Here is a 56076-nt window from a genome sequence, read left to right as displayed (position 1 = left end):
TTGGAGCGGGAAACGAGGCTCGAACTCGCGACCCCAACCTTGGCAAGGTTGTGCTCTACCACTGAGCTATTCCCGCAATACTGTGGCGCAGCCCTGTGAACATCGGCTGCCATACGCCCGGCATGATTATTGCCACCCGACGTATTGTCTGTCTGGAGCGGGAAACGAGGCTCGAACTCGCGACCCCAACCTTGGCAAGGTTGTGCTCTACCACTGAGCTATTCCCGCAATACTGTGGCGCAGCCCTGTGAACATCAGCTGCCATACGCCCGGCATGATTATTGCCACCCGACGCATTGTCTGTCTGGAGCGGGAAACGAGGCTCGAACTCGCGACCCCAACCTTGGCAAGGTTGTGCTCTACCACTGAGCTATTCCCGCTTTTCGCAACGAAATTTATCACCGTTACGGGGAGCGCATTATACGAGAAAACCAACGCTCCGCAAGACCTGAAGCCTTAAAAAAGTTATCCGTGTGATTCGACTGCCGTTAAAAACAGCAATTTGCCGATTTAACCGACAAAACGGCTGGCTTTTCTCACAGCTGGATAAAATGTTGTCGGTAATAGGCCAGTTCAGCGACCGACTCGCGAATGTCATCCAGCGCCTGGTGGGTATTTTTCTTTTTAAGGCCGGCCAGAATCTCGGGCTTCCAACGTCGGGCCAGTTCCTTAAGCGTACTGACATCCAGATAGCGGTAATGGAAAAAGGCTTCCAGCAGAGGCATGTAGCGGAACAAGAATCGGCGATCCTGTCCGATGCTGTTACCGCAGATCGGCGATTTACCGGCCGGTACCCAGAGTTCAAGGAATGCCAGCGTCTGAGCTACCGCATCATCTTCGGTCAGTGTGCTTTGGCGAACCCGTTCCACCAGTCCGCTGCCGGTATGGGTTCTGACATTCCATTCATCCATCAGACCCAGTTGCTGTTCAGATTGATGAATCGCCAACACCGGTCCTTCGGCCAGGATGTTGAGGTTGGCATCGGTCACCAGCGTGGCAATTTCTATAATACGATCCCTTTCAGGATCCAGCCCGGTCATTTCGAGATCGATCCAGATAAGATTATTTTCATTAACAGACATGTTTTTCTCACCGCGAGGGGTTTTAAGGCGTTTCTGGTAGAATACTGTGTATCATAGACGTTTTCATCGCCGTGGGCGATCCGCCGTCCCGATCCATCAGCATTAAGTGAGGCGTAGTGAGTAAAAACAAACTTTCCAAAGGGCAGCTTCGCCGCGTTCAGGCCAATCACCAACGCCGCCTGAGAATAAGCGACAGGGGTGTCGATTTGGATGACTCGCTGCTCGGACCGGCGCAACAAGGCATTGTCATTAGCCGATTCGGCAAGCATGCAGATATTGAAGCGCAAGATGGCAGCCTGCACCGCTGCAACCTACGCCGCACCCTGGGCTCGCTGGTCACCGGTGATCGGGTGGTCTGGCGCGACAGCCGGGATCCGTCGGTGGGCATCAGCGGCATCGTTGAAGCGGTGCATCCACGAGACTCCGTTCTGACGCGGCCCGATTTATATGACGGCGTCAAACCGATTGCCGCCAATATGGATCAAATTGTTATCGTCTCGGCAATCTTGCCGGAACTGTCGCTCAATATCATTGATCGCTACCTGGTGGCCTGCGAAAACGTCGAGGTCGAGCCGTTGATTGTCCTCAACAAGATCGACCTGCTGGATAGCGAGGCACGGGCCTGGGTAGATAAAATGATGGCGATCTACACCCGCATCGGTTATCGGGTAATCATGGTGTCAAGTCAGAGCCGAGAAGGGATGACTGAGCTCGAAGCGGCGCTAACCGATCGCATCAGCATCTTCGCCGGCCAGTCCGGCGTCGGCAAATCCAGTCTGCTTAACGCTCTGCTGCCGCCGGAACATGCCCAGATTCTGGTCAATAATGTGTCTGACAATTCAGGGCTCGGCCAGCACACCACCACTGCCGCCCGTATGTATCATTTCCAGCATGGCGGCCAGGTTATCGATTCGCCCGGAGTGCGTGAATTCGGGCTCTGGCATCTGGAGCCGGAACAAATAACTCAGGGTTTTGTCGAATTCAGGGACTATTTGGGCAGTTGTAAATTCCGTGACTGCACCCATGATACCGATCCCGGCTGCGCCATCCGCGAGGCGGTCGAGCAAGGTAAAATTGCCGGTGAGCGTTTTGAAAATTATCACCACATACTGGAAAGCATGTCCCAGGCTAAACCGAGAAAAACGTTTTCAGAATCCGGTAACTGACTTTATCAGCGTACGCCGCTACAATGCGGCCCTTTTCTAAACGCCGTATCACTATATCATTCTATGCAAGAGGTTTGCCGTGCTAGACAGGTTCAAGATTGCACTACAACATACCCTTCCCAAGCGCTGGCTGACTCAACTGGCGGGATGGGGGGCGGAGCGTCGGGGTGGCTGGCTGACCAAGCTGGTGATCGACGGGTTCGTCCGGTTTTATAAAGTGGACATGCAGGAGGCGCAGCGCCCGGAGCTGACGGCTTACCGCACTTTCAACGAGTTCTTTGTCCGGCCGTTGCGGGATGATGCCCGGCCGATAGATACCGACCCGCTGCGATTGGTCATGCCGGCTGATGGCGCAGTTTCCCAATCAGGGCCTATCGATGGTGACCAGGTGTTCCAGGCCAAGGGGCATCATTACAGCCTGGAAGCGCTGCTGGCCGGCAATGATCAGATGACCCAGATTTTCCGCGATGGCAGTTTCGTTACCACCTACCTGGCCCCGCGTGACTATCATCGAGTCCATATGCCCTGTAACGGCATTCTGCGCGAGATGATCTATGTGCCGGGCGACCTGTTCTCGGTCAATCCACTGACTGCCGCCTCGATCCCAAACCTGTTTGCCCGCAACGAGCGCGTAATTTGCCTGTTCGATACCGATTTCGGCCCCATGGCGCAGATCCTGGTGGGCGCCACCATCGTCGGCAGCATTGAGACCACCTGGGCCGGCACCGTTACCCCGCCGCGTGAAGGGGTCATTAAACGCTGGCGCTACCCGGCGGCTGATGACGATGGCGCTGTGGTGTTGCTCAAGGGCCAGGAGATGGGCCGTTTCAAGCTGGGATCAACCGTTGTTAACCTGTTCAGTAAAGATAACGTCATCCTTGGCGACCATCTGCACACGCGTTTCGTGACCCGCGTCGGTCAGTATATGGCCCAGGGCAGCGAGGCGGTGGATTACCCGCTTCCCGGCCAGTCTGCAGTTCAATAAGGGGTTTGTGAGGTGCGCCTGATCATTACCCTACTGCTGGGGTGCCTGCTGGCATCCCCGGCATTTGCGTCTGCTTTTCCTGATGAAGAACAGGTCAGAAAAAGCCTGCAGCAGGCACAAGACAACAAAACGATGGCCAATCAGGCTGAAATTGTTGATGCATTTCAGGCTACGCTCAATTTCATTGCCGAAGGCAAAGCTTCACTGCAGCTCAGCCGTGAGTATCAGGCGGCGATTGATGACTTTCCGCAGTTGACCAAGTCGTTGCGTGATGAGCGTGAAAAAGAAGATGCTCAGCCCGAAGACATAAACCCGAAGCTTCAGGCCGGTGAACTGGAACAGCAGATTCTGCAGGTCAGCGGCCGACTTAACGAGCTAACGGCGCAGTTGCAGCAGGAGCAGGATCAGGCGCGCAACATCAGTGACTCGCTTGGACATCTGCCGCAGCTGCAGGGCGAAGTGCGTAAAGCGCTGAACGACACCGAACTCCAGCAAAAAAGCCAGAATAACGCCAATACCCCCCTTGGGCAGGCGCAGAATATCATGCTGCAGGCCGAGCTGGCGGCGCGCCGCGCCAGGGTGGATGAACTCGACAAGCAGCAGTTGAGTGCTAATAACCGCCAGGAACTGTCGCGTTTACGGGCTGAATTGCTGAAAAAGCGCCGGGATCGCGTCGATCTCCAGCTACAGACGCTGCGCAACCGGCTCAACAGCCTGCGCCAGCAAGAGGCGGAACAGGCGCTTGAGCATACCGAAATGCTGGCTGAGCAAAGCGGAAATCTGCCCCAGTCCATCAGCAGCCAGCTGCGGGTTAATCGTGATCTGTCGGTAGAATTGAACAAGCAGGCCCAGCGGATGGATCTGATTGCGTCCCAGCAGCGCCAGGCCGCATCCCAGACCCTCCAGGTCAGACAGGCGCTCAGCACGCTGCGCGAACAGGCCCAGTGGCTGGGTGAATCTCCTGCCCTGGGTGAGTCCCTGCGCGCGCAGGTATCCAGTCTACCTGAGATGCCCAAACCCCAGCAGCTGGACAGCGATATGGCCCAGTTGCGCATTCAGCGTCTCCATTACGAAGATTTGCTCAATAAGCAGCCTCAATTAGCCCAGAGCCGGCAGGACGACGGCACGCCGCTGACTGAAGTGCAATCCCGACTGCTGGAAGCCCAGTTGCGCACCCAGCGTAATTTGCTGAATTCGTTATTGTCTTCCTGCGATACCCAGATACTGGAACTGACCAAGCTCAAGGTGGCCAACAGCCATCTTGAAGAAGCAATGAAAGAAATTAAGGACGCCGCCCACCGCTATCTGTTCTGGGTGGCGGATGTCAACCCGGTATCGCTCCACTACCCGCTGTATGTGGCGCAGGATCTGCGCCGGCTGGTGTCGCTGGACACGCTCAACCAGGTCGGCCGGGCGGTGGTGATGATGCTGACCAGCCAGGAAACCCTGATCCCGCTGTTTGCCGCCCTGGTGATGGTGGGCTTTAGCATCAGCTCCCGTCGCCACTACCATGACTTCCTTGAACGCTCCAGCGGCAAGGTGGGCAAGGTCAATCAGGACTACTTCTTCCTGACGCTGCGCACGGTCTTCTGGTCTGTCGTGGTGGCCCTGCCCCTGCCGGTGCTGTGGGCCGCCTTGGGCTTCGGCTTGCAGCACGCCTGGCCTTACCCAATGGCTGTCGCCATTGGCGATGGGTTGATAGCGACCGTGCCGGTGCTGTGGCTGTTTATGATCTGCGCCCATTTTGCCCATCCGCACGGCCTGTTCGTGGTGCATTTCGGCTGGCCGATGCGCCGAGTGAGCCGGGCGATGCGCTACTACACGCTATCGATATGGCTGCTGGTGCCGTTGATGATGGCACTGATTACCTTTGATAATCTTAACGACCGCGAATTTTCGGCCAGCCTCGGGCGATTGTGCTTTATCCTGCTGTGCATCGGCCTGAGCCTGGTGACCAACAGCCTTAAGCGCGCCAAATTGCCGCTTTACTTGGATAAACATGGCTCCAGCGACAATGTCCTGAACCGGACGTTGTGGAACATCATGGTCAGCGTGCCGATTGTCGCGGCACTGGCATCCTGCCTGGGTCATCTGGCGACAGCCAAGGCGCTGCTCGGGCGGCTGGAGAGTTCGGTGGCCATCTGGTTCCTGCTGTTGGTTATCTACCATATCATTCGTCGCTGGATGTTTATTCAGCGCCGGCGTATTGCCTATGATCGTGCCAAACAGCGCCGGGCCGAAATCCTGGCGCAGCGCGCCCGTAACGAAGAAGATCTTTCCCAGTCGCAACTGAATGATGCCGCCGCCGAAGTCGATGAAAAGGTAGTGGATCTGGATACCATCAGCGCCCAGTCGCTGCGGCTGGTTCGTTCGATCCTGACGATGATCGCGTTTGTGTCTGTGGTGCTGCTGTGGTCGGAGATCCATTCTGCTTTCGGCTTCCTGGAGAACATTCCGCTGTGGAATGTTACCGCGACGATAAAAGGCGTAGAGACCATTCAGTCGATCTCATTGGGATCGGTGCTTATCGCCATCCTGGTGATGATCATTACCACCCAGTTGGTCAGGAATCTACCGGCGCTGCTGGAGCTGGCGCTGCTGCAGCATCTCGATCTGACGCCCGGTACCGGTTATGCCATCACCACCGTCACCAAATATGTGCTGCTGCTGATAGGCGGGTTGATTGGCTTTTCCCTGATTGGTATCGAGTGGTCCAAATTGCAATGGCTGGTTGCCGCGCTGGGTGTCGGGCTCGGCTTCGGGCTGCAGGAGATCTTCGCCAACTTTATATCGGGTCTGATTATTTTGTTTGAAAAGCCGATCCGCATTGGCGATACCGTGACCATCAGGAATCTCACCGGTAATATCACCCGCATCAATACCCGGGCGACCACCATAACCGACTGGGATCGCAAAGAGATCATTGTGCCCAACAAGGCCTTCATTACTGAACAGTTTATCAACTGGTCGTTATCCGACTCCGTGACCAGGGTGGTATTGACGCTGCCGGCGCCGCCGGATGCCGACACAGAACACATCACGCATATCCTTATCACCGCGGCCAGACGTTGTTCGCTGGTGTTGGATAACCCGGCTCCGGAAGCCTATTTGGTCGATTTGCAGCAAGGAATACAGATTTTTGAGCTGCGGGTGCATGCCGCTGAGATGGGCCACCGGATGCCGCTGCGCCATCAGCTCAATTCACTGATCCTGGCCGGCTATCACGAGTCCGGACTGGAGATGCCGTTCCCGCCTTTCCAGATGAAGATGGACGGCGTCTCCAGAGCGATGAAGCCAGATGTCGGCTCGCTTTAGGCGACTGGCATTATGACCGGTCGACCGGGAAGGCGATGACTTCGCTCAGGCTATGGGCATTGAGCGCCAGCATTATCAGCCGGTCGACACCCAGTGCAACGCCTGCGCACTCGGGAATGCCATACTCCAGGGCGGCGAGCAGGTTCTCATCAATCGGCTTCGGGGGAAGATTCAGCAGTGTACGCTTACGATTATCCTGCACGAAGCGCTGGCGCTGTTCGGTGCTGTCGGTCAGTTCGCGAAAGCCATTGGCCAGCTCAATCCCTTTAAAATAGGCTTCGAAACGATCGGCTACCCGGTGATCTTCAGTGCTGATTTCTGCCAACGCTGCCTGGCTGGCCGGGAAGTGATAAACAAACGTCGGTTTCTCACGGCCGATGTTCGGCTCGACCCCCATAGCGAACAACAGCTGCAGCAGGGTATCACGATCATCATCCACCGATGCGGCCTCATCCAGGTTCAACTTGACTGCCGCGTCATAGAGCTGCGCTTTATCGGCCGAAAGCGGATCAAGGCCGATATGCCGCGTAAACACCTGCTGATAGGACAGGGTTTCGGCACTTTCGCACTCCAGGGTTTCTTGCAGCAGGTCATCAACTTCATTCATCAGCCGGTACATATCATAATGAGGCCGGTACCACTCGAGCATAGTGAACTCGGGATTATGATGACGTCCGGCTTCTTCGTTACGAAAACTGCGGCACAGCTGAAAAATGGGGCCGCTGCCGGCAGCCAGCAAACGCTTCATATGATATTCAGGACTGGTCATGAGATACAGCGGCATGCCAAGTGCGGCGCCGGGGCCAACAAAACGAGTCTCAAACGGAACCAGATGGATATCGGTTACCGTTGCCTGGCTCATCGCCGGGGTTTCGACTTCCAATAATCCACGATCTGAGAAAAAGCGCCTTATCTGCGCCATGATTGTCGCTCGTTTAAGTAAATTGGCGATAGGTGCGGCGGGTTGCCAGCTTGCCGTTTCGCTCATAACATTCTCTCCATGCAAACAGGGGATGAAGTCTACCCGCATCCGATGAAGGGCACAAATAAACCCCTAACTCTTTTTTAGCTATCAAGTCGGGCAGCATGTTCTAAAAGGCACTATCGCCGGGATAGCGCGGATCATATTTTTATCACGTTTTTATCAAGCTCAACGCGTTGATGGAACTACACTTACCTTACTGTCATGGCGAATAAGGATCCCTGATGCATTTCTGGAGAAATACGGCGCTGTTCATTTCGTCACTGCTATCGCTGTCCTGCAGCGTCAGTCCACCCAGCGGCGTCAAGCCGGTGGGTCACTTTGATGCCAACCGCTATTTGGGAACCTGGTACGAAATTGCCAGGCTGGATCACCGATTCGAGCGCGGGCTGGATCATGTTACCGCCCACTATAGTCTGCGCGACGATGGCGGACTTACTGTGGTCAATAAAGGGTTCTCGCCAGGGAAACAGCGCTGGCAACAAAGTGTGGGGAAAGCCTTTTTTACCGACTCTGCGCAGCAGGGTTCGTTAAAAGTCTCTTTCTTTGGCCCGTTCTATGGCGGATATCATGTCATTGAGCTGGACGACGACTATCGCTATGCCCTGGTATCCGGGCCTAATCGCGATTACCTGTGGCTATTGGCGCGGGATAAGATGATAGATGAACCGGTTAAACAGCGACTGGTGGCTAGTGCGCGCCAACAGGGCTTTCCGGTGGATGAACTGATTTGGGTTGACCAGCAGTAAACAAGTGCCCGGTGCGATGTCACGCTGGATACCGTACCGGGTATAGAGTCTGCCATGCTTCAGAATATACCTGCGCCTATCGGGCGCAAAGACGGGTTACTGCGCGGCACGCTGAATAGCTTCACCACCCGCTTCCACATCTTCGCCCGCACCACGCGTGGTATTACAGGCGGTCAAAGAAGAAAGCACCAGTACAGATAAGAGGGCAATAATACTTTTTTTCAACATGATATTATCCTTATAGTGAAAATAAAAAGTACAGCCCTATAAGCATAGTTGGAAAAATGAAATGCGTTGCCTGCTATGGAAATTTTAAGACTATTTTACCCACTCGCTCCGCGGGAAATTGCCCCGCCCAGGTGCTGTACATCCTGACCAAACCCGCGCGCTGTATTACAGCCGTTTAATGTCAATAGCGTAAATACGGCGACCAGCACTATTTTCACTGCCCTGGATAACATGCTGCCGGCTCCCCCATGCACAGGAATCATCAGGAAAACCCGCCGTCAGCGCCGGTTCTCCTGTTAAACAGCGTTATTTTACCCGTGATACGTATTCGCCTGAGCGGGTATCCACTTTGATGACTTCGCCAATCTGCACGAACAGCGGCACCTTCACGACTGCACCGGTCGTCAGGGTAGCAGGTTTGCCGCCGGTACCGGCGGTGTCGCCTTTAAGGCCTGGATCGGTGTCGGTGATTTCAAGCTCGACAAAGTTAGGCGGCGTAACGGCGATAGGCTGTCCATTCCACAGGGTCAGCACACATTCAGCCTGCTCAACCAGCCACTTGGCGTTATCGCCGACGGCCTTCACATCAGCTGCCAGTTGCTCAAAGGTTTCGTTATTCATGAAATGCCAGAACTCACCGTCGTTATAAAGGTAAGTCAGGTTCATATCCATGACATCGGCTGCTTCAACGGTGTCGCCGGACTTGAAGGTTTTCTCCAGCACTTTACCGGAAATCAGTTTACGGATACGTACGCGGCTGAAGGCCTGGCCTTTGCCCGGCTTTACGAATTCGTTTTCAATGACCGCACACGGCTCGCCGTCTTGCATGATTTTGAGACCGGAACGGAATTCATTGGTACTATAAGACGCCATGGTGGTCCTCTTAAATTAAACTTGGTAACGAAGCCAAAAAATGGCAGATATTGTAACCCGAAATAACCCCACTAGAGAAGATTGGTTGCATCAACTTGCCGATGTCATTACCGATCCGCTCGAATTATTGCAGCAACTGCGGCTCAGCCATTATCCAGACTTGCTGGAAGGTGCTGCGGCCCGGCGCCTTTTTCCACTGCGCGTGCCCAGAGCCTTCGTGGCGCGCATGACCAAAGGCGATCCTGCAGATCCCCTGCTGCGCCAGGTATTGACCCTGTCTGATGAATTCCTTGACCAGCCGGGTTTCTCCACCGATCCGCTGGAAGAACAACAAAGCGCGGTGCCGGGTTTGCTGCATAAATATGCCAATCGCGCCCTACTGCTGGTTAAAGGAGGCTGCGCCGTTAATTGCCGTTACTGCTTTCGCCGGCACTTTCCCTATCAGGATAATCAGGGCAGCAGAGCCAATCTGGCGGGTGCCATGGAGTATATCCGCTGCCACCCGGAACTGAACGAAATAATTTTTTCCGGCGGTGACCCGCTGATGGCCAAGGATACTGAGCTGGACACGATTATCAGCCAGCTCGAAGCGATCCCCCATCTAAAAACTTTGCGCATTCACAGCCGTTTACCGGTAGTGATCCCGGCCAGGATCACCGCCACCCTGTGCCAGAGGCTATCCGCATGCCGTCTCAAGGTGGTGCTGGTAACCCATATCAATCACTCCAATGAGATAGACGGCGCCCTCAGGGCCAGCATGGCGCAACTGCGCCATGCTGGCGTCACACTGCTTAACCAGAGCGTATTGCTGCGTGGGGTAAATGATGATGCCGCTACCCTGGCAAACCTGAGCGAAGCGTTGTTTGCTGCCGGCATCCTGCCTTACTACCTGCATGTGCTGGATAAGGTCAAGGGAGCTAGCCACTTTTTGGTGGACGATGAGCGGGCGCGAGCGATTATGCGGGAACTGCTGGGAAGAGTATCAGGCTATCTGGTGCCGAGACTTGCCAGGGAAATCGGCGGCGAAACCAGTAAAACTCCGCTTGATCTGGGGTTGCGCCAGCAATGATCAATGGCGGCATCGTCTGGGAAAGTAGCAGACGATACCGCTATGATTAGCTGCTATTGGCACTGATAAACCTGTCCCTGAATTTTGCTGTCCAGGGGCACAAAGCTTGAAAGGTAGGTATCACGAGTAGAGGTAGGACTTACGGCACCATAAATGGTGTTACCGCCCATGGCTGCCGCTTTGTTTCTCAAATCATTGGCCGCTCCGCGCATGGAAGAATCTTCTCCACCATTACCCGATAACCAGTTGCCCTGAACACCGGTAAGGGTGCCGAGCATACGGCATTCGCTGCCCGGCTGCGTATCGGTGAACTTGACGGCCTGGCCGGCTGCTGACAGGTTGGTGGTGCTGGAGCACCCCGCCAGGAAGAAAACACCGGCACAAAGACAACATAAAGAGTTAATCCGCATCTGGTTCCTCGTTTTTCTTGTTGTGTATCACCTAACAGTAACCGGGTTGCCGCTTTTTTGCCAATAAAACAAAAACCCCCGGCTTGCCGGGGGTTTTCTGTTTTGCTGCAGGATAGACGGGGGAATTACATCATTCCGCCCATACCACCCATGCCGCCCATCCCACCCATGCCACCGGCACCGCCTAAATCAGCCTTATCTTCTTTAGGCAGATCGGTGATCATACACTCGGTAGTGATCATCAGGCCGGCGATGGAAGCCGCGTACTGCAGCGCAGAACGGGTTACCTTGGTCGGATCCAGGATACCCATTTCAATCATGTTGCCGTACTGTTCAGTCGCCGCGTTATAGCCCATGTTGCCTTCGCTGGCTTTAACGTTGTTGGCAATAACAGAAGGCTCTTCACCGGCGTTGGCAACGATCTGGCGCAGCGGTGCTTCCATTGCGCGACGCGCAACTTTGATACCGACGTTCTGATCTTCGTTGTCGCCACGCAAATCAGCGATGCTGTTGGCTACGCGAACCAGCGCAACACCACCACCGGCGACCACACCTTCTTCAACCGCAGCGCGGGTAGCATGCAGGGCATCTTCCACGCGGGCTTTTTTCTCTTTCATTTCGACTTCAGTCGCCGCGCCAACCTTGATAACCGCTACGCCGCCAGCCAGTTTGGCTACACGTTCCTGCAGTTTTTCACGATCGTAATCAGAGGTCGCTTCATCACGCTGCTGGTTGATTTGAGCAACGCGGTTTTCGATAACGGCCCTGTCGCCGATACCATCGATGATGGTAGTAGTGTCTTTAGTGATAACCACACGCTTGGCCTGACCCATATCTTCCAGGGTGGCTTTTTCCAGCTCCAGGCCGATCTCTTCAGAGATAACGGTCCCGGCGGTCAGGATAGCGATATCCTGCAGCATGGCTTTACGACGATCACCAAAGCCAGGGGCTTTAACTGCGGCCACTTTAACAATGCCGCGCATGGTGTTGACCACCAGAGTCGCCAAGGCTTCGCCTTCAACGTCTTCAGCGATAATCAACAGCGGTTTGCCTGCTTTGGCAACGGCTTCCAGCACCGGCAGCATTTCACGGATGTTGGAGATTTTCTTGTCAGCCAGCAGAATGAACGGGCTTTCCAGTTCAACAGCACCGGTTTCCGGCTTGTTGATGAAATAAGGGGACAGGTAGCCGCGGTCGAACTGCATACCTTCTACCACGTCAAGTTCGTCCTGCAAACCAGAACCTTCTTCAACAGTGATAACGCCTTCTTTGGTCACTCTCGCCATGGCTTCGGCGATCAGTTTGCCGACGGTTTCATCAGAGTTGGCGGAGATGGTGCCGACCTGGGCAATAGCTTTGGAGTCAGAGCAAGGAACCGACAGTTTTTTCAGTTCTTCAACGGCGGCGATAACGGCTTTATCGATACCGCGTTTCAGATCCATCGGGTTCATGCCAGCGGCAACGGCTTTCAGACCTTCATTGACGATGGATTGAGCCAGAACCGTTGCAGTGGTAGTACCGTCGCCCGCAGCGTCATTGGCCTTGGAAGCGACTTCTTTAACCATCTGCGCGCCCATGTTCTCGAATTTGTCTTCGAGTTCAATTTCACGCGCAACAGACACGCCGTCTTTGGTGATGACCGGTGAACCAAAAGATTTGTCTAAAACGACATTACGGCCTTTAGGACCCAGGGTGACTTTGACTGCGTCTGCCAGGATGTTTACGCCGCGAAGCATTTTAATGCGAGCGTCATTACCGAATTTTACGTCTTTAGCTGCCATTATGAATTTCCCTTAAATTCGTTCAGTTCAGAAGATTACGCGCGGATTACGCCTCAACAATAGCCAGAATGTCGCTTTCGGACATGATCAGGACTTCTTCATTATCGATTTTTTCCACTTTCACGCCGTAACCGTCATTAAAGATAACGATATCGCCAATCTTCACATCCAGCGGCTTCACTTCGCCGTTTTCCAGGATGCGACCGTGGCCGACTGCCAACACTTCGCCACGGGTAGATTTACCCGCCGCAGAACCGGTCAGAACGATGCCGCCAGCCGATTTGGATTCAACTTCTTTACGCTTGACGATAACGCGATCATGTAATGGACGAATATTCATTGATAGCTCCCCTTAAGAAAGTCCGTATCAGTTTTTTGGGATGAATGCCGGGCATGCCTTCATGCCCTGCCTCGTGGTCTTAAAGATGGGGGCGTTCAATTACGCTTCAAGGGGGCAAAAAAAAAAAATTTATCTGACCGGATAAATAATCGCCAAAGAAATAAAATAACAGTTAAAATTCAAACGATTATGAAAATTCTTCAACGTTATTCTTTTACCAGGATCATTCATCGCCTCGTTTATCATCGATGCGATTATGAGGAACATCTTTACGCTGATATTCACCTTCGAAGGTATCGCCGTCGGCGCCGGGACCGGCACGGTGAGTGAAACGCAGGTAGGGCAGCAATTTCAGCGTCAGGGAATTCTGCACCGGAGGCAGCAGCAGCAGCAAGCCGAGGAAATCGGTAAAAAAGCCCGGCAGCAGCAGCAAGAACCCAGCCAGCAGTACCGATACGCTTTTGATCATCTCGGCCGCCGGACTTTCACCTTGGGCAATCTTTACCTGCATCTGCGTCAGGATACGCAGCCCCTGGGTACGCACCAGCGACACACCGACAAACGAGGTCAGCACCACCAGCAGCAGCGTCAGCAGCACTCCGATAACGTGGGCGACCTGAATAAACAGGGTTATCTCAATATAAGCAACGACAAAGATCAGTATTAACGGTATCCAACGCACCGAATTCTCCTATGGTTATGCATCTTTACTTCTACTTTACACCCCAAAGCGGGGGTAAGATGAAGGAAATAAGCGGTTCGGCAACAACACTTCACGACATGATTATCTGTTTAATGGTAGCTGATGGAACGAATTTCAACCCTTGGCGCGTTATCCGCCCGGATTCTGGCGCCTGACCGGATGCGCAAGGTAAACGGCAGGTTAAATAACCGTGATCGACTTAATAGCTTTGGCGACAAAACAGCATATAATTGCGAGTGACAGCCAAATGGTAGCGGATGTATCTGTAAAATAAACCTTTAAACCAGATGATCCTTTAACATCAGTGTAAAACATCGCCTATTAAGGAAGTGCCCCATGGCAAGCAACATCCGTATAGAAGAAGACCTGTTGGGGACGCGTGAAGTTCCTTCCGATGCCTATTATGGTATCCATACCTTACGCGCCATTGAAAACTTCTCTATCAGCAACACCAGAATCAGTGATATCCCGGATTTTGTCCGCGGCATGGTCATGGTTAAAAAGGCGGCGGCCCTGGCCAATAAAGAGCTTAAAACACTGCCGAGAAATATTGCTGACATCATCGTGAAAGCCTGCGATGAAGTGCTGGAAAAAGGCCGCTGTCTGGACCAGTTCCCGATTGATGTCTATCAGGGAGGTGCCGGCACCTCGGTGAATATGAATACCAATGAAGTCCTGGCCAATATCGGTCTGGAACTGATGGGGCATAGCAAAGGCGAATACCTGTTTCTCAACCCCAATGATCACCTGAACAAATGCCAGTCGACCAACGACGCCTATCCAACCGGTTTCCGCATTGCGGTATATCAGTCGATTCTGCGTCTTATCAGCGCTATTGATGCCCTGAGCGAAGGCTTTGAGACCAAAGCGAACGCGTTTTCCTCTATCCTGAAAATGGGACGCACCCAGTTGCAAGACGCGGTGCCGATGACACTGGGCCAGGAATTCCATGCGTTCACCGTGCTGCTGAGAGAAGAAAATAAAAATCTGCTGCGCACCGGCGAATTGCTGCTTGAGGTCAATCTTGGCGCTACCGCCATCGGCACCCGGCTTAATACGCCTGACGGCTATCAGGCACTGGCCGTTGAAAAACTGGCTCAGATTAGCGGACTGCCCTGCGTACCGGCAGAAGATCTGATTGAAGCCACCTCAGACTGCGGCGCTTATGTGATGGTACACAGCGCGCTTAAACGCCTGGCAGTCAAATTATCCAAAATCTGTAATGATCTGCGCTTGCTTTCTTCCGGCCCGCGCACCGGCCTGAACGAAATCAACCTGCCGCAACTACAGGCGGGTTCATCCATAATGCCGGCGAAAGTCAATCCGGTCATCCCGGAAGTGGTCAACCAGGTTTGCTTTAAAGTCATCGGTAATGACACCTGCATTACCATGGCGTCCGAGGCCGGTCAGCTCCAGCTTAACGTAATGGAACCGGTTATCGGCCAGGCGATGTTTGAGTCAATCCATATCCTGACCAACGCCTGCTATAACTTGCTGAATAAGTGTATCAGCGGCATCACCGCCAACAAGGAAGTCTGCGAAGCCTATGTGTTCAACTCCATCGGCATCGTCACCTACCTGAATCCATTTATCGGCCACCATAACGGTGATATCGTCGGCAAGATCTGTGCGGAAACAGGCAAGAGCGTGCGTGAAGTGGTCCTGGAGCGCGGGCTGTTGACCGAAGCTGAGCTGGACGATATTTTTTCGCTGGAAAACCTGATGCACCCGGCCTATAAAGCCGTACGTTACACTGATGATGTGCAGTAATTAATCCTTCACCACGGGTCTGCGGCATCGACGGCCTGCCGTGCCGCGCACTCGCATCCGCCTGCAGTCCTTCGGTGTTTAAACCATTGCCAGCTTATCCAATCAACCATGACTGGATAGCAGCGCCGCCGTTTTACTGTACCTCGGATGTTTATTGGCCTGCCCGCTCCCGGGCCTTATACTCACCAGACCAGGATGGAGCCGCTCCAGGTGTTACCGACTTTCGCAGGAATCACGTGTTGAAAAAAGTGCTTTGTTACCCCCCCACTCGCACCGCCAGCGAGCCCACCCGGCGATATCGGCTGCAGAGTCCATTGCAGCGATGGCTGCGCATGCTGTTGCTGGTGATTATTTCCGCCGGCATGCTGCCGCTGGCGGCGCAGTCTTCCCTATTCGGCCATCAGAATGCCTCTGGTTTCGTTCGCAGCGAACAGGCTTTCAGCTTTGATTTTCACCAGCAGGGCCCGGTGCTTAAGCTCATTTGGCAGATTCGTCCCGGTTATTACCTTTACCGCCAGCAAATAAAGCTGACGCCCTTAGCGGCCACCCTCGGCGAGATTGAACTGCCCGCCGGACAGCTTCATCGAGATGAATTTTTTGGCGAGACTCAGATTTATCGGCAGACATTACAGTTGGCCATACCGATCACTCAGGCAGGCGTGGATGCCCAGGTAAGCGTTACCTGGCAAGGTTGTGCCGAGGCCGGCTTTTGCTACCCCCCAGAAACCCGGCAGGTGCCGCTCAACGCGGTGGTCGCCAACGCCACCCGGCAAACTACCGCCGCCCCCACTGTCCAGCTAGCGCCGGTGAAGGATATTCAGCAGCCCTTTTCGCCGCTGTGGGCGCTGCTTATCGGTATCGGCATTGCCTTTACCCCCTGCGTGTTGCCGATGTATCCGCTTATTTCCGGTATTATTCTCGGTAATGGCGCCGGCAGGCTGAGTTCAGGCCGGATTTTCCTGCTGTCGATGGTCTACGTCCAGGGCATGGCGGTGACCTATACCTTACTGGGCATTGCCGTGGCGGCGGCCGGATTGCAACTGCAGGCCGCATTGCAGCAGCCTTTCATCCTGATTGGCTTGTCAGTGCTGTTTATGCTGCTGGCGGCAGCCATGTTCGGCGCCTATAGCCTCCAGTTACCCTCTTCGGTGCAGACGCGGCTGACGCTTTGGAGCAACCAGCTACAGCCTGGCGCGTTGGCCGGTGTTTTTGCTATGGGCGCCCTGGCCGGGCTTTTCTGCTCGCCCTGCACCACCGCCCCCCTTAGCGCTATTTTACTGTATATCGCCCAGAGCGGTAACTTGCTCACCGGTGGCCTGACGTTGTATCTGTATGCCCTCGGCATGGGCATCCCGCTGGTGGTGTTCGCCCTGTTCGGTCATCGGCTGTTGCCAAGATCCGGTCCCTGGATGCAGCGGGTCAAGGAAGGCTTTGGTTTTGTGATCCTGGCGTTGCCGGTATTTTTACTGGAGCGAGTATTGGGAGATGAATGGGGCTCCCGGCTGTGGAGTCTGCTGGCGGTGAGTTTCCTGGGATGGGCGCTGCTGGCTGGACGGGATGCCCGCTATCGCGGCAATCGGGTGGTGGCGATGGTGCTGCTGCTGATGATGATCGTGGCGGCGCGCCCGCTGCAGGACTGGGCCTTCGGCTCGAACGGGTCAACTGCTGGGGCCCCGGCGGCCCAGGGCCCGGTGTTTGCCCGAGTGGTTTCGGTGGCGGATATTAATCGAGCCTTGGCCGCATCTCCCGGCAAACCGGCGATGCTGGATCTGTATGCCGACTGGTGCGTGGCCTGCAAGGAATTCGAAAAATATACCTTTACCGACCCGGCGGTTAAGCAGGAACTGGCCGGTTTTACTCTGCTGCAGGCTGATGTAACAGCAGACCAGCCAGACCAGAAAGCCCTGCTGAACCAGTTAAAGGTGATGGGATTGCCAACCCTGCTGTTCTTTGACGACCAGGGCCATGAGATCCCAGGCTCCAGAGTGACCGGCTTTATGCAGGCACGGGATTTCCAAAGCCATTTGCACAATATCGCCGGTTAAACGACACTAGAGCTTAACGCGCTATCAATTAGGAGGCTTACGTGCAACGCGAAGATATACTGGATCATGCGTTGAACCTTTTAGAAATAAAAGGTTTTACCCTTGTGTCACTGGAGATGCTTGCAGAAGAACTGTCCCTGCCGATAGCGCAATTACAGGCGTTTTGGCCAGACCGCGAGGCCCTGCTCCACGATTGCCTGCGTTATCATGCCGATCAGGTGGATAACTGGCGCGGACTGTTGTTGAAAGATGAGAGCCTTGATACCCAGCAAAAACTCCTGGCGCGTTATCAGGTGCTGGATCATCAGGTTCGCCAGCAGCGCTACCCCGGCTGCTTGTTTGTCGCCGCCTGCAGCTTTTATCCTGACACCGGCCATCCGATCCATCAGTTGGCCGAGCAGCAAAAACAGGCCTCGCTCACCTATACCCGCGATCTGCTGACCGAGCTTGAGGCTGATGATCCCACCATGGTGGCCCAGCAGATGGAACTGGTGCTGGAAGGGTGTTTAAGCAAGCTTTTAGTCAAGCATCAGCTACAGGATGTCGCTGTAGCCCGCCGCCTGGCTGAAGATATTCTGCGTCTGGCGCTATGCCGTAAAAATGGGGCATTGAGTTAAATAACCGCCAATTTGCCTGAAAAGCCAGCAATCAGGCGAGGTTTATCATAAATCTCTGATAAATCCATTGACGAAAAGCGGCCAATACGGTTTAATGCGGCCCGTTGCCCGGATAGCTCAGTCGGTAGAGCAGGGGATTGAAAATCCCCGTGTCCTTGGTTCGATTCCGAGTCCGGGCACCACCATTCTTTTTTATGCTTTCTTATGAATCCCTATATATCTTCAATTCGATAGGTTAGCGTAAAAACCCTTTCCGATACGTTCTGATTTATCCCTAGGTATCCGGAAAATGTGGGGTCAAATTGCGGGTCATTCAGTTCGATGAATGGAGAGACCCTTACATGGCTCTGACTGACAGTAAAATCCGCGCTGCAAAAACCTTGGTAAAATCCTACAAAATCACCGATGCCCACGGTCTGTATCTACTGGTATCCACCAGCGGCTCGCGTCTGTGGTATTTCCCCTACAGCTTCGGCGGCAAAGAATCCCTCCTGGCTTTAGGCGCCTATCCGCAGGTGACGCTGGCGGATGCTCGCGAAAAGCGCGACGCCGCGCGCAAGCTGCTGGCATCGGGCAACTGCCCTTCCCTGTACCGTGAGTCCGAAAAAAACGCTGTAGACGAAACCCGCACCTTTAAACACATCGCAATCTCGTGGCACACCAGCAGCCTCAGGCTCTGGTCGGAAAGCCACGCGGATACAATCGTTACCTGCCTGAAACGCTACGCGTTCCCTGACCTTGGTGAAATGGACATCACAGAAATCGAAACACGGCATCTGGCGCAGCTCATCAAGGCCATCGACGATAAAGGCGTGCATGACGTTGCAGGGACTACAGCGCCATCAGTTGGTTTTTTTCTGGCGGGCCAGAGGCCCGCGGGGCGCTTACCCCGCCATGTTAAACCGCAGCTATGACTTACACGTTTTCTTCAAGAAAGGTGGTAACGGGAATGCCAAATCGCTTTGATAATGCTTTCATGTGGTCAAGCGTTAGGGAACGCTCACCTTTGAGTATCATACTAACCAATGAACCAGCGTCAATTTCGTCTTTAAAGCTGGTTTGATTTAAACCATATTGATCCATCAGTGTGCGCAGTACGGCCAGTTCTTTGGGTATCGCGGCAATACGGGCATTAAATTCGGCGTATTCCGGCGCGGTATTTTCATAATCCGCAATTTTTTTTGCGAGTAGGTCAATCAATGGATTTTCGTCATCCGTATCGATTAAGCGTTCTACCAGTTCGAGAGCCTGCTCGTAGTCATGCCGATTATCACTCCCCCCAAGTAAAGAGACGGCATTTACCAATGTCGCAGCCGCATTAAGTGCAGCCTGATAGTGAGTCGATGTGATCATTTTGGGTTTCTCCGATAATAATCAGTCAGCTTGTCGTACTCTTTATGGGTCACGATGTGCTTAATGAAAACATTCTTTGTTTCAAACTTGATATAAGCTATCAATCGTAGGTTATTGCCACCGATATCAATGACCCACCATTTTTGTCTGTACTTGAATCTGTCCAGACTTCCAAACTGTGCCTTGAGATGTTCGGGTGTAGTAAACCGTTCCGAGTGCAACACTCTATATGTCGCATCTAATGCCAAAGCGTCATTCGGATAGCGTCGTGCAGCTTCAGCGTTACGTTCCGGTGAATAGCGTTCATATCAAGCATCGTTGCCCCATTGGGATTTTAGTATGGGGTGTCAACTACCCTGTCAGAAAGCGCAGACAACTTAATCGGTTTCTAAGCCGGGTACGCGCCCGGGAATTATTTATTCACTAGGCGGCTTATAATTAATTATGCCTTGTCCACGAAGGTCCCATTGGTAACTGTGGAATCGCACCGTGATTAGTCCCGCGTTGCCCGATGTGAGAAGGCTGCATGGGAACGTGAGGCATAGGAACATTAACAGGACCGTGATCTATCAGTCCAAATGCGACATTTGCACTCCAGCAATTCCGGCACCAACAAATGCACCGGATACTCCCCCCGTTTTTGCCCCGACTGCTGCCCCGACCGCCATTTCGCGTCCTATAGCAATAGCCAATTGCTTATTGTCAGGCTCTGGATTTGGACAATTCAACATTTAATTCCTTTTTTTGATTAACCGATAAGTTAAGTAAATAATTATTCCGACAAACATACTTACTAATGAGGAATAAGAAAAACTTAAGATTTCTTCTTCGGAAATATTACCAAATTCCACACCATTCCCCCATAACAAAAAACATGAATTTGTTAACCAGGGAAGAAATATTAATGTATAAAAAATATTATTATTGAAACCATGTTTTCTTATGTAAAAAAAACTAGCAATAAGCACATAAGTTAAAGGAGTATGTATGTTAAAAACCATTATTAATCTCATATTAATTTATAATGCTAGCAGTTAAGGATGAATTTTAACTATTTTTTTAATAGCTTTTTCACACCACATTTATTATATAAATTTCTTAAGAAATCAAGTTTAATTAGTCATGTCACATTGCCGTAGAGCATAGTGGTTCGGTAAACTGCCGGTAAAAACGAATCGCGCTGACCCTGTACCGGAACAGTGTCACCGGCAATTAAGTTGAGTTTATCGAAGTCGCCATCAAATACCGGTCAAGATATAAGTCACTTCGCCGCACCAAATCCGATCCGATTCCGTTACTGCGTAATGTCGATCGAGATGGTTTGGAACTTCAGTGTGCTCACCATCAGGGTAATCCTTCTGGCTCCGGCAGCACCACCGCTGGCGAAGGCTTGTTTGCTGCCATACCTTGGTATCCGAGCTTCTTTTGGTCACACCTTGATATAACGGCCAGGGAATGCGCCGGTTAGGCCATTTTCCAGGCTGTAAATCGTTTCACCCAGTAAAATGGCCCGAACAATCCGGGCGCCGATCTTCCGACCGACATAAGCGCTGATTTTATCCCTGTATTCCAATTCCTCCGCTCTAAGGGTATAGGGCGAGTTCGGCAGGATAAAAGTAAAGTCGGCATCCTTGCCAATCGCAATTCTGCCTTTTGTATGCAAAGCAAAGCGGTCGGCAGGGTTTATTGCGATGAGTCTGGAAAATTGTGTCAATGGCATACCCCGTTTTTGTACGCTTTCATCAAAAAAAATATCAACGTCATTTTGTAACCCCGCAATACCGCCCCAGGCGTCAAACGCATTGTTTTTGTTTTTCAGTGTTGCCGGACAAGGTGAATAATCGGTAGTAATAACGTTTATATTGCCGGCTAGCACATGCCGCCATAAACCATCCTGCGCCTTTTTGTCGCGAATAGGCGGTGAGCATTTTGCTAACGGACCAATCTCATCTAACTCATCCGTAACAAAATACAAATATGATTACAGGTTTCACAGGTAATGTTAAGCCCTTCCCCGCGCGCTTTTATCACTTCTTCTACGGCTTCAGGACTCGAAATATGGCAAAAATTAATTGGACAGCCGGTTATCTTCACAAACAAAACTGCACGTCGAATGGCTTCAACTTCTGCGAAAACCGGATGAGTGGCTTATAGAGGATTTTAAAGATACATAGCCTTTTTCATAAGCAATTTGCGCTAAACGTTCTGTAATTGCGGCGTTCTCAGCATGAATCATCAAAACCCTGCCTGTTTTGGCTATTTGTCGCATGCCTGCATAAAGGGGATAATCATCAACGTTCAGAAAATCACCTTTGATGGAAGAATCTCCGCAAGTTGCCATAAAGCATTTGTATCCGACAACCCCACAGTCGCTCTGCTCTTGGATTCCATTATTGTCTAATTATATGGAACTAAGCCACCATGAGATGCTGCATCAATGACTAATTTCCCTACTCCAGCAGCATATTTAATTTCCAACATGTTTTTATCGACTGTGGCAGGCAATTGATTCAATGGCATTGCTATGATAGTGGTGACACCTCCTTTAGCGCATGCCCTGGTTCCGGTAACATACCCTTCCCAGTCCTTGCGAATACCGCCCCCGGGTTCATTTATATGGACGTGCGCATCTACCATTCCAGGGCTTACCACCAGACCCGTTGCATCAATCACGTGTTCAGCCCCCCTTAATGCCGAGCCTATTGCGGCAATTTTGCCGTTTTTAATGGCGACGTCAGTAAGCACTTCACCCTGTTCTAAAATAACTAAGCCATTAGCAATGATCGCATCGTAATTACGAATTCCTGCCTGACGGGCGGGCAAGGCGGCGCGACTCTTCGCCTCACTGGCTGATACGGGAATGGGTGGCGATCCCCTATTGCCGCTATACCGGTAATGTCCTTTAAAAGGTTTCTTCTATTTTCAGAAAAAAAACGTCTTTTCCATTAATTCCTTCTTTCACCTCAGCGATCTTTCCCAAGTTCGATTTCATCATCTATTTCCTTATTCTCAATTGTCATAAAAAATCGTAGCGTTGATATTTAATAACTTGGTTTTTTTATTTAAAAGCAGTCGTTATGGTTTTTTTATATAAAAATTATCTGTTTTATCTGAAATTTATATAGTTATCTGAAAACATAGGAAAAATTACCAAGCTTTTTTTTTGGTTTAAATATAATCAACAATTTCAAAATAGCTTTCGGAGAATATAATTCCGAAAAGTGATCCCATAATTTTCATAACGGCCAGGATGCCCAGTTGATTTTGTTAACTATATTACACTAAGTCAGCATGGCGGCAGTTTCGGCATTATCCATAATATTATTACAGATACGCGGGCATTGTTTTTTTAAGTTATTCGACGCCGGAACATAAAACCGCCCATTGCCGAGATATACTCGTCATGAGTAAAAACAATTACCTTTTAAAACGTTTTGAAAAATAATGAAATTGGCATTATTTAAATTACATCTTATAAACATGTACCGCCACGCATTGGATCTGGACGGCCCCACAACTGTGGACATTTCCTGTGTTTACGTGAACTACGCCCAGGATCGTGGACATTCCAGCCATGCCCGGCGCACCATTGAAAAAGCCGGCATTGCCGGCTTGTAGTAATAAATAAATAGATAACCAAGATCGGGATGGTCAGAACTCTGGCCAGAGAATCTATCGTTGAAACCGCCACACTCAGTTAAGCCGAACTGAGCGAATACTGCCGTCGCAAAGAGCTTTATCCAGAACAAATAGCCCAGTAGGAACAGAATTCTCTCCAGACGCTACAAACCGATACCCGCTAGTCGCACAAATAGGCTCAGGGCTGAAACGGGAACTGGCCCGTAAGGAATTATGTCACGCCGGAACAGCGGCACCAGGGAGAAGATATAAACCTGCTGGCAAAACGAAAAGCGTTATATGAATCGACCAGAAAAACCCGACTGGAACGGTGGGCAATGTCATGCCGTCAATGGCAACGAGTCGAGGTAGTAATGTTGAATCCGGACAAGCCAGATACCGGGCTTAAATTCACAGCGTAAAAACGAATAAATGTGTCAACTTCGTTGACAGCTACCGGCTTCGTTAGGCTCGCACTGAGAAAGAGATCACGCAGGAAATTTTGGCGCAGGCGCTAGATCGTCCCCAGTAATTTATGGCCACAGTTGAAAACGGTGAACGTAGCTGGATGTCGTAGAATTCATTCATTTAACCCATTTACTGGGGCTGGCCCCCGCGAGTATCATTACCAAAGTTCCGGTTAAATTTAAACCCGTTAACGAAATTATTCATTTTCACCTCGGATGAATTAAATCACAATATTTTAATTTGAATATTTCATCAAATGTGATCTTTCTACAACCGCGCCGATCATCCCTTATTACATATAATCCTATTTATTATCAATAAATAATAACGCATCTTGATTATGATGGCCAGATTGCAGAGGCTATGGCCATGAGCCGTACGCTGAAACTTGGATTCAGAAGCCCGGACTCAAAGTGAGTAAATTGAGCCATAATATTTAATTATCTCAACTTCCGTGTGACAACATCTCGAAAATAGTACCAATTTTTTTAATTAAATACATAGATTAGATAACTGGTTGATATTAAACTGCTTTTACGTTGTGTTACCAATCACAAAACCGCAGCGGATTGCCATGGGGCTTTAGCCGGGGCTTTGCTCCATGCGATTAAGATTAAAACATTTATAAATACTACATTAATCGCGGATTTGATGCCGAGTCGAGGCACCATGAATTAAAGCAACCAGCCTCAGGGCTGGTTTTTTGCTTTCACGGTATTTGATTTTTTCGTCGCCCTATCCCGTTCTCTGGAAATTGGCACCTAAAGGTTACGTATTCAGCGCGGCGCAGGCATTGCCACAGCAAAATACCGCCCCCCTTTACGTCACAGTCCGCGGCCTGAAGAGACAGGTCTGAGTGCCAATATCGCAGCTACAGCGGGCAGCTAACGTCACCTTCTGGGCAGTTCAGCATGGTCTGAAGCTCCTTGGTTCTCTGCTCCGTTTTAGCTTGCCGGCAGATAGCCGTATTCATCGGACTTACCGTGCCGTCGCTGGATTTATAAGTTTGAAATTTACAGTCGGCATCGCGATAGCTGATCCATTTTTTTTGCGCGGACTGCAGTAGGTTTTTTTGCTCGCCTAAAGTCAGTTTCAGTGCTTTTTGATAAGCGTTATTCAGCTCCTTATCTGCTTTTTTATAGTCCGCCGAAGCACACTGGTTGATTTCAGATTGCGTTTGAGCATTACCGCAGTCTGCAGCCACTGCCTGGGCAAGTGGAAAAAGCATCAGTGATAAAGCCATCATTATTTTCATGTCATTGTCCTTATAAGCCACTTCTTGGCGGTTTATAATTATATGCGGTAATTTGATCATGCGTTTCAAATGACAATAGATTGGTCCCTGAGTGTATCGATTCCCTCGGCGGCGATCGCTGCGGCGACGGGGCCAAGCAGGACTAGATGCTTTGCCAGAGCGGTATATTGTGGCTAATGCTGGCCCATGTCACAGCCGATCCCGTTGCCCCAGCGATGAAAGACCTTGATGGTGCGGTGACTGCAAGCTGTTACCTTACCTTTACCTATCAACATGGGCGTTTATTTTCCGCCAGCCACCGCCTTATATCGGTCATCTGAATGCCATGGCGGCCATTATACGTGTCTGATAATGGCCATGCCAAACCGTCTGGTCTGGCAAATGCGAGTCGGTAGGCGGCTTGTCCGTCAGCGGGTGAAGTTTCCGCCAGCGCTTTAAGGCGTTCTTTAGCGATCACTTCCAGTGAAAAGCGTACACCATAATGCTGACTTAGCCGGTCGGTCAGTTGTTGATACGTCAGCGTATCTCCGGCAATAAATATCACCTGGTTTTCAATCAGCGGGTAATCAAAAAATATCTTTGCCGTCAGCAGCCCAATATCTTCCGGCGTGGTCAGGGTCAGCGCATAACTCGCCTCCCCCAACGCACGCACTTTATGCCCGGCTATATCGACCACCCCAAAACTGTCTTCGAACAGAAAGGAGGTAAACATGCCGGTAGAGACAATTACCCAGGATGTCTGTTGCTGGCTGCGTAACAGCTGCCGCACAGCCAGTTGTTCATCCCAGACTGGCTGGCCGCTGCCCATACCGATAACGTCATAATCGACGCCGAACTGCCAGGGGAAGAAGCGTTTCACGCCGGCCAGCAGCACAGCTTGAGAAATTTTCAGTTGGGTGCCGGCGCCGCCGACAAAACCACTGCAGTTCACGATGGCATCATAGGGAGCAAAAACAGCCGCCAGTTCTTCAGCGGTCTGCAGACTGAAATCTGCAGTGATTGTTTCGACTTGCCAGCATGCCAACTGTTGCAACCGCAGCGTTTGACCCGGGGATGGGTTGCTGTCTGCACTTGAGGGACGCAATAACACCGTGAGGGAGGTGGCCGGCTGCGTCTCTCGTTGCTTCAGGAATCCCTTGATCATCGCCATGCCAAGTTCACCGGCGCCAAGAATGAGAATTTTGCTAAATGTGTTCTGAACGTTATGGTGCATACTTTTCTCCTTTGATTGCCCCCTATCCTGCATGTAATGCCGCGGGGCGACAATAAGGTACAGAGTTGATACCGGGAGGCGTAATGAAATTGGGTGATAATCAAATCAAGGCATTTGCCGCTATCTGCGATGCGCTAAGTGACGAAAATGATTCCCTGAAGCGGGACATTCTTTCCCATGCCGGCAACCGCTGGTCATTGGGCGTAATTTACACCCTGGGAGTACAGGGAACGCTCAGGCATGCTGAGCTGATAAAAGCCTTACCCGGGGTTACTCAACGGATGCTGACCAGAACGCTGCGCCAGCTAGAACGCGATGGTCTGGTCAGTCGTCATGATCATCATCAGAAAACGCCCCATCCCCGAGTGGATTATCAATTGACCGAGCTGGGCAAGGAAATGCTGATTAATATGCTGCCGCTCTGGCAGTGGGTGATCAACAATGCGCCCTTATTCCAGCAATCCCGAAATGCCGGAACCGATAAAAGTGCGCTGTAATCAAGGCTGACGGCATTAAAGCCGTCTGAAGCAAAAACACCGCTGCCCTATGCCGATCGACTCCCGCCATGGCCATTGTTTGGGTCAATGGGTCCTGTGCTTAGGTCCCGGCATACCGCATACCCCTGCAAACGCCGATCCCGCTCGATGGTGAGCTTCTACCCGGCTTATAGGCGATCCAGCATAGGCCTGACGCACTACCGCATATGATATTGATAATCGTTATCAACAATGCTTATAATGAGGTCCCTACAAATTGTAAGAGCGTGTAAAATGGAACTTCCCCTGTATCAGCCTGTTTCCAAAAGAATCATTAGCCGTCAGGCCATTGCCTCTCTCATTTTACTGTTGCCTTGCTACTCCTATGCCGCAGAAATCCCAGCGTCCACCTTCCTGACAAAAACCGTCGGTCATGGTCTGTATGAATTGTCATTTGATGGTGATAAGCAGCGCCTTTTTGCTGCTTCTTCGCCGTCATTTGACCGCGAAAAGTCTCGCGGCGTGGTCTACCAACTTAACGCGGCGACCCTGAACACGGAAGCGGAAATCAAGATTAGCCGCCTGGCGTTTGCCACTGCGCTGGATGAAGAAAACCAGCGGCTTTATATCGGTAATACGTTGGATGGCTCGGTAACGGTCATCGATACTGAGACCGGCAAGGAGCTGTCGATAATTCAGCTCAGCGAGAGCAGGCAGGGAGACCGTTTCAAACCGACGCGTGAAATGGTGTTCGACCGGAAAAACCACAGGTTGTATGTCTCAAGCTCCGCCGAAAAAGGGGTTCTATGGGTCATAGATACCGCCGCTGGGGAAAAAATCAACACCGTTGAGGGGCTGGGAAATTCGGTCACCGGTATAGCATTAGACCTTACCCGTAATAGCATTTATCTGGTGAACGGCAGTGGGGAAATGATTACGCTTGATGCCCAAAATTATAAAATAAAAAAACGACTGACTGTCGAGCCGGATAAAAAACATTTTTTACTGAATATCAGTCTGGATGAAAAAAAAGGACGCGCATTTATTACCGATCCTGATGTCGCGGGCGTGCTGGTTGTTGATGTGACAAGCGGTAAAATAGTGCAACGAATTGATGTTATTAACTCGCTCGCCGTATTGTTTAACCCGCTGCGAAATGAAATCTATATCTCTCATCGTAATGCGAAGCGTATCAGTATCGTAGACAGCGAGACGTATCGGGTTAAGGCAGCGATAACCACTGCATTGTTGCCCAATAGCTTAGCTGTCTCTGCTGACGGTAATAGCTTATATACCAGCGTCAAACAGCCTAAAGAGGAAATGAGTACCCGGCAGGATGACATAATAAAAATAGATTTAACGGCTATTGGCAAAGAGGACAAATAATGAAAGGACTGATTTATCCTCTGGCGGGTGGAATGATATTATGCCTGAATCCGGTGATGGTCTATGCCGATGAACCAGGCAAGGCGGCCGAAGAAAAGTCAGAGGAAACCCTGGAAGTGATTGCCTCTCCCTTTCCGGCCGATGGCAGCACTGAATATACGGGTTCATATACTACCGGTTCGACGACCTCCTCCACCGGTCTGCCCCTCAGCATACGAGAAACTCCCCAGTCGGTTTCGGTAATGACCAGTCAACGGATTAAAGACGAAAATATGCGGTCTTTGGTTGATGTGATGGCCAGTACTCCCGGTATTTCAGCTTACAACTATGATGTGGAGCGCTATTCTTTCAGTTCCCGCGGCTTTAGTATTACCAATTATCAGTATGATGGCGTGCCAACCAGTTTTAATACCGGCTATGACGCGGGTGAGTCGGCAATAGACCCGATTATCTATGACCGGATTGACGTTGTCAGAGGGGCTACCGGGCTGTTAACAGGGGCAGGTAACCCTTCGGCTTCGATAAATCTGATTCGCAAACATGCCAATAGCCGCGAATTTATGGCCGATATTACCGCCAGTGCCGGCAGTTGGGATGCTTACAGGACCACTGCCGATTTATCTGCCCCGCTCAGCGACAGCGGGGATGTCCGTGGGCGGATCGTCACTGCCTGGGAAGATTCAAAATCCTTTCTAGACGGCTACGGAAAAAAGAAAAAGATCTTTTATGGCGTTATAGATGCTGATCTCACCGATGATACCTCATTGAGTCTGGGGGCTAACTATCAGGATAATGATCCTGAAGGCAGCAGCTGGGGAGGCTTCCCACTGTGGTATGCCGACGGCGGACGTACTGACTGGCGACGCTCGCTGAATATCGGCGCTGACTGGACATCGTGGGCCAGTACCACCCAGGGCGCCTTTGCCACCTTGAAGCACCACTTCAACAATGACTGGAACCTGCAGATTTCCGGCGCCCACTCCCGTCACGAAATTGATGCCAAATTGCTGTTTATGAGTGGCTGGCCTGATCGTGTTTCCGGCCAGGGAATGTCTGCATCGCCGTCATGGTATTTTGGCGACAGGAAGCAGAACAGTCTGGATGCAAAAGCTTCAGGGCCTTTTTCATTATTGGGTCGGGAACATGAAGCCGTGGTGGGGGCCAGCACCAAAAAACAGAAATCGGCCATTGATTACCGGGGTTCTGCCTCCACCATACCGGTAGGTAATTTTCTTAAATGGAACGGTGCTTATCCTGAGCCGGACTGGACAGATGCATCGCCCTCCTCTCGTCAGACCGAGCGGCAAGATGGAGTGTACAGCGCTGTGCGACTAAGCCTTGCGGAACCGCTTACGCTTATCATCGGAGGACGTTACAGCGAATGGAAGACGCGAGATATCAAATCAGATGGCGGGAGTGACAATATCAATAAAAGCGCATTCACCCCTTATACCGGGCTTTTATATGATTTTGCCGAAAACTATACCGCTTATATCAGCTACACCAGTATCTTCAATCCCCAAAGCAGCCAGGATAAAAACGGTGACTGGCTCGAGCCGCTGGATGGCCAAGCCTGGGAATCCGGTATCAAAGGAGAATTTTTTGGCGGCCGGTTGAATGCCAGCGCTGCCGTATACCAGATAGAACAGGATAACCTGGCCCAGATTGACACCAATCATCGGGTTCCCGGTACCACAAACCAGGCCTATTACGCCGCGCAGGGCACCCGGTCCCGTGGCTTCGAGTTGGAAACCTCAGGCCAAATTGCGCCCGGTTGGAATATTGCAGCCAGTTGGACCCACTGGACTGGCGAGGACAATCAGGGAAAACCGATCTCGACCAACCAGCCCAGGACACTGATAAAAGGATTCACCACCTGGCAATTACCCGGTAGATGGAACAGTCTGACGCTGGGAGGCGGCGTTAACTGGCAGAGTGAGGTTTACACCCTTGCGACCGGGCCAAACGGCAATGAACGGGTCAGCCAGGGCAGTTACGCCACCACTAACCTTATGGCGCGTTATCAATTCACCAAAAATCTTTCCGCCCAGTTGAATGTGAATAATCTGTTTGATTATAAATATTACAATCAGATCGGCTTTTACAGTCAGGGAGCCTGGGGGGCAGGAAGAAGCGTTGTCCTGACCGGACAGTACCTCTATTAAAAATTGAACGCGGGAGGATCCTGCCCGCCAATAGCGGGCGGGATCTTAGGTGACGTGCTGGCTGTTATGCCGTTGCGGGCGGCTCCCCGGCACTGGCGCCGCGACCGTTCGCCGGTTTTGGACCGACTGGCGCAGCGTATCCAGCAACAGCGGCAACACCGGATTATCATTATCATCACGCCATACCAACGACAGCTCGCTGTAGAGCCCCCCGTCCAGATCGATTTCACGAAACACCACGTTTTCAAAGCGGATGCGCGCCGCGCAGGCAGGGACCAGCGCCAAGCCGATACCGCCGTTCACCAGCGACAAGATGGTGACGGTAGACCCTAGCTGATAGCTATAGTCCGGATGGATGCCGCAGGCGCGGAACATTCCGGTTATCAACTCATGGAAAGGTTGCCAGGATGACAGTGCATAGGTAATAAACGGCTGCTTATCCAACGAGTCAGGGGTCAATCGTGCTGCGCCGGCCAACGGGTGGTGCCGGGGGATCGCCAATACAAACGGTTCCTTGACCAGGCTTTCGCAGCGATAGCCATGCTGGCTGTGGGTCGAGCGCACGATGCCGATGTCCACCTGACGAAGACGCACGCTCTCCAGCTGGCCATGAGTAGTCATTTCATGCAAATGGATATCAATTTGCGCATGATCTGCTTTCACCCGATTGATAACCTCAGGTAAAAACTCGTACACCGCACAGGAAACAAAGCTGATGGTGATGCTGCCGATATCGCCACTGGCGATTCGCCTGGCGGTCATGGCGGCATTCTGGGCACGTTCCAGCAGCTGGTTGGCCTCGATGAAAAACGCCCTGCCGGCCGGGGTCAAGCTTACCGAACGGGTAGTACGCTCGAGCAACTTCACCCCCAATTGGTGTTCCAGCATCTGCACCTGACGGCTCAGCGGCGGTTGCGTCATATTAAGCCGCTCGGCGGCACGCCGAAAGCTCAGCTCTGTCGCGACGGTGGTGAAACAGCGCAGTTGCCCGAGTTCAAACATTGATTCAATCCCCGTATTAATCGATGCCAGGTTTGAAATAGACAGTATTAGTCGACCGGCACAAGATAACAGCAACCGCCGGCGATGAACTGTGGGCCGGGCGGCATTTTTGCCGGCTGCGTGACAATCTATCGCCGGTATGTGTTTACCGTTAACCAATAAGGTCATTCCATGGCGCATGCATCAGCGGGAGCGACGTCCGTAGCGGCCGATCGTATCCGCCAAATTACCCTTTCCTCTATTAACGTACCGCTGCACATCCCGGTCAGCGATGCCAAAGTATTGACCGGCCGGCAAAAGGCCCTGAAAGACGTTGCCTTGTTATTCGCCGAAATTGAGACCGAGCAGGGGTTCAGCGGGCTCGGGTTCACCTATACGCTGCGCACCGGTGCGCCGGCGCAGTTTGCCCATGCCCGGGAAGTGGCGCCGTTGTTGATTGGCGAAGATCCCAATGACATTGCCCGGATTTGGAGCAAGCTGGTCTGGGCCGGGGCATCGGTCGGCCGCAGCGGCGTCGCCATTCAGGCCATCGCTGCCATGGACACCGCTCTTTGGGATTTAAAAGCCCGGCGCGCCGGATTACCCTTGGCCAAATTGTTGGGGGCTCATCGTAACGAAGTCCGCTGCTACAACACCTCGGGCGGCTATCTGCAGGCCTCAGCGGCGGAAATCGTCGATAAAGCCCATCAATCACTGGCACGCGGCATCGGCGGCATCAAAATGAAAGTCGGCCACCCGGACCGGCGGCTGGATTTGCAACGGGTCGCACAGATACGGCAGGCGCTGGGCGAACAGGTGCCGCTGATGGTGGATGCTAACCAGCAGTGGGATCGCACCACCGCATTGCGAATGGGCAAGGCTCTGGAACAATATGAATTGCAGTGGATAGAAGAACCCCTGGATGCCTACGATATCGAAGGGCATCGCGCCCTGTCGCAACAGCTGATTACTCCGATCGGCAGCGGCGAAATGCTCACCAGCGCCAATGAGGTGGCCGACTTTATCTCCACCGGTGCGGTCGATGTACTGATGCATGACGCTCCACGCATTGGTGGCATCACGCCATTCCTGAAAATCGCCGCCCTGGCGGAAAATCGCGGCCTGACCATGGCGCCGCACTTTGTGATGGAAATACATCTGCACCTGGCCGCCGCCTATGCCCATGAGACCTGGGTTGAACATTTCGAATGGCTGGAGCCAGTGTTTAATGAGCGGTTCGCTATCAGCAATGGCCATATGCAGGTACCCGATCGGCCGGGCCTCGGCTTTAGTCTGCATGAGCAAAGCCGCGCCTGGACTCAGGGAAAAGTGGTTATCAATAGCCACACTAGCTGATAGCCCTGGCGCGTTATTGTGCGGTTAGCGCGCCAGCCGTGGAACGGGTTCTCCCGTTTGCCATTTTCACCTCAACTCTTTCTCCAGTGACCACCCTACTCTATAAAAAATGAGGGAAAGCATAATGTCATCCGCCAATCACCCAGTGAAGCCAACAGCTAAGACTCATACCCGTTTTATCATACTGGGCTTTATTTTTATCGCCACGGTGTTTAATTATGTCGACCGCGCGACCTTGTCAGTAGCGGCACCGTTTATGAGCAAGGAGCTGGGATTCGATGCCAGCATGATGGGATGGGCTTTTTCGGCCTTTGGCTGGGCCTATGTCCTGATGCAATTGCCCGGCGGCTGGATCCTGGATAAACTCGGCGCTCGTCTGGTCTATGGCGTGGCCCTTATCGCCTGGTCGGCGATTACCGTCATGCAAGGCTATGTGTATCTCTTCGCTTCACCCTTCATCATCCTGTTTGTGCTGCGCTTTTTAATGGGCGCGGTTGAAGCGCCGGCTTTTCCCGCCAATAGTCGTCTCTCGGTGCAATGGTTCCCAAATAAAGAACGGGCGTTCGCTACGTCAATCTATGCCGCGGCGCAGTATATTTCGCTCGCGCTTTTTACCCCATTGATGACCTATATTTTGCAGGCGCTGAGCTGGCACTATATTTTTTATTATATTGGTGCCGCCGGTATCGCTATCGGTATTGCCTGGCTGTGGTATGTACGCGACCCACAGCAGCACCCTGGAGTAAATCAGGCGGAAATCGACTATATTCGCAGTGGCGGCGGCATTCCCGATCTGGCGGCGGCGCGCAAAGCATCATCTTTCAATATCAGGCACATCAAAGCCTTGGTATCCAACCGGATGATGGTAGGGGTATATATCGGCCAGTTCTGCCTGACCTCAATTACCTGGTTTTTCCTGACCTGGTTTCCGACCTATCTTTACCAGGCCCGCGGCATGACCATCCTTAAAGTCGGGCTGGTGGCGTCTATCCCGGCGATAGCGGGTTTTATCGGCGGTATCCTGGGCGGGCTGTTTTCCGATTACCTGCTCAGAAAAGGCTACAGTCTGACCTTTGCACGAAAAACACCGGTGATGGCCGGCATGATCCTTTCCAGCGTGATCATCTGTGCCAACTATGTCAGCTCGGATTTTATCGTCGTGCTGGTAATGAGCATTGCGTTTTTTGCCAAAGGGTTTGGTAATCTCGGTTGGTGCATTCTCAGCGACACTTCGCCCAAAGAAGTGCTGGGCATCGCTGGCGGCCTGTTTAATTTTTTTGGCAACATCGCCAGTATCGTCACGCCGCTATTGATAGGTTTTATCCTGACGCGCACCGGTTCATTTGATTACGCCATTTTATATGTGGGACTGATGGGCGTGATCGGCACCTTTGCCTATATCTTTATCGTTGGGCCGCTAAAGAGATTGGAAATCGATTAACAACATGTGATGGTAAAAGTAGTGATCTGAAAGGAAAACGCCCTGTCTAACGGGGCGTTTTACATCGCCGCCCCGCCAATACCGGCACAATGCACCCAGATTTGCGCCCATGATTCTCACCGTGGGCTCTCTTGCTCCCCAATGCGCAACCCCAATGCCATAAGGCATTTCTTCACCCTTCAGACGCTTCGCTATGACGAAAATACCGCCACTGCCCGCCCCATCACTGACCCAATGCACCAAACTTGCGCCCATAATCGGTGCAACCTGTTTACCCTATTTCCCTTATTCAGCATTTTTCAATGAGTTAGTTTTGGCATCACTTTTGCAATCTCAATTAATGGAACATAATCCCATTTTTTGAGACTTTGCTATGTCTATGCTGGACACCACCGCCCATATTCTAAAGTTGATGGTGACGCTTAAGGGCGGCATCCGCATCAGTGATGTCATCGCCCATCTTGGCATGCCGAAGAGTACTGCCTCACGCGTCATGAACCAGCTTGTATCCTACGGCTATATCGAAAAAGACGATGCCAAGGGAGTCTTCTTGCCTGGGCCGCTGATGGTAGCGGTATCCCAGTTGATAAATCGCCAGGCGCCGCTCAGTGACCTGGTCGATAACGCCCTGCGCTCACTGTGCGAGCAGACCGGTTACACCGGCTATATATCGATGCTCGACAGCCAGGAAATCCTGGTGCTGCGGGTTATTCACGGACGCCAGACGCTGCCGATAGTCACCTGGCCGGGCTCCCGCTCTCCGGCATGGGGCACCTCGACCGGCCGGGCGTTGCTGGCTCGTCTTTCCGACACCGAACTGCAGGCTTTTTTCCACAGCCCGACAGTGGCAGCTCAACTAAACGGTGGCAGCCATCAGATTGACAAACTGGTGGCTGCGGTTAATCGCACCAGAAAAGAGGGCTTTGCCAGCGCGATAAACGAGTCCGTTGCCGATACCGCCTCGGTCAGTTGCGCCATCGGCGATCCCACTACCCATGAAGCGGTGGCCTTTTGTCTGTCATTTCCCCAGACGCTGGCGCAGCCGCAAGAACTGCAACGGATTGCCGCCTTACTGAAAGAAACCGCCCTGCTTATTGCCGAGAAAACCGGTGACACCCTGGTCAGCCACCAACCTTAACGTTATCCCATTCCTGGAGAATCACCGTGAGTCAGAATGCGCATGCAGAATCATCCCATCACCAAGCAGCGGAACATCCCCGCACTTTCGCTCCAGTCACCTTACTGCTGCTGCTGGTGCTCAGCGTGTTTGGCGCGATCATCGGCGTTCAGCTGTTAACCACACTGGGCGTCACGCCTAACACCGCCATCATTGGTGCGATGGTGGCAATGGTGATTGCCCGGATCCCGCTGCAATGCTTTGCCCGTTTCCGTTCGATTCATATTCAGAACCTCGCGCAAAGCGCTACCTCAGCCGCCACCTTTGGCGCCGCCAACTCGCTGCTGTTGCCGATTGCGATTCCATGGCTGTTTGGCCGCCAGGATATGGTGATGCCGATGTTCGTCGGCGTCGCACTGGCCATGCTGCTGGACGGTTATTTGCTCTATCGTCTGTTCAACACCCGCATCTTTCCGGCAGAGGGTGCATGGCCTCCGGGCGTGGCGGCTGCCGAGTCGATCAAGGCCGGCGATCAGGGCGGTAAACACGCTGCATTGCTGAGCGTCGGCATTGCCATGGGCGCTATCGGCTCCTGGTTTAAATTCCCGATGGCGGCGCTGGGCACCGCTTTTATCGGCAATATCTGGGCACTGGGCATGCTGGGTGTCGGCTTCCTGCTGCGCGGTTATTCCATGCCGATGTTTGGTATTGATATCAATAAACTCTACATCCCGCACGGCATGATGGCCGGAGCCGGTGTAGTGGCGTTGTTTCAGATCGTCAAGCTGGTACGGCCGGGCAAAAGCCCTGCGCCTAGCCGCCGTGAATCGCCATCGGTATTACCGGAAACGCAGAACGCACAGATTGGCAAGACCTTGCGTTTCGGCGCGCTGGGTTTTGCAGCCATTTCAGTACTGATTGCCTTGACCAGCGGCCTGTATGCCCATCTGTCGTTGCCCTGGCTACTGGCGTTTATGCTTTACGCCGCCTTTGCCGCTTTCCTGCACCAGATGATCGTCGGCCTGGCCGCCATGCATTCCGGCTGGTTCCCGGCGTTCGCCGTGGCGCTGATTACCCTGCTGGTCGGCATTCTGATTGGCTTCCCGCCGGAAGCGCTGGCCATGCTGTGCGGCTTCTCGGCAGCCACCGGCCCGGCGTTTGCCGATATGGGCTATGACCTGAAGGCCGGCTGGATCCTGCGGGGTAAAGGCGAGTTTACCGCCTTCGAACTTGACGGACGCCGTCAGCAACTGCTGGCCGCCATGCTGGCGTTTGTGGTCGCCATCCCGGTGGTGCTGTTTATCTATAAAGGCTACTTCGCCCAGGGACTGATTCCGCCGGTGGCCAAAGTGTACGTGGCGGCGATCAATGCGGGCGTCTCAACCGAAATCGCCAAATCCCTGCTGATATGGGCCGTTCCGGGTGCGCTTATCCAATGGGTCGGCGGTCCGGGCCGTCAGATGGGGGTGTTGCTGGCGACCGGCTTATTAATCAACAACCCGATGGCCGGCTGGGCGGTGCTTATCGGTATCGCTATCCGTTCTATCTGGCTGCGCGTGGGCGGTGAACCGGCACGCAATAAGATGGAAGTACTGGCGGCCGGGATGATCGCCGGCGATGCCCTGTTCAGTTTCTTCAGCTCGGTGTTGCCGAGCGGCAAAAAATAATGCATTCAATTAAGGAATAATCATGAGCTTATATCAAACTTTGCAGGTATTCGAATTGCTGGACAGCGCCTGGGCCAGCGGAAAAAAAGTGCAGGAGCTGCTGGCCGGTTATGCCGACGTCGAGGTCACGGTGAAAGAGGTTCACGGCCTGAAGGGTAAAACCGATTTTATCAAAATCGTGGTTCCCGGCACCGAGGGGAAGCGGCTGGGCGGCAATGCGCCGACGCTGGGCATTGTCGGCCGCCTGGGCGGCATCGGCGCCCGGCCAGGTCGCATCGGTATGGTGTCCGATGCCGACGGGGCCGTTGCGGCAGTCGCCTCAGCGCTCAAGCTTGCCGAAATGCAGCGCCAGGGCGACAGCCTGCCGGGCGATGTAATTATCACCACCCATATCTGCCCGGATGCGCCCACCCGCCCTCATGAACCGGTAGACTTTATGGACTCGCCGGTCGAAACCGAAGATATGAACGAGCAGGAAGTCACTGATGAGATGGATGCGGTGCTGTCAATCGATACCACCAAAGGCAACCGTATCATCAACCATAAAGGCTTTGCGATTTCGCCGACGGTCAAGGAAGGCTATATCCTGCGGGTGTCGGAAGATCTGCTGCGGATAATGGAAATGACGACCGGTAAACTGCCGGTGACATTTCCCATCACAACCCAGGACATCACGCCGTACGGCAACGGCGTTTACCATCTGAACAGTATTTTGCAGCCCTCGATTGCTACCCGCGCCCCGGTAGTTGGCCTGGCCATCACCGCCGAAGGCATTGTTCCCGGCTGCGGCACCGGCGCCAGCCATGAAGTCGATATCGCGCTGGCGTGCAAATTTGCGGTGGAAGTGGCGAAAGAGTTCTCCAGAGGCACCTGCCAGTTTTTCAATGCAGATGAATATCAGCATTTACTGAAGCTTTATGGTTCGCTGGCGCAGCTGCAACAACGTCAGCCGGAGGCCTGAGATGATACGCCGAAAAATAGGCACCCTGACTATCGGTCAGGCGCCGCGCAGCGATATTACACCCATTCTTGAAAAGGCCTTGCCGGCTCATGTCACCTGCCTGCACGCCGGGATATTGGACGGTCTGGATGATGACGCCATCGCTGGCCGTTTTCCGGTCGAACCGGGCGCGGCGGTGCTGACCTCGCGCCTGCTGGACGGTCGGGCGGTGGTGATGGGTAAAACGGCGGTCGGCGCGGCGGTGCAGCTTAAAATCAGTGAACTGGCGGCCGCCGGCTGTGAAATGGTGGTGCTGCTTTGCACCGGTGAATTCCACGGTCTGCACGGTGACGGCGCCTGGTTGATTGAACCTGATCGCCTACTGCCGCCGACCCTGAACGCGCTGGTAGGCGATCGGCAGGCGGGTATTTTGGTACCGTTGGCGTCTCAGATAGCCAGCGAGCTAGAGAAGTGGCGCGGTGCGGCGCGCACGCCGGTGTTTGCCGTCGCCTCGCCCTATACCGCTTCAGAAGACGAACTGGCCGCCGCCGCCCGGCAGTTGGCCGACCAGGGGGCCGACATAATTCTCACCGACTGCATGGGCTATACCGCCTGGCATCAGGCCATCTGCGCCCGGCATGTCAGTCAGCCGGTGGTGCTGTCAAACCAGTTACTGGCGGATCTACTGCGCAATATATTGTAAGAGGTCAACACCATGAAAATGCTATTACTGAGCAACTCCTCCACCCCGGGCTTCAGCTACCTGCACCATGCGGTGCCGCTGCTGGCCAAACATGTTGCGGCGGGCCAGTCGGTGGTTTTCATTCCTTTTGCCGGCATCACCCAGGACTGGGATAGCTATACCGATAAGGTCGGCAAAGCGTTTAATGATCTTGAACTCGACATCGTCGGCATCCACACCCAGGCCGATCCGGCGGCAGCCATTGCCGCTGCCGATGTGATCATGGTCGGCGGCGGCAATACCTTTAATCTGTTGAAGGAATGCCGCACGCGCGGTTTGCTGAAACCGATAACCGAAGCGGTGAAAAAGGGTGCGCTGTATGTGGGCTGGAGCGCCGGTTCCAACCTTGCATGCCCGAGTATCCGCACCACCAACGATATGCCGATTACCGATCCCGGTGGCCTGGATGCGCTGAACCTGTTCCCGCTGCAGATTAATCCGCACTTTACCAATGCCCTGCCGACCGGCCATCAGGGCGAAACGCGTGAGCAACGGATCCGTGAACTGCTGGCGCTCTCCCCCGAGCTTGACGTTATTGGCCTGCCGGAAGGCAACTGGATAGCAGTGAGCGGCCAGCAAGCCTATGCGCACGGCCCACATCCGACGCTGCTGTTCAAAGCCGGACAGGAGGCGATCATATTGCCTGCCGGCCACCCATTACTCTGACAGGAGAACAGTATGTTAGGGATTATCCGAGTATTGACGCACGACGATCCGAACTTTGTCGGCGAACATGGCCGATTGATAGAACAGCAGTACGGTATTGCCTCGCTGAGCCGCTGCATTGCCGACCAGCCTACCGGGATATTTGATGCCGCCAGCGAAGCCCGCGCCGTGCCGAAGATTGTGGCTTTGGGCCGGCAGCTTGAGCAGGATGGATGTAAGGCGTTGTTCCTGAGCTGTGCCGCCGATCCCGGCCTGGCGGCGCTGCGCCAGGCAGTGTCCATTCCGGTCGTCAGCGCCGGCAGCGCCGCGGCCAGTATAGCGGCGTTGTTGCAGCGTCCGGTGGCGGTGATGGGGATTGGGGCAAATGCGCCGGCACCCTTCAGAAATCTATTGGGTGAAGACATCCTCTATGCACGACCGCAAGGTGTCACCAACACCACCGACCTGCTGACGCCCGAAGGGCGCGAAGCCTCGCTGGCCTGCGCCGACGGATTGTATCGGCAGGGTATTGAGGTGATTGCATTTTCATGTACCGGCTTCTCCACTATTGCCTTGGCCGGCGCCATCAATCGACAACTGGGTAAAATCGCTATCGATGCGGTCAGCGCGGCCGGCCTTTTTGCCAGCCAGCTTGCTCCGAACTGAGCCCGGCGGCGAGGTATATCTGTGAGCGAAGCCAAATATTAGCGGAGTCATCATTATTTCTCGGATGCCAGTAAGCGCTGACTGAAACCGGTGGAAGCGGCAGTGGGGGGGCAAAAATATCAAGCGTTTCAGTAAAGCGATGCAGCAGACGGCGCGGCAGCGTACAAAGCAGATCGGTATTCGCAACGATTGGCGGAGCCATCGCGTAACTTTGTGTCGACATTAGCACACTGCGGTGTAATCCCTTACCGGCAAGCGCGCGATCGACAAAGCCGGTAAAGGGATCGCCTTCGGAAGAGACCACCAAATGGGACGATGAGCAGAAGGAGGCCAAATCCAGCGATCCCCTCCCCCGTGGATGTCCTTTACGCTGGGCAGTGGCAAATTCATCCTCGAACAGTTTGCGGCCGATCCAGGAATCGTGGGCGCCGGAACTGACGCCGATATAAACATCGACGTCACCACTCTCCAACTGCGCCGCCAAACGGCTGTTGTCCGGCAAAGAAAAACGCAGGCGGACGCGGGGCGCCGCGTCCCTGATATGATTCAACAGATCGGAACCCAGCATCAGCGCCGGGTTTTCGTGCAGGGCGACCACGAAGGTCCGGTTGCTGCTCGCCGGCTCGAAATCTGCCGGCTCCAGAATCGAACTAATTCCTTTCAGCACCTGGTTGACCAAAGGTCGCAGCGATTCAGCCCGGGGGGATGGCAATACCCCACGTCCGTGCGGGGAAGGGATGAACAACCGCTCGCCTAAAATAGTGCGCAGGCGCGCCAGTCTGGCGGACATCGCCGGCTGACTGATGCCCAGCCGGCTGGCGGCGTGGGTGATGTTCTGCTCAATGAGTAAGGCATCAAGCGTCAGCAAAAGGTCTATATCGATGTCTGATAGGCGATTCATTTTGGCATCCGGTCTGAGGCGATAGTCAAATTCTGGGCCACCGCCGGCAAAAAAGGCTTACTTACCGGCACGGTTGGTATAGGTCACCGGCACCCAGTCATAGCTGCCATTCCCGGTATCAGCAACGTGCCCTATGCCCGGAAAGGGCAGATGCGGCGCAGCAATCAGGTCACCCTGTTTGGCGAACGCTGCAAATGATGCTTTTCTTACCCTGGCGGCGAGGTCCTGATTTTCATCATAGGCAATGGTCACATCAGGCTGAGGAAACTGTACGGCAGCGACGTGGATGATATCGCCGACAAAAGTTATTTTCTCGCCCTCGCTGGTTAACGTGTAAAAGGCAGAACCCGGCGTATGGCCGGGATGAACCGTGCCGGTAATGCCCGGAAGGACTTCAGCGCTGCCTGAAAATGTCTTAATCTTACCGGCATCAAGATAAGGTTTCAGGGTGCGTTGTGCAAAGTCGAAGTGACTTTTATCATATCCCGTTTTTTGCTGATTCTCGTTATGGAAAAAGAAATCCACATCCGGTTTGCCAATAAAGATGTTCGCATGGCTAAAGACCCGCTGGCCATCCTTTACCAGTCCGCCGGCGTGATCGGAATGGGCATGGGTCAGCAGCACATCGGTGATGTCCTTCGGCGTTATGCCTCGGGTGGCCAGACTCTCAATCAGACGTCCGCCGTTGCCAGGGCCAAACAGCTGTCCGGATCCGGTATCGACCAGTACCAGATGATGGGGTAATTCGATCAGGAAGGCATTAATCGACGCTTCCACCGGATTGCTCTGGTAATTGCTGGCGAGCAACTTATCAATGTTTTCCGGGGTGGAGCGTTGCAGCAACTGGTAGAGGTTTTGAGGAACGGTCCCGTCAGTAAACGAGGTGACACGTATGTTACCTACCTGAACACTATAGCCTCCCGCCTGCTGCTGCAGCACATGCTGCGGCCCTGGATTATTGGCGTAAACGGCAGGCGCCTGCATGAGGGCACCGGCCAGCAGAATTGATCCCACTACTTTTTTGGCATTTAACATGGTTGAGCTCCTTAACGAAAACCGTAGGTTAGTACCTCGACAGGTATAAATGAAGACTCACCATATCAATACCGCCCATCCATCGGATGGATAGGTCATTTACCCGACGCGGGCCGCGATTAATTGCCGGGTGTAGCTGAATTCAGGATGCATAAAAATGTCTTCGCAGCGTCCGCTCTCGACGATGTGCCCCCCTTGCAGCACCAGGATGCGGTGCGCCATCGCCCGTACCACCGACAAATCATGGCTGATAAACAGATAGCTGAGCTGATAATTTTTTTGCAATCGCCTCAACAATTCAATTAAACGTTTTTGCACCAGCCGGTCCAGCGCAGCGGTAGGTTCATCGAGAATCAGTAGCTCTGGCTGCAAAATCAGCACCCGCGCCAGGGCGATACGGGTACGCTGGCCACCCGAGAATTCATTAGGATAACGATTCATGACATCCTGCGGCAGCTCGACATCCGCCAGCGTTTTAGCAACCCGTTGGCGCAACTGCGCGCCTGTCAGCGTTTTATCGTAATGCCGCAATCCTTCGCTGACGATATCAAACACACTCATGCGGGGCGGCAGTGAGCTATAAGGGTCCTGAAATAACAACTGCACCTTACGCCGTGAATTACCCCACCCCTGCATCGGCAAGCGGTCGACTCGCTGAGCGTCAAAAATAATTTCGCCATCGCCCTTTTGCATACCTAAAATTGCTTTCGCCAGCGTCGTTTTTCCGGAGCCGGAGCCGCCCACCACCGCTAACGTTTCGCCCCTTTTCAGGCTCAGGTCGATATCGCACAATGCGGCAGGAGGGGGTGCTTCACGGTGCCACCAGCGGCGCGATTCCGGATAGGCGATAGTTAATCCTTTGATACGTAGCAGTTCTGGCGCGTCAGCCGCTACCGGCTCCGGCGCGCCGACAGGCTCGGCATCAACCAGTGAGCGGGTATAGGCTTTACTGGGGTGCTGCAAGAGGGCTGGCACCGCTCCCTGTTCGACCATTTTTCCCTGGTTCAGCACCGTTACCTGGTCAGCATAACGCCGTACTAAATTGAGATCGTGGGTGATAAATAACAGCCCCATGCCGAAACGCTGCTTGATATCCTGCAATAAATCCAGGATCTCAATGGCGACAGTGGCATCCAGTGCGGTAGTAGGTTCATCCGCAATTAGCAATGCCGGCCGATTGGCAATAGCCATGGCGATCATTACCCGCTGCCGCTGGCCGCCGGATAAAGCATGGGGGAAGGCATTGAAAAATCGCTCACCTGGCGCTAGCTTGACCTGTTGCAATAATTCCAGCGCCCGCTGCCGCAATTGTTTTTTTATCTGCGGCCGGTGTAGAGCTATCGCTTCCATTATTTGCCGGCCCACGGTATGTAAAGGATTAAGCGACAGCATGGGCTCTTGAAAAATAAAACCGACCTCGTTACCCCGCAACCGCATCAGCATCTTCTCATTCAGGGTCGTGAGATCGGTGCCATTAAGCGTGCGACCACCGCTTATCTGCAGGAAGCGCGGCAGCAGGCCCAGGATCGACAAAGCGGTTAATGACTTGCCCGATCCGGAAGCGCCTACCAGAGCATGGGTCTCGCCACGCGGCATCTGCAGATGGAGGTGGTCGACCAGATAGTGGTCGCCATGCCGGATGCTTAGCCCCGTCAGTCTGAGTAAATCAGCCATGTTTTCCCTCGATCCTCATCGGTTAGTGGGACGGTTCAAAACGAGGATCGAAGGCATCGCGCACCCCCTCACCAATAAAAACCATCAATGACAGCAGCAGCGTCAGCGAGGCAAAGGCGGTGATTGCCAACCACGGCGCCTGGGGGTTATTGCGGGCCTGGCTGACAAGTTCTCCCAGAGATGCGGCGCCCGGCGGTAAACCGAAGCCTAGAAAATCCAGCGATGTCAGCGTGGTGATAGCGCCAGTGAAGGTAAAAGGCAGATAGGTCAGGGTCGCTATCATCGCATTCGGCAAGATGTGCCTGAGCATAACCACCCGCTTGGGCAGCCCCATCAGAATGGCAGCGGTGATATAGTCCAGATTGCGCGTGCGTAAAAACTCAGCCCGCACCACGTCCACTAAGCCTATCCATGAGAACAGCAGCATGATTAACGTCAGCCAGCCAATGCTCGGCGTCACCACGCTTGATAGCAACATTAATAGAAACAGCACCGGCATGCCGGCCCAAATTTCAATCAGCCGTTGGCCGAAGAGATCGACGCGCCCGCCAAAGTATCCTTGAATGCCGCCAATAATTACCCCAATGAATAACCCACCGAAGCTGACTGCGAAGGCGAATAGCAAAGAGGTACGCATGCCATAGATAACCCGGGCTAGGACGTCACGTCCCTGATCATCGGTTCCCAGCCAGTGGCGCCATGACGGCAGCGCCGGCACGCTGGTTGGCGAGGCGATATCCAGCGTATCCCAGCGCCAGGGAATGGGCGATCGCCACCACGTCCCCTCAGCCAAAATCAATTGCGCCACAGCGGGATCGCTGTAATCGGTGGTAGTAGGCAAAAAACCGCCGAAGGTGGTTTCGGGATACTCTTTTAACAGGGGGAAGAAATACTGTCCCTGATAACGGATCAGCCAGGGTTTATCGGTCGCCAATACCCCCGCGCTTAAGCTCAACACCAATAGAATGACCCACAAAACCAACGCCACGACGACTTTTCTCTTCGCCAGAAAGACGGCCAGCCTGCGCTGCGCCAGCGGTGAAAAAATCCGGCTTTTCTGTTCCAGTGCTGAATCGGTCATTATGAGTGGCTCTCAAAAGTGATTCGCGGGTCTACCCACAGATAAACCAAATCACTAAGAATTTTCACCACCAGATGTATCAGGGTAAATAAAAAGAGTGTGCCGAAAATAACCGGATAATCACGCGTTAATAGGGATTCATAACCCAGCAGACCCAGACCATCAAGTGAAAACATATATTCAATAAGCAACGAGCTGGTCAGAAAAATACCGATAAGCGACCCCGGTAAGCCGGCGATAACTATCAGCATCGCGTTGCGAAATACATGGCCATAAAGCACTTGTCGCCAGTTTGCGCCTTTGGCGCGCGCCGTGAGTACATATTGCCGATGGATCTCATCCAGAAAACTGTTTTTGGTCAACAGGGTGAGCGTGGCAAAGCTGCCGATGGTATTTGCCAATACCGGTAAAGTGATATGGTGAAAATAATCTTTTATCTTCCCGAAGGTGGCAAGGGATTCATAATTGGCCGAGGTCAGCCCGCGCAGAGGGAACCAATGAAAATACTGGCCGCCGGCAAAGAACACTATCAGTAATGAGGCGAACAGAAAGCCTGGTACCGCGTAGCCTACGATAATAAGGCTCGACGTCCAGCTATCGAAGCGGGAACCATGCCGCATCGCTTTCGCAATGCCAAGAGGAATCGAAATCAGGTACATCAGCAGCATGGTCCATAACCCTAACGAAAGCGTGACCGGCAAACGGGCTACCAGCAACTGGCCTACGCTGGCGCCGCGAAAAAAACTGTCGCCAAAATTAAAGGTTGAATAATCCTTCACCATGATGATGAACCGTTGCCATAGCGGTTTATCAAAGCCGAATTGGTGATTGAGCTGAGTGATAAATTGCTCATCAAACAGGGCATTTTTCGGCCTAGCTCCCTGAACGATAACATCCGAGCTCCCCCCTAGCATGCTGCGCTCTTCTCCCAGCGCATTTATTTTATTCATCATCTGCTCAACCGGCCCCCCGGGAGCAGTTTGTACAATAATAAAATTAAGCAATAGGATGCCTAATAACGTCGGTATGATTAATGCTATTCGTTTGCCGAGATAAGCCAGCATGTCAAATCCTCATGATGCTTGTATTCACTGAGCATTCGGATCAATCCACCAGGCATCCATATCAATGCCATAACGCGGGGATTTACGGGGCATCTTCACCTGCTGCCAATACGCGAAATGAATACCGCTGGCATGATAAAGCGGCACGAGATAATGATTAAACCGCAGCACCCGATCCAACGCCCGCGCACTGGCCACCAGCAGATCCCGGCTGTCGGCACGGATCAGTATTTCTACCAGGCTGTCCACCGCCGGATTTCTGATACCCGGCGTATTATGACTATGCGGTACATCAGCGTATTCGCTTTTCCAGTAATAACGTTGCTCATTGCCGGGGCTGTTGGATTGGCCAAAGGTGTCGTAAATCGCGTCGTAATCATAGTGACGAAGCCGCACCTGATACTGCGCATTATCAATAAGCTTGATACCGGCATGGATGCCTATACGGGATAGATTTTTTAAATAGGGCAGCGCTGCCCGCTGCAATCGCCCGTCCGAAATCAGCAGTTCGAAATTCACCGGCCGCCCCGCTGGGGTGAACAGTTGGTTTTTGTGGAGGGTATAGCCCGCGGTCATCAGGATTTCCAACGCTTGCGCCAGCCGTTGCCGTCCGTCTGCCATGTTGTCTGAGGGCAGCGGGGTATGCATGATTGACGTGGGAATACTGTCCCCCAACGAAGCCAGAATTTCACGCTCTTTACCGCTAGGCAGCGCGCTGGCCGCCATTTCCGACTCGTCGAAAAAACTTGCCGTGCGCTGATAGCTGCCGTAGAAGAACAATCGATTAATGGTGTCGAAATCGAATGCCAGGTTTAGCGCTTCACGTAAGCGGCGATCCTGAAACAACGGCCGGCGCAGGTTCAAAACCCAGGCGGCGAGCGCAGCCGGATTCCCCCTGGCGAGGGTGATCTTACGGATGGCGCCGGACTGCATTGCCGGCCCCCGATAATCGTTTTCCCATCGAGCAGCTGAGCTTTCCAGCCGGTAATCTACCTGCCCGGCTAGAAAGGCCTCCAGCGCTACGCTGTCATCGCGGTAATAATCATAAATAATGCGTTGCGGATTAAAACGGCCGCGATTGACCGGCAGATCTCGAGCCCAGTAATCTTCATTTCTCTGATAAATCACCCGCGCGCCCGGATTGACGGCTATCAACCGGTATGGGCCCGAGCCGACCGGGATCTGCAGCGTCGGCTTGGTAAATTCACGACGTTGCCAGATATGCTGCGGCAAAATGGGAAACTGTCCGAGGATCAGCGGCAATTCCCGTGAGTTGTGCGGCGCAAAGTCAAAGCGGATAGTGTTGGGCTGCGGCAGCGTCACGCTGACGACATCAGCATAGTAACTGCGGTACAGCGGCATCCCGCTGCTGCGCAGCAATTCAAAACTGAATTTAACATCCTGGGCCGTCAGCGGATGGCCATCGCTGAAACGCGCCGCCGGATTGATGTCAAATTCTACCCAGCGCCGGGAGGCGTCGAGTCGGATCCCCGAGGCCACCAGACCATAGCCCGAAAAGGGCTCATCGGCATCTTCGGTCAATAGAGTGTCATACACCAGCGAACTGCCCAGATAGCTCATTCCGCGCGCCGCAGTGCCGAGGATGATCATCGGATTGGTTGAGTCGAAACTGCCCACTACCGAGCGGGTCAAGGTGCCGCCCTTAGGGGCGTCAGGGTTCACATAAGGAAAATGAGTGAAATCGGCGGGCAGTGCCGGCTGGTCATAAAGCGACAGCCCATGCACCGTCGGCACCCCGGCATGGGCGACCGTCATGGCAGTCCATAGCAGCGCGCCTTGCAGCAGCTTTTGCATATCGCCGCGCAGAACGTTGCAACGCGACACGACAGTTTGCTGCGCCAGCGTTGACCGCTGTCGTGGATTACCCCTTGGCATCAGTCATCACCGCCAGCCGGGTAATGCCCGATTGCTGAATTACTGCCATCGCTTGCGCGACTTTGGCGTAAACCACATTTTCATCGGCGCGCAACTGCACGCCGCGCGCAGGATCCTGGCTATGCGCCTCTCTGACCCTGGCGCCGACCTCCTCCAGAGATAAAGGCTCGGTATCCAGGAAGTAATTGCCTTGCTTGTCCACACTCACTACCAGCGGCTTGGCTTGGTCCGGCGGCGCTACCGCATTGGTCTGCGGCAGCTTAAGAGGGATGGCGTTGGTCAGCAATGGCGCCGTAACGATGAATACCACCAGCAGCACCAGCATGACATCTACCAGGCGTCACGTTCATTTCACTCAATACTTCGTCTTCCTGATGTTTGGACATCGCCATGATAATCACCTGATTAAGGATAAAGGTTAAGCCTTCTGCCCTACGAAACGCGGGTTGTGCTGGGGATCAAGAAAATCCACGGCCTGGTCCTCGTCATGTTGCGACAGGGTGTAATTATTTTCCTGGGCCAGGCTGTAAAAGGTGTCTGCGAACAATTCCAAATCACCGGTAGCCAGCTTCAGCCGGCGGACAAAGTAGTTGTAAACCAGTACGGCAGGTACGGCGGCGGCGATGCCGATGCCGGTGGCGATCAGTGCATGGCCGATCGGACCCGCCACTGTGCCCAGACTGGCTTGGCCGGTGGCGCCGATATGCACCAGGGCTTCCATAATCCCCCAAACGGTGCCGAACAGACCGATAAACGGCGCGGTGCTGCCGATACTCGCCAGCAAGGCCAGACCGCTTTCCAGACCGCGCCGCTCGAGCTGGATTTGCTGGCTCAAACGACGCTCCACACGTTCGGCCCGATTGATCTGCCGGCTCAGAGTGTTGCCGGTAGCTTTCACGTCATTGCCGCTAAGTACCTCGGTGCCCACTTGCACCAGCCGGGCCAGCGAACTGGGGTTTTGATGCGCTAACGCCTCCCCGGCGGCTAAATCCGCTGCAGCCCAGAAATGCTTGGCGAAGCGTTTGTTCTGTCGTGTGAAGCGATTGAATTGCCAGCCTTTGATCAATAGCGATGCCCAGGTGGCGATTGAAAATACGATTAGCACGCCTAATACGCTGGGCACCACCCAAGCGCTCAATGGGCTGGCGAGCAGGCTTTCGCCGTATAAAGGTACCGTGCCGGTCGAGTCGACCACTGTCTGGCTGGACGGCACAGCCTGGGGAGCGGCGGGGGGTTGCTCAAGCGTGGCGGCATTCGCCGCTAAAATATTGTTATCTGGCATAATTCAAAACCTTATTAATAACTCATGATCAAGACGCATCCCATTCGATGCAGTTAACGGGGCAATGTAAAAGTGATGGTCTGAATGGCATAGCCCTTAATGGCCACCGAACCGCGTTTTGCCGGAATAAATCGCCACTGCTGTACCGCCTTGACCGCAGCCTGGTCCAGCCATTCTGAACGGCTTGAGCGGGTCACCGTCACCTGGCCGGCGCGACCATTCTCCAGAACCAGAATGCGTAACACCACGCTTCCCTGCTGCTGGCGGCGCAGCGCCAACGGCGGATAGTCGGGCGGCGGATTGCCCAGGCTTTGCATGCCGGAGACGGCAGGCGTGATGCTTTGCCCCTGGCCGGCCGACGGCGCATTGCCGCTCGGTTTACCCGTTGCAGCGGCCGGCGATGCTGATGGGGTTTGCGATGCGCTGCGAGCAACCCGGGCGGTGGTTTGTGGCTTCGGCTTCACCGGCTGCGGCGCTGGCTTCTTCGGCGGTGCCGGCGGCGTTTTCACCACCTCTGGCGGCTTCGGTGCGGGTGTTAATGCATCCTCATCCCGTTGCGGCTTAGGCGGCTCAGGCAACGGCTCCTCACTCGACGTCGGCTCGGGGGGGGGCGTAGGCTGGGCGGGCTCAGGGGCGGCGGCAGACAGCTCCACCATCACCGCGCTTTCACTTCCCGCCGTCGACATGGTCGGAATCTTGACCTCGGTAACCGGCGGTTGCGCCACCAGCAGCCAAAACAGCACGCCATGCAGCAGCAAGGCGATGGCGGACAGTAGGGCCACCTCCGGCCGTGAAATATGACTCGGCTGAGACTGAATTTCCAAATAGGTCATTAGCGCTTCATCTTTGAATCTATCGTGTGGAAAGGGCCGCGCGCACCGCCCATCGGAACAGTCGGCTGCACGCAGCGCTCAAACCAATGCTCCATCAGCCAAAGTGGTAGTTGAAGTCAAGCCACCACATACGGCCATAAGGGTCGTAATTGCCTGTCGGATAGTATGGCCAGCCGGCAGAGTCGTCCTTTTTGACTTTATCCAGCAGGTTATTGACCGTCAGACCGACCGTGGCCTGCTTGGTCAACTGATACTGAACACTGGCGTTAAACACCGCCCAGGGGGTCAGACGTCCGGTGCCTGCGGCATTGGCTACGCTGCCATAGCGGTTGACGAATAACGTCGAAGTCACATCCTGATAGTTCCAGGTCAAACTGCCGTTGATTTTGCTGCGCCAGTCCCAGGATTGGCTGTAATCATCCCGCCGATTGATAGCCGGGGCATCGTCGGATTCCTGGTAGTAATGGGACAGCACCAGTGAGTAGCCCAGTGAGGAACTGAATTCGCCCCAGTTGCCGGCATCCCAACGCGCGTTGGTTTTGAAGTCCAGGCCACTGGCGCGTTCGCTGGCGGCGTTGATGGCATTGATGCGTACTCGGTTCAGCTTGTTCGGATCGATGGTGCTGTTGGCGCCATTGCGCTGCACCCGCGCCAGCACGCCCTGGCAATAAGAGCTGCTGTCACCGCTGCTGCGGCACTGGTATTCATCACGCAATAAACGGTTCGCATCAACCGTGGTGAGCAAATCGTCAATCTCTACGCGCCAGAAGTCAGCTGAAAAATCGACACTGTTGGTGGGAGACCACACCAGCCCATAACTCCACGATTTGCCGCGTTCCGATTTCAGATCCGATGTGCCGCTCTGCACGTAATCGACGCGCCCCGATTTACAGGCATCGTCTACGCCCTGGGAACAGCCGTAGTAGTCGATTTGCGAAGGGTAGTAGCCATTGCTGTCCGCCTGATAGAGGTAGTTCAGGTCAGGCGCACGGAAACTGGTGCTATAGTTGCCGCGTACCAGCAGGCTTTTCACCGGGCGCCATTCCAGGCCGGTGTTATAGGTAACATCTTCTTCGGAACGGCCGCTGAACTTATATTGGTCCCAGCGTCCGGCCAGCGAGGCCAGCAGTGTATCGGTCACGGGAATACTGAATTCGCCGCCTATCGCGTAACGATCACGACTGCCGCCAGCATAGGATCCCGGCGTAGTATTGTAGAATGTCCCGTCGTTTAACCGCTTGTCAGGTTTAACCGAATAGGACTGTGTGCCGAATTCAGCCACGCCGGCAAAACTGAGCGGCCCGGCCGGCAGGCTGAACAGTTCGCCGTTGGTGGTGAAACTGTAGGTCTGCGACATAGACTTGCTTTTCTGTCTTAACACGCCGTTATAGCGAGCCCATTCTTCTTTGGTCAGCGGGCGGTCGAAACGGGACTCATCCGGGGAGTACACCGGATAACCGTCCTGCTCGCCCAATTGCTGGCCAAGGTAAAAATCTTTAATACCGCTTAATGGCGTATAGTGCGTGTTTCGCTCGCTGGTATATTCCGAACGGGTGTACGCCACTTCATAATCCCAGGTACTGTCGCCGAAGCTATCGCCATAACCAATAGTGCCGGTCCAGGTTCTTTCACTCCATAAGCTATTATTGCTCTCACGGCCGCCGATTTCTTCTGGCGAAAAATAACGCTGCCAGCGCTCTATATTCCCGGTTTTGGCGTTATAGAAATCAGGTGAGGTAAAGCTCGGGCCACGGGTATTATTTTGAGTGTGGTCAAAACCAAATAAGACGTTGGCGAACAATTTCGCCCGGTCATTGATATGATAGGTTCCGCTGGCATAGCCATCATAGTTTTCTTTCTGCGACTGCACCGTCCAGTAATTATTATAATTCTGGTCGGTGGTGCATCGGCCGTTTTGATTGGCTAAATGGCCGCCAAAAATGCCCTGATACCCCTGGCAACCCGGTGAAAGATATTCCCCGGTGACTAAATTGCGCCGTGAACCCACGGTGCTGCCATCGGTATAACTGTCCATAAAGCCACGCTGGTTGCCCCAGATAGGTTCACGCTTCAATGCCTCGAAGCCGAAGAATCCATCGAATTTATCCCAACTGCCGCCGCCGCTGATTTGCAGGCGCTGGTTGCCGCCGCCGCCGTGCTCAGAGGTACCGCCGCGCAAATTGACATCAATCCCCTGCGCTTTGTCCTTCAGAATAATATTTACTACCCCGGCGATGGCGTCTGAACCATAGATAGCCGATGCACCACTGCTTAATATTTCAATCCGATCAATAATGACACTGGGAATATTAGCCAGATTGGTGAAGTTGACATTACCCTCGTAAGCGTTGGGATAATCGGCCAGGCGACGACCGTTCACCAGCACCAGCGTATGGTTCGGCCCCAGCCCCTTAAGACTGATACTGTTGGCGGCGGGTTGCCAGGTATTACCGAAATCCTCGCCCTGGGTCATCCCGGTATTTTGCGTCTGGGTGGCCAGCGCATCATACACATTACGATAGCCTCGGGCCGCCATCTCTTCACCGGTAATCACCGTGACCGGCGACGGTCCTTCGGTTTGCGCGCGCGGTATACGCGAACCGGTCACGGTGATTTTGCCTAGATCTTGCTCAGGCAGGCTGCCGCTGTTATTCCCAGCCGTACCGTTACCGGTATTGGACGGGGCAACCGCCGCATCGCTCACACCGCTGGCCGCTGGCGCAATGGCTTCATCTGCCGCGGGCGCGATATCCTCAGAGGCGGGCGCGATATAATCGTCAGCCGCGTATATAGACAGCGGAAACGCCAGCAGCGCAATAGGCAATAGCGCGCTCCGCCGTTTAATTAACTTATTCGTTTTTATTTTCATTTTCATTTAGTAAGGACAAGCCTCTCCCTCCAGACGTAAATCAGGCATTTACATTAACTTTACTCAGACTTAACTGCAGTCCTTGCATGGGCGTGATAATATCAATAGAGAATAAATCCCCTGGAAAGCGGAGTATAAGACTCAATTTTTTTATAGAGAAACTATAAAAACACATTTGCTTTATACTTTATTGCAATTAGATAAACTTCACTTGACCAAAAATAAAAGAAAGCAAGTCGATATATATTACGGATTTTATGCATAAAAACCCCTCCTAATATATTTTCCTATCAGGATGAATTAAATTCATATTAATTAAAAATAGCTGCAAATAACTTTACGACCTCATTAGCCATTTTATTTACGCATAATGACACCTTACGAAAATGTCGCTTCCCACTGCTCTTAACTGCGGCGCTTCGCGTTGACAACGCGAGTCCGCCTTGGGACAGCGAGGATGAAAACGGCAGCCGCTGGGCGGTTCGGCTGGATTAGCCGGTTCACCGCGCGCCAGAGTCGATAGGGGGGGGACTCCACCTGCCAGTGTCGGCACTGCCGCCAGCAACGCCTGGGTGTAAGGATGTCGCGGACCGGCAAACAGCACGTCACGGCTGGCTCGCTCAACAATTTGCCCAAGATACATGACGGCTACCTCATCGCAAAGATGCTCTACCACGCCTAAATCATGTGAGATAAATAAAAAGGTCACACCAAAGTTATCCCGCAAATCGGCAAACAGATTGATGATTTGCGCCTGGATAGACACATCCAGAGCCGATATCGGCTCATCGGCAACGATGAAATCAGGCTGCAGAATAAGCGCCCGCGCAATGCCGATCCGCTGCCGCTGACCGCCCGAGAACTGATGGGGAAAGCGGTCATAATCGCTTGCTGAAAGTCCGCAGGTCTGCATGATAGCCGTTACGCGCTGACGCAAGGTGTCTGGGGTCGCGAGTTTATGCTCCAACAGCGCTTCGCCAATGGCATCACCGACCCGTATACGCGGATTAAGCGAACTGTAGGGATCTTGAAAAACCAGCTGCAGCTTTGGCCGCAACTCATGCCATTGCTTACGCGACAACCCCACCAATTCGCGGCCACGATAGCGCACGCTGCCTTCGGTAATCGAATAAAGGCCCAATAGCGCGCGTCCAACGGTGGTTTTACCGCTGCCGGACTCCCCCACCAGGCCAAAGATTGACCCTGCAGGGATGGAAAAACTCACATCATCTACCGCATACACCTGCCCGGTGGTCTGACCGAACAGGCCATCCTTGATCGGGAAGTCGTGTTTAAGATGATTAACCTCGATCAGGGGCGTGTTATTCATGGTGGGCGACGTCTGGTTGGTGGGTGGCTGAAAGCGGATGAAAGCAGGCAACCTGCCGCCCTTGCTGCGCCAACAGTGGTGGAATCTCGCGGCGACAGTGCTCGGTGGCGCGCTCACAGCGTGGGGCAAAAGCGCAGCCTGGCGGCAATGCCGCCAGGTCGGGCACCTGCCCGGGAATAGAATGCAGCCGATGGCGGCGTTGCCCGGCGACAGGCCGAGAGGCAATCAATCCTTGGGTATAGGGATGCCTGGGATGATGCAACAGTTGCTGCGTGGCGCCTTGTTCTACTACCCGTCCGGCATACATCACCACGACCTGCTGCGCCATATGCGCGACGACCCCCAGATCGTGGGTAATAAGCATAATCGCCATGGCATGACGTTGTGATTGATCGCGCAACAATGCCAGGATCTGCGCTTGTACCGTCACATCCAGCGCCGTAGTCGGTTCATCGGCAATCAATAGCCGGGGCTGGCAGCCTATCGCCATGGCAATCATCACTCGCTGCAGCATACCGCCGGACAACTGATGAGGGTAACTTTTCATCAGGCTCTCTCCGCGCCCCAGACCGACTTCGGCCAACGACGCCACGGCCCGCCGCCATGCCTGGTGCGGGGTATCGGCCAGATGCCGAATAAGCGGCTCCATTAGCTGTTCGCCGATAGTCAGTACCGGATTCAATGCAGACATCGGCTCTTGGAAAATCATGGCGAAGTCTTTGCCGCGCAGATCGGTCAATTGCCGAGGCGAGAGTGTCAATACATCTGCGCCGTCGAAGCGGATGGCGCCGCTATCTACCTGTGCTGCCGGGCGGGGCAGCAACCCCATCAGAGAGAGTGCGGTTACGCTTTTGCCGCAGCCGGACTCGCCCACCACGCCGACAATCTGGCCTGGCGCGATATGGAGAGACACCTCGCTGACTGCCCTTACCGGTAGTCCATTGCCACCGAAAGAAACCGACAGGCGTTCGAATTCGACTAACGATTTCATCTCCTCAGCCTCATCCTGGGATCCAACGCGTCGCGTAATCGGTCGCCCAACACATTGATGGCGATGACGGTGACAAAAATAGCGATACCGGGCGGCATCCACAGCCAGGGACGCCGCTGAAAATCGATTAAGCTATTGGCGGCATCCATCATATTGCCCCATGACGGCGTCGGAGGAACCACCCCCAGGCCGAGGTAACTGAGCGCCGATTCGCTGAGGATAGCGTTAGCCACTCCCATGGTGGCCACGACGATCAATATCGGCACGGTGTTGGGCAACAGATGAACCAGGATGCGCCGGCGGCTGGATAATCCCAAAACTTCAGTGGCTAACATAAAATCCCGCTCGCGCAGTGACAAAATCTGGCCGCGTATCAGGCGCGCCAAGGCAGGCCAGCCAAGCAGACTGAGCATGACCATTACCAGGTAAATGCGGTAATCTGGGGACACACCCAATTCAGATAACGCCGCACCCATGATAATAAGCAGCGGCAAGGTCGGAATAGTCATCAACAGATCGGCAATGCGCATAATCAGCCTATCGGTCCAGCCGCCGAGATAGCCGGCGGTGGCGCCCAGCAAATAGCCGAGAGTGACCGACAGCACCATCGAGACCACCCCGACGCTTAATGAGATCCTGCCGGCGAACATCAGCCGGCTGTAAATATCCCGGCCCAGGAAATCGGTGCCTAGCCAATGCTCGGCACTGGGCGGATGATTAATCATCAAGGCATCGGTCAGTTCGTCATTCCAGGTCGAAAACCAGGGGCCGACCAGGCACCAGCACCCCATCAGCACCATCAGCCACAGACAGAACATCGCCAGCGGATCGCGGCGAAACCGTTGCCAAGCCTCGCTGAGCATGCCGGGAGTGCTCTCGGACAGTGCCGGCGATGACGCCTGCCGCCAGCGACGGCGACTAAAAATCAGCATGCTTACCTCAGTCGTATCCGCGGATCAGCCCAGGCATAAAGCACATCCGCCAACAAGTTACCCCAGATGGCCAGCAGGGCAAGAAACAGGGTGAATCCCATCAAAACCGGGTAATCCCGTGCCGCCAGTGAATCGATATGAATATGGCCGGCGCCGGGCCAGTTAAAGATTTTTTCGGTGATAAGGGCGCCGGAAAACAGGGCCGGCAATTCAAAACCCAGTAAGGTGATGATCGGCAGCAACGCATTGCGCAAGGCATGGCGCAGAATCACGCGACCTTCGCGCAAGCCTTTTGCCCGGGCGGTACGGATAAAATCCATCCGTACCACCTCCAGCATGCTGGCCCGGAAATAGCGCGTCAGGCTGCCGGCCTGCAGCATCACCAGCGCCAGTACCGGCAACGCCAGATGGGCCGCGACCTCCACCACCCATTCCCACCCTTCGGCATCGCTGCCGGTACGCTGCATGCCTCCGACCGGCAGCCAATGAAGATCTACCGCGAACCATTTAATCAGCAACAGACAAAGAAAAAAGGTTGGAAATGACATCGCGGCAAAAATCAGCACGGTAACGATATGATCAAA

General features: G+C 53.6%; 47 protein-coding genes, 4 tRNA genes and 2 pseudogenes (1 of these 53 cut by a window edge). 21 read left to right on the top strand and 32 right to left on the bottom strand.

Annotated elements, in window-relative coordinates; all coding sequences use genetic code 11:
* Position 1: 1 nt before the first annotated feature.
* The 4 genes from EDC52_RS05750 to orn form a co-directional block, all read right to left on the bottom strand.
* Positions 2 to 76, bottom strand: a tRNA-Gly gene (locus EDC52_RS05750).
* Between the two features lie 77 nt (positions 77 to 153).
* A tRNA-Gly gene (locus EDC52_RS05745) sits at positions 154 to 228 on the bottom strand.
* A 77-nt stretch (positions 229 to 305) separates the two neighbouring features.
* Positions 306 to 380, bottom strand: a tRNA-Gly gene (locus EDC52_RS05740).
* Between the two features lie 156 nt (positions 381 to 536).
* Complete coding sequence (orn, locus tag EDC52_RS05735; RefSeq protein ID WP_131864375.1) at positions 537 to 1082, bottom strand: oligoribonuclease; 546 nt, start codon at positions 1080 to 1082, stop codon at positions 537 to 539.
* Between the two features lie 116 nt (positions 1083 to 1198).
* Here orn and rsgA point away from each other — a divergent pair, with 116 nt between their 5' ends.
* The 3 genes from rsgA to mscM all read left to right on the top strand — a co-directional run bounded on the left by rsgA (position 1199) and on the right by mscM (position 6548).
* Complete coding sequence (gene rsgA / locus EDC52_RS05730; RefSeq protein WP_131864374.1) at positions 1199 to 2248, top strand: small ribosomal subunit biogenesis GTPase RsgA; 1050 nt, start codon at positions 1199 to 1201, stop codon at positions 2246 to 2248.
* 79 nt (positions 2249 to 2327) lie between these two features.
* Positions 2328 to 3233 carry an archaetidylserine decarboxylase gene (gene asd / locus EDC52_RS05725; RefSeq protein ID WP_131864373.1) on the top strand — a complete coding sequence of 302 codons (906 nt, stop codon included), beginning with the start codon at positions 2328 to 2330 and terminating at the stop codon, positions 3231 to 3233.
* A 12-nt stretch (positions 3234 to 3245) separates the two neighbouring features.
* Positions 3246 to 6548 (top strand): miniconductance mechanosensitive channel MscM, encoded by a 3303-nt coding sequence (gene mscM / locus EDC52_RS05720; protein WP_131864372.1) that lies wholly within the window; start codon positions 3246 to 3248, stop codon positions 6546 to 6548.
* A gap of 10 nt (positions 6549 to 6558) precedes the next feature.
* Here the strand turns inward: mscM and epmA are convergent, their stop codons facing one another.
* Complete coding sequence (gene epmA / locus EDC52_RS05715) at positions 6559 to 7536, bottom strand: elongation factor P--(R)-beta-lysine ligase (RefSeq protein WP_131864371.1); 978 nt, start codon at positions 7534 to 7536, stop codon at positions 6559 to 6561.
* 218 nt (positions 7537 to 7754) lie between these two features.
* Between epmA and blc the strand changes: the two genes are divergently transcribed.
* Complete coding sequence (blc, locus tag EDC52_RS05710) at positions 7755 to 8279, top strand: outer membrane lipoprotein Blc (RefSeq protein ID WP_131864370.1); 525 nt, start codon at positions 7755 to 7757, stop codon at positions 8277 to 8279.
* Positions 8280 to 8375: 96 nt separating this feature from the next.
* Here blc and EDC52_RS05705 read toward each other — a convergent pair whose 3' ends face one another.
* The 3 genes from EDC52_RS05705 to efp form a co-directional block, all read right to left on the bottom strand.
* Positions 8376 to 8507 carry an entericidin A/B family lipoprotein gene (locus EDC52_RS05705; RefSeq protein ID WP_131864369.1) on the bottom strand — a complete coding sequence of 44 codons (132 nt, stop codon included), beginning with the start codon at positions 8505 to 8507 and terminating at the stop codon, positions 8376 to 8378.
* Between the two features lie 95 nt (positions 8508 to 8602).
* A complete protein-coding gene (locus EDC52_RS05700; protein ID WP_131864368.1) occupies positions 8603 to 8740 on the bottom strand; it encodes an entericidin A/B family lipoprotein in 138 nt (45 codons plus the stop codon).
* A 73-nt stretch (positions 8741 to 8813) separates the two neighbouring features.
* Positions 8814 to 9380 carry an elongation factor P gene (gene efp / locus EDC52_RS05695; RefSeq protein ID WP_131864367.1) on the bottom strand — a complete coding sequence of 189 codons (567 nt, stop codon included), beginning with the start codon at positions 9378 to 9380 and terminating at the stop codon, positions 8814 to 8816.
* Between the two features lie 40 nt (positions 9381 to 9420).
* Between efp and epmB the strand changes: the two genes are divergently transcribed.
* Positions 9421 to 10449, top strand: coding sequence for an EF-P beta-lysylation protein EpmB (gene epmB / locus EDC52_RS05690; protein ID WP_131864366.1), 1029 nt, complete (start codon positions 9421 to 9423; stop codon positions 10447 to 10449).
* Between the two features lie 53 nt (positions 10450 to 10502).
* On the opposite strand, the gene EDC52_RS05685 is transcribed toward epmB, so the two are convergent.
* The 4 genes from EDC52_RS05685 to EDC52_RS05670 all read right to left on the bottom strand — a co-directional run bounded on the left by EDC52_RS05685 (position 10503) and on the right by EDC52_RS05670 (position 13662).
* The gene (locus EDC52_RS05685) at positions 10503 to 10859 is read right to left on the bottom strand and encodes a DUF4156 domain-containing protein (protein WP_131864365.1); all 357 of its coding nucleotides are present in this window, start codon (positions 10857 to 10859) and stop codon (positions 10503 to 10505) included.
* 125 nt (positions 10860 to 10984) lie between these two features.
* Positions 10985 to 12640: a chaperonin GroEL gene (gene groL, locus EDC52_RS05680; RefSeq protein ID WP_131864364.1), complete on the bottom strand. Its 1656-nt coding sequence runs from the start codon at positions 12638 to 12640 to the stop codon at positions 10985 to 10987.
* Between the two features lie 46 nt (positions 12641 to 12686).
* Positions 12687 to 12980 (bottom strand): co-chaperone GroES, encoded by a 294-nt coding sequence (locus EDC52_RS05675; protein ID WP_131864363.1) that lies wholly within the window; start codon positions 12978 to 12980, stop codon positions 12687 to 12689.
* Between the two features lie 223 nt (positions 12981 to 13203).
* The gene (locus EDC52_RS05670) at positions 13204 to 13662 is read right to left on the bottom strand and encodes an FxsA family protein (RefSeq protein WP_131864362.1); all 459 of its coding nucleotides are present in this window, start codon (positions 13660 to 13662) and stop codon (positions 13204 to 13206) included.
* 357 nt (positions 13663 to 14019) lie between these two features.
* On the opposite strand from EDC52_RS05670, the gene aspA reads away from it, so the two are divergent.
* The 5 genes and pseudogenes from aspA to EDC52_RS05645 all read left to right on the top strand — a co-directional run.
* Positions 14020 to 15453 carry an aspartate ammonia-lyase gene (gene aspA, locus EDC52_RS05665; protein WP_131864361.1) on the top strand — a complete coding sequence of 478 codons (1434 nt, stop codon included), beginning with the start codon at positions 14020 to 14022 and terminating at the stop codon, positions 15451 to 15453.
* Positions 15454 to 15785: 332 nt separating this feature from the next.
* The gene (locus tag EDC52_RS05660) at positions 15786 to 17498 is read left to right on the top strand and encodes a protein-disulfide reductase DsbD (protein ID WP_131864678.1); all 1713 of its coding nucleotides are present in this window, start codon (positions 15786 to 15788) and stop codon (positions 17496 to 17498) included.
* A gap of 41 nt (positions 17499 to 17539) precedes the next feature.
* A complete protein-coding gene (gene dicD / locus EDC52_RS05655) occupies positions 17540 to 18115 on the top strand; it encodes a division control transcriptional repressor DicD (protein ID WP_131864360.1) in 576 nt (191 codons plus the stop codon).
* Positions 18116 to 18221: 106 nt separating this feature from the next.
* A tRNA-Phe gene (locus tag EDC52_RS05650) sits at positions 18222 to 18297 on the top strand.
* Positions 18298 to 18456: 159 nt separating this feature from the next.
* Positions 18457 to 18945, top strand: a pseudogene (locus EDC52_RS05645) (tyrosine-type recombinase/integrase); the annotation flags it as partial.
* 85 nt (positions 18946 to 19030) lie between these two features.
* On the opposite strand, the gene EDC52_RS05640 reads toward EDC52_RS05645, so the two are convergent.
* From EDC52_RS05640 to EDC52_RS05615, 5 genes and pseudogenes are all read right to left on the bottom strand, one after another.
* Positions 19031 to 19468: a helix-turn-helix domain-containing protein gene (locus EDC52_RS05640; protein WP_131864358.1), complete on the bottom strand. Its 438-nt coding sequence runs from the start codon at positions 19466 to 19468 to the stop codon at positions 19031 to 19033.
* Complete coding sequence (locus EDC52_RS05635; RefSeq protein WP_131864357.1) at positions 19465 to 19716, bottom strand: type II toxin-antitoxin system HigB family toxin; 252 nt, start codon at positions 19714 to 19716, stop codon at positions 19465 to 19467. Before EDC52_RS05635 ends, EDC52_RS05640 begins: the two co-directional genes overlap by 4 nt.
* Before the next feature lie 1181 nt (positions 19717 to 20897).
* A pseudogene (gene allB, locus EDC52_RS05630) lies at positions 20898 to 22270 on the bottom strand (allantoinase AllB).
* A gap of 2155 nt (positions 22271 to 24425) precedes the next feature.
* Entirely contained in the window at positions 24426 to 24800 is a 375-nt protein-coding gene (locus tag EDC52_RS05620) for a lysozyme inhibitor LprI family protein (RefSeq protein WP_131864677.1), read from the bottom strand.
* 277 nt (positions 24801 to 25077) lie between these two features.
* On the bottom strand, positions 25078 to 26022 hold the full coding sequence (locus EDC52_RS05615; RefSeq protein WP_131864356.1) for an aromatic alcohol reductase: 945 nt from the start codon (positions 26020 to 26022) through the stop codon (positions 25078 to 25080).
* A gap of 83 nt (positions 26023 to 26105) precedes the next feature.
* On the opposite strand from EDC52_RS05615, the gene EDC52_RS05610 reads away from it, so the two are divergent.
* From EDC52_RS05610 to fhuE, 3 genes are all read left to right on the top strand, one after another.
* Entirely contained in the window at positions 26106 to 26519 is a 414-nt protein-coding gene (locus EDC52_RS05610) for a winged helix-turn-helix transcriptional regulator (protein ID WP_131864355.1), read from the top strand.
* A gap of 273 nt (positions 26520 to 26792) precedes the next feature.
* Positions 26793 to 27884, top strand: a complete 1092-nt coding sequence (yncE, locus tag EDC52_RS05605; protein WP_131864354.1) for a 7-bladed beta-propeller protein YncE — start codon at positions 26793 to 26795, stop codon at positions 27882 to 27884.
* Positions 27884 to 30049, top strand: coding sequence for a ferric-rhodotorulic acid/ferric-coprogen receptor FhuE (gene fhuE / locus EDC52_RS05600; RefSeq protein WP_131864353.1), 2166 nt, complete (start codon positions 27884 to 27886; stop codon positions 30047 to 30049). Before yncE ends, fhuE begins: the two co-directional genes overlap by 1 nt.
* 45 nt (positions 30050 to 30094) lie before the next feature.
* Here fhuE and EDC52_RS05595 read toward each other — a convergent pair whose 3' ends face one another.
* Positions 30095 to 31051 (bottom strand): LysR family transcriptional regulator, encoded by a 957-nt coding sequence (locus EDC52_RS05595; RefSeq protein WP_131864352.1) that lies wholly within the window; start codon positions 31049 to 31051, stop codon positions 30095 to 30097.
* Between the two features lie 171 nt (positions 31052 to 31222).
* Between EDC52_RS05595 and EDC52_RS05590 the strand changes: the two genes are divergently transcribed.
* The 8 genes from EDC52_RS05590 (at position 31223) to EDC52_RS05555 (ending at position 39604) form a co-directional block, all read left to right on the top strand.
* On the top strand, positions 31223 to 32386 hold the full coding sequence (locus EDC52_RS05590; protein ID WP_131864351.1) for an L-talarate/galactarate dehydratase: 1164 nt from the start codon (positions 31223 to 31225) through the stop codon (positions 32384 to 32386).
* 124 nt (positions 32387 to 32510) lie between these two features.
* A complete protein-coding gene (locus tag EDC52_RS05585; RefSeq protein WP_131864350.1) occupies positions 32511 to 33827 on the top strand; it encodes an MFS transporter in 1317 nt (438 codons plus the stop codon).
* Positions 33828 to 34200: 373 nt separating this feature from the next.
* Entirely contained in the window at positions 34201 to 34965 is a 765-nt protein-coding gene (locus tag EDC52_RS05580; RefSeq protein ID WP_131864349.1) for an IclR family transcriptional regulator, read from the top strand.
* Between the two features lie 116 nt (positions 34966 to 35081).
* Positions 35082 to 36611, top strand: coding sequence for an OPT/YSL family transporter (locus EDC52_RS05575; protein ID WP_230467975.1), 1530 nt, complete (start codon positions 35082 to 35084; stop codon positions 36609 to 36611).
* 22 nt (positions 36612 to 36633) lie between these two features.
* Complete coding sequence (locus tag EDC52_RS05570; protein WP_131864347.1) at positions 36634 to 37572, top strand: DUF1177 domain-containing protein; 939 nt, start codon at positions 36634 to 36636, stop codon at positions 37570 to 37572.
* A 1-nt stretch (position 37573) separates the two neighbouring features.
* The gene (locus EDC52_RS05565) at positions 37574 to 38254 is read left to right on the top strand and encodes an AroM family protein (RefSeq protein WP_131864346.1); all 681 of its coding nucleotides are present in this window, start codon (positions 37574 to 37576) and stop codon (positions 38252 to 38254) included.
* 12 nt (positions 38255 to 38266) lie between these two features.
* Positions 38267 to 38959 carry a dipeptidase PepE gene (gene pepE / locus EDC52_RS05560; RefSeq protein WP_131864345.1) on the top strand — a complete coding sequence of 231 codons (693 nt, stop codon included), beginning with the start codon at positions 38267 to 38269 and terminating at the stop codon, positions 38957 to 38959.
* Positions 38960 to 38971: 12 nt separating this feature from the next.
* Complete coding sequence (locus EDC52_RS05555; RefSeq protein ID WP_131864344.1) at positions 38972 to 39604, top strand: aspartate/glutamate racemase family protein; 633 nt, start codon at positions 38972 to 38974, stop codon at positions 39602 to 39604.
* Here EDC52_RS05555 and EDC52_RS05550 read toward each other — a convergent pair.
* From EDC52_RS05550 to EDC52_RS05485, 14 genes are all read right to left on the bottom strand, one after another.
* Positions 39561 to 40505: a LysR family transcriptional regulator gene (locus tag EDC52_RS05550; protein ID WP_131864343.1), complete on the bottom strand. Its 945-nt coding sequence runs from the start codon at positions 40503 to 40505 to the stop codon at positions 39561 to 39563. The genes EDC52_RS05555 and EDC52_RS05550 overlap by 44 nt on opposite strands.
* A 57-nt stretch (positions 40506 to 40562) precedes the next feature.
* Positions 40563 to 41540: an MBL fold metallo-hydrolase gene (locus tag EDC52_RS05545; protein WP_131864342.1), complete on the bottom strand. Its 978-nt coding sequence runs from the start codon at positions 41538 to 41540 to the stop codon at positions 40563 to 40565.
* A 99-nt stretch (positions 41541 to 41639) separates the two neighbouring features.
* Positions 41640 to 43214, bottom strand: a complete 1575-nt coding sequence (locus EDC52_RS05540) for an ABC transporter ATP-binding protein (RefSeq protein ID WP_131864341.1) — start codon at positions 43212 to 43214, stop codon at positions 41640 to 41642.
* A 22-nt stretch (positions 43215 to 43236) separates the two neighbouring features.
* Positions 43237 to 44295: an ABC transporter permease gene (locus EDC52_RS05535; protein WP_131864340.1), complete on the bottom strand. Its 1059-nt coding sequence runs from the start codon at positions 44293 to 44295 to the stop codon at positions 43237 to 43239.
* Positions 44295 to 45359: a microcin C ABC transporter permease YejB gene (locus EDC52_RS05530; protein ID WP_131864339.1), complete on the bottom strand. Its 1065-nt coding sequence runs from the start codon at positions 45357 to 45359 to the stop codon at positions 44295 to 44297. Before EDC52_RS05530 ends, EDC52_RS05535 begins: the two co-directional genes overlap by 1 nt.
* A gap of 24 nt (positions 45360 to 45383) precedes the next feature.
* On the bottom strand, positions 45384 to 47255 hold the full coding sequence (locus EDC52_RS05525) for an extracellular solute-binding protein (protein ID WP_230467965.1): 1872 nt from the start codon (positions 47253 to 47255) through the stop codon (positions 45384 to 45386).
* Positions 47242 to 47580 (bottom strand): ExbD/TolR family protein, encoded by a 339-nt coding sequence (locus EDC52_RS05520; protein ID WP_230467964.1) that lies wholly within the window; start codon positions 47578 to 47580, stop codon positions 47242 to 47244. Before EDC52_RS05520 ends, EDC52_RS05525 begins: the two co-directional genes overlap by 14 nt.
* A gap of 93 nt (positions 47581 to 47673) precedes the next feature.
* Positions 47674 to 48537 carry a MotA/TolQ/ExbB proton channel family protein gene (locus tag EDC52_RS05515; protein WP_131864338.1) on the bottom strand — a complete coding sequence of 288 codons (864 nt, stop codon included), beginning with the start codon at positions 48535 to 48537 and terminating at the stop codon, positions 47674 to 47676.
* Positions 48538 to 48590: 53 nt separating this feature from the next.
* Entirely contained in the window at positions 48591 to 49370 is a 780-nt protein-coding gene (locus EDC52_RS05510) for an energy transducer TonB (RefSeq protein WP_131864337.1), read from the bottom strand.
* Positions 49371 to 49464: 94 nt separating this feature from the next.
* Positions 49465 to 52194 carry a TonB-dependent receptor plug domain-containing protein gene (locus EDC52_RS05505; protein ID WP_230467963.1) on the bottom strand — a complete coding sequence of 910 codons (2730 nt, stop codon included), beginning with the start codon at positions 52192 to 52194 and terminating at the stop codon, positions 49465 to 49467.
* A 406-nt stretch (positions 52195 to 52600) separates the two neighbouring features.
* Positions 52601 to 53569 (bottom strand): ABC transporter ATP-binding protein, encoded by a 969-nt coding sequence (locus tag EDC52_RS05500; protein WP_131864336.1) that lies wholly within the window; start codon positions 53567 to 53569, stop codon positions 52601 to 52603.
* On the bottom strand, positions 53562 to 54560 hold the full coding sequence (locus EDC52_RS05495) for an ABC transporter ATP-binding protein (protein ID WP_131864335.1): 999 nt from the start codon (positions 54558 to 54560) through the stop codon (positions 53562 to 53564). Before EDC52_RS05495 ends, EDC52_RS05500 begins: the two co-directional genes overlap by 8 nt.
* Positions 54557 to 55492, bottom strand: a complete 936-nt coding sequence (opp4C, locus tag EDC52_RS05490) for an oligopeptide ABC transporter permease (RefSeq protein ID WP_131864334.1) — start codon at positions 55490 to 55492, stop codon at positions 54557 to 54559. The genes EDC52_RS05495 and opp4C overlap by 4 nt, the downstream gene beginning before the upstream one ends.
* A 2-nt stretch (positions 55493 to 55494) precedes the next feature.
* Positions 55495 to 56076: the 3' portion of an ABC transporter permease gene (locus EDC52_RS05485; protein WP_131864333.1), read on the bottom strand. 375 nt of this gene lie beyond the right edge of the window; 582 of the gene's 957 nt are visible here — the last part of the coding sequence; the start codon falls outside the window, past its right edge — the gene reads right to left on this strand; it ends in the stop codon at positions 55495 to 55497.

This window comes from Biostraticola tofi, from assembly GCF_004343195.1.
GTDB classification, from domain to species: domain Bacteria; phylum Pseudomonadota; class Gammaproteobacteria; order Enterobacterales; family Enterobacteriaceae; genus Biostraticola; species Biostraticola tofi.
Note: the sequence above shows the minus strand (reverse complement) of the source record. Positions and strands in the feature narration are given on the sequence as shown.

What these genes read in the sequence shown, in the direction of transcription:
- orn (WP_131864375.1), bottom strand. Translation starts at nt 1,082, where the DNA reads ATGTCTGTTAATGAAAATAATCTTATCTGGATCGATCTCGAAATGACC.
- epmA (WP_131864371.1), bottom strand. Translation starts at nt 7,536, where the DNA reads ATGAGCGAAACGGCAAGCTGGCAACCCGCCGCACCTATCGCCAATTTA.
- blc (WP_131864370.1), top strand. Translation starts at nt 7,755, where the DNA reads ATGCATTTCTGGAGAAATACGGCGCTGTTCATTTCGTCACTGCTATCG.
- EDC52_RS05705 (WP_131864369.1), bottom strand. Translation starts at nt 8,507, where the DNA reads ATGTTGAAAAAAAGTATTATTGCCCTCTTATCTGTACTGGTGCTTTCT.
- EDC52_RS05700 (WP_131864368.1), bottom strand. Translation starts at nt 8,740, where the DNA reads ATGTTATCCAGGGCAGTGAAAATAGTGCTGGTCGCCGTATTTACGCTA.
- efp (WP_131864367.1), bottom strand. Translation starts at nt 9,380, where the DNA reads ATGGCGTCTTATAGTACCAATGAATTCCGTTCCGGTCTCAAAATCATG.
- epmB (WP_131864366.1), top strand. Translation starts at nt 9,421, where the DNA reads ATGGCAGATATTGTAACCCGAAATAACCCCACTAGAGAAGATTGGTTG.
- EDC52_RS05685 (WP_131864365.1), bottom strand. Translation starts at nt 10,859, where the DNA reads ATGCGGATTAACTCTTTATGTTGTCTTTGTGCCGGTGTTTTCTTCCTG.
- groL (WP_131864364.1), bottom strand. Translation starts at nt 12,640, where the DNA reads ATGGCAGCTAAAGACGTAAAATTCGGTAATGACGCTCGCATTAAAATG.
- EDC52_RS05675 (WP_131864363.1), bottom strand. Translation starts at nt 12,980, where the DNA reads ATGAATATTCGTCCATTACATGATCGCGTTATCGTCAAGCGTAAAGAA.
- aspA (WP_131864361.1), top strand. Translation starts at nt 14,020, where the DNA reads ATGGCAAGCAACATCCGTATAGAAGAAGACCTGTTGGGGACGCGTGAA.
- EDC52_RS05660 (WP_131864678.1), top strand. Translation starts at nt 15,786, where the DNA reads ATGCTGTTGCTGGTGATTATTTCCGCCGGCATGCTGCCGCTGGCGGCG.
- EDC52_RS05640 (WP_131864358.1), bottom strand. Translation starts at nt 19,468, where the DNA reads ATGATCACATCGACTCACTATCAGGCTGCACTTAATGCGGCTGCGACA.
- EDC52_RS05620 (WP_131864677.1), bottom strand. Translation starts at nt 24,800, where the DNA reads ATGATGGCTTTATCACTGATGCTTTTTCCACTTGCCCAGGCAGTGGCT.
- EDC52_RS05615 (WP_131864356.1), bottom strand. Translation starts at nt 26,022, where the DNA reads ATGCACCATAACGTTCAGAACACATTTAGCAAAATTCTCATTCTTGGC.
- EDC52_RS05610 (WP_131864355.1), top strand. Translation starts at nt 26,106, where the DNA reads ATGAAATTGGGTGATAATCAAATCAAGGCATTTGCCGCTATCTGCGAT.
- yncE (WP_131864354.1), top strand. Translation starts at nt 26,793, where the DNA reads ATGGAACTTCCCCTGTATCAGCCTGTTTCCAAAAGAATCATTAGCCGT.
- fhuE (WP_131864353.1), top strand. Translation starts at nt 27,884, where the DNA reads ATGAAAGGACTGATTTATCCTCTGGCGGGTGGAATGATATTATGCCTG.
- EDC52_RS05595 (WP_131864352.1), bottom strand. Translation starts at nt 31,051, where the DNA reads ATGTTTGAACTCGGGCAACTGCGCTGTTTCACCACCGTCGCGACAGAG.
- EDC52_RS05590 (WP_131864351.1), top strand. Translation starts at nt 31,223, where the DNA reads ATGGCGCATGCATCAGCGGGAGCGACGTCCGTAGCGGCCGATCGTATC.
- EDC52_RS05585 (WP_131864350.1), top strand. Translation starts at nt 32,511, where the DNA reads ATGTCATCCGCCAATCACCCAGTGAAGCCAACAGCTAAGACTCATACC.
- EDC52_RS05580 (WP_131864349.1), top strand. Translation starts at nt 34,201, where the DNA reads ATGTCTATGCTGGACACCACCGCCCATATTCTAAAGTTGATGGTGACG.
- EDC52_RS05570 (WP_131864347.1), top strand. Translation starts at nt 36,634, where the DNA reads ATGAGCTTATATCAAACTTTGCAGGTATTCGAATTGCTGGACAGCGCC.
- EDC52_RS05565 (WP_131864346.1), top strand. Translation starts at nt 37,574, where the DNA reads ATGATACGCCGAAAAATAGGCACCCTGACTATCGGTCAGGCGCCGCGC.
- pepE (WP_131864345.1), top strand. Translation starts at nt 38,267, where the DNA reads ATGAAAATGCTATTACTGAGCAACTCCTCCACCCCGGGCTTCAGCTAC.
- EDC52_RS05555 (WP_131864344.1), top strand. Translation starts at nt 38,972, where the DNA reads ATGTTAGGGATTATCCGAGTATTGACGCACGACGATCCGAACTTTGTC.
- EDC52_RS05550 (WP_131864343.1), bottom strand. Translation starts at nt 40,505, where the DNA reads ATGAATCGCCTATCAGACATCGATATAGACCTTTTGCTGACGCTTGAT.
- EDC52_RS05545 (WP_131864342.1), bottom strand. Translation starts at nt 41,540, where the DNA reads ATGTTAAATGCCAAAAAAGTAGTGGGATCAATTCTGCTGGCCGGTGCC.
- EDC52_RS05540 (WP_131864341.1), bottom strand. Translation starts at nt 43,214, where the DNA reads ATGGCTGATTTACTCAGACTGACGGGGCTAAGCATCCGGCATGGCGAC.
- EDC52_RS05535 (WP_131864340.1), bottom strand. Translation starts at nt 44,295, where the DNA reads ATGACCGATTCAGCACTGGAACAGAAAAGCCGGATTTTTTCACCGCTG.
- EDC52_RS05530 (WP_131864339.1), bottom strand. Translation starts at nt 45,359, where the DNA reads ATGCTGGCTTATCTCGGCAAACGAATAGCATTAATCATACCGACGTTA.
- EDC52_RS05525 (WP_230467965.1), bottom strand. Translation starts at nt 47,255, where the DNA reads ATGCCAAGGGGTAATCCACGACAGCGGTCAACGCTGGCGCAGCAAACT.
- EDC52_RS05520 (WP_230467964.1), bottom strand. Translation starts at nt 47,580, where the DNA reads ATGCTGGTGCTGCTGGTGGTATTCATCGTTACGGCGCCATTGCTGACC.
- EDC52_RS05515 (WP_131864338.1), bottom strand. Translation starts at nt 48,537, where the DNA reads ATGCCAGATAACAATATTTTAGCGGCGAATGCCGCCACGCTTGAGCAA.
- EDC52_RS05510 (WP_131864337.1), bottom strand. Translation starts at nt 49,370, where the DNA reads ATGACCTATTTGGAAATTCAGTCTCAGCCGAGTCATATTTCACGGCCG.
- EDC52_RS05500 (WP_131864336.1), bottom strand. Translation starts at nt 53,569, where the DNA reads ATGAATAACACGCCCCTGATCGAGGTTAATCATCTTAAACACGACTTC.
- EDC52_RS05495 (WP_131864335.1), bottom strand. Translation starts at nt 54,560, where the DNA reads ATGAAATCGTTAGTCGAATTCGAACGCCTGTCGGTTTCTTTCGGTGGC.
- opp4C (WP_131864334.1), bottom strand. Translation starts at nt 55,492, where the DNA reads ATGCTGATTTTTAGTCGCCGTCGCTGGCGGCAGGCGTCATCGCCGGCA.